This is a genomic window from Brevundimonas guildfordensis (assembly GCF_014836405.1).
In the GTDB taxonomy this organism is placed as follows: Bacteria; Pseudomonadota; Alphaproteobacteria; order Caulobacterales; family Caulobacteraceae; genus Brevundimonas; species Brevundimonas guildfordensis.
Map to the genome: position 1 here is coordinate 164,854 of NZ_JACSQU010000002.1, position 53,732 is coordinate 218,585.

At 68.0% G+C, this 53,732-nt stretch carries 63 protein-coding genes and 1 tRNA gene (2 of these 64 only partly in view); 35 read left to right on the forward strand and 29 right to left on the reverse strand.

Going from position 1 to position 53,732, the window contains the following annotated elements:
* A protein-coding gene (locus tag H9656_RS09255; RefSeq protein ID WP_191743977.1) for an alpha/beta hydrolase crosses the window boundary here: on the forward strand, positions 1-780 show its 3' portion. The gene continues 345 nt to the left of window position 1, outside the view; 780 of the gene's 1,125 nt are visible here — the last part of the coding sequence; the start codon falls outside the window, past its left edge; the stop codon is at positions 778-780.
* Positions 781-1,509: 729 nt separating this feature from the next.
* Here the strand turns inward: H9656_RS09255 and H9656_RS09260 are convergent.
* Complete coding sequence (locus tag H9656_RS09260) at positions 1,510-1,680, reverse strand: hypothetical protein (RefSeq protein WP_191743978.1); 171 nt, start codon at positions 1,678-1,680, stop codon at positions 1,510-1,512.
* An 85-nt stretch (positions 1,681-1,765) separates the two neighbouring features.
* On the opposite strand from H9656_RS09260, the gene H9656_RS09265 reads away from it, so the two are divergent.
* A complete protein-coding gene (locus tag H9656_RS09265) occupies positions 1,766-2,533 on the forward strand; it encodes an N-acetylmuramidase family protein (protein ID WP_225212418.1) in 768 nt (255 codons plus the stop codon).
* Positions 2,530-2,904 (forward strand): hypothetical protein, encoded by a 375-nt coding sequence (locus tag H9656_RS09270; protein ID WP_191743979.1) that lies wholly within the window; start codon positions 2,530-2,532, stop codon positions 2,902-2,904. Before H9656_RS09265 ends, H9656_RS09270 begins: the two co-directional genes overlap by 4 nt.
* Positions 2,905-3,200: 296 nt before the next feature.
* Here the strand turns inward: H9656_RS09270 and H9656_RS09275 are convergent, their stop codons facing one another.
* The 4 genes from H9656_RS09275 to H9656_RS09290 all read right to left on the reverse strand — a co-directional run bounded on the left by H9656_RS09275 (position 3,201) and on the right by H9656_RS09290 (position 5,580).
* Entirely contained in the window at positions 3,201-3,812 is a 612-nt protein-coding gene (locus H9656_RS09275; protein WP_191743980.1) for an IPTL-CTERM sorting domain-containing protein, read from the reverse strand.
* 459 nt (positions 3,813-4,271) lie between these two features.
* A complete protein-coding gene (locus H9656_RS09280) occupies positions 4,272-4,451 on the reverse strand; it encodes a hypothetical protein (protein ID WP_191743981.1) in 180 nt (59 codons plus the stop codon).
* On the reverse strand, positions 4,448-4,609 hold the full coding sequence (locus H9656_RS09285; RefSeq protein WP_191743982.1) for a hypothetical protein: 162 nt from the start codon (positions 4,607-4,609) through the stop codon (positions 4,448-4,450). Before H9656_RS09285 ends, H9656_RS09280 begins: the two co-directional genes overlap by 4 nt.
* Before the next feature lie 356 nt (positions 4,610-4,965).
* Complete coding sequence (locus tag H9656_RS09290) at positions 4,966-5,580, reverse strand: LuxR C-terminal-related transcriptional regulator (protein WP_191743983.1); 615 nt, start codon at positions 5,578-5,580, stop codon at positions 4,966-4,968.
* 264 nt (positions 5,581-5,844) lie between these two features.
* Here H9656_RS09290 and H9656_RS09295 point away from each other — a divergent pair, with 264 nt between their 5' ends.
* From H9656_RS09295 to H9656_RS09315, 5 genes are all read left to right on the forward strand, one after another.
* Positions 5,845-6,372 carry a DUF4402 domain-containing protein gene (locus H9656_RS09295; RefSeq protein ID WP_191743984.1) on the forward strand — a complete coding sequence of 176 codons (528 nt, stop codon included), beginning with the start codon at positions 5,845-5,847 and terminating at the stop codon, positions 6,370-6,372.
* A 108-nt stretch (positions 6,373-6,480) separates the two neighbouring features.
* Entirely contained in the window at positions 6,481-7,296 is an 816-nt protein-coding gene (locus H9656_RS09300) for a fimbrial biogenesis chaperone (protein WP_191743985.1), read from the forward strand.
* Positions 7,293-10,010, forward strand: a complete 2,718-nt coding sequence (locus H9656_RS09305; protein ID WP_191743986.1) for a hypothetical protein — start codon at positions 7,293-7,295, stop codon at positions 10,008-10,010. The genes H9656_RS09300 and H9656_RS09305 overlap by 4 nt, the downstream gene beginning before the upstream one ends.
* Positions 10,007-10,543, forward strand: coding sequence for a hypothetical protein (locus H9656_RS09310; protein WP_191743987.1), 537 nt, complete (start codon positions 10,007-10,009; stop codon positions 10,541-10,543). The genes H9656_RS09305 and H9656_RS09310 overlap by 4 nt, the downstream gene beginning before the upstream one ends.
* The gene (locus tag H9656_RS09315) at positions 10,540-10,989 is read left to right on the forward strand and encodes a DUF4402 domain-containing protein (RefSeq protein ID WP_191743988.1); all 450 of its coding nucleotides are present in this window, start codon (positions 10,540-10,542) and stop codon (positions 10,987-10,989) included. The genes H9656_RS09310 and H9656_RS09315 overlap by 4 nt, the downstream gene beginning before the upstream one ends.
* Here the strand turns inward: H9656_RS09315 and H9656_RS09320 are convergent, their stop codons facing one another.
* The 4 genes from H9656_RS09320 to H9656_RS09335 all read right to left on the reverse strand — a co-directional run bounded on the left by H9656_RS09320 (position 10,990) and on the right by H9656_RS09335 (position 14,950).
* Complete coding sequence (locus H9656_RS09320; protein WP_191743989.1) at positions 10,990-11,256, reverse strand: Hpt domain-containing protein; 267 nt, start codon at positions 11,254-11,256, stop codon at positions 10,990-10,992. It abuts the gene before it with no gap.
* Positions 11,253-11,636, reverse strand: a complete 384-nt coding sequence (locus tag H9656_RS09325; protein WP_191743990.1) for a response regulator — start codon at positions 11,634-11,636, stop codon at positions 11,253-11,255. The genes H9656_RS09320 and H9656_RS09325 overlap by 4 nt, the downstream gene beginning before the upstream one ends.
* A 9-nt stretch (positions 11,637-11,645) precedes the next feature.
* Positions 11,646-14,057: a CHASE3 domain-containing protein gene (locus H9656_RS09330; RefSeq protein WP_191743991.1), complete on the reverse strand. Its 2,412-nt coding sequence runs from the start codon at positions 14,055-14,057 to the stop codon at positions 11,646-11,648.
* A 329-nt stretch (positions 14,058-14,386) separates the two neighbouring features.
* Complete coding sequence (locus tag H9656_RS09335; protein ID WP_191743992.1) at positions 14,387-14,950, reverse strand: SOS response-associated peptidase; 564 nt, start codon at positions 14,948-14,950, stop codon at positions 14,387-14,389.
* A 189-nt stretch (positions 14,951-15,139) separates the two neighbouring features.
* On the opposite strand from H9656_RS09335, the gene H9656_RS09340 reads away from it, so the two are divergent.
* The 3 genes from H9656_RS09340 (at position 15,140) to H9656_RS09345 (ending at position 17,212) form a co-directional block, all read left to right on the forward strand.
* On the forward strand, positions 15,140-15,559 hold the full coding sequence (locus tag H9656_RS09340; RefSeq protein WP_191743993.1) for a TadE/TadG family type IV pilus assembly protein: 420 nt from the start codon (positions 15,140-15,142) through the stop codon (positions 15,557-15,559).
* Between the two features lie 73 nt (positions 15,560-15,632).
* Positions 15,633-15,959 carry a TadG family pilus assembly protein gene (locus H9656_RS14135; RefSeq protein WP_225212419.1) on the forward strand — a complete coding sequence of 109 codons (327 nt, stop codon included), beginning with the start codon at positions 15,633-15,635 and terminating at the stop codon, positions 15,957-15,959.
* Positions 15,956-17,212 carry a hypothetical protein gene (locus H9656_RS09345; protein ID WP_225212420.1) on the forward strand — a complete coding sequence of 419 codons (1,257 nt, stop codon included), beginning with the start codon at positions 15,956-15,958 and terminating at the stop codon, positions 17,210-17,212. Before H9656_RS14135 ends, H9656_RS09345 begins: the two co-directional genes overlap by 4 nt.
* 19 nt (positions 17,213-17,231) lie before the next feature.
* On the opposite strand, the gene H9656_RS09350 is transcribed toward H9656_RS09345, so the two are convergent.
* Positions 17,232-18,587: a M23 family metallopeptidase gene (locus H9656_RS09350; protein WP_191743994.1), complete on the reverse strand. Its 1,356-nt coding sequence runs from the start codon at positions 18,585-18,587 to the stop codon at positions 17,232-17,234.
* Positions 18,588-18,921: 334 nt separating this feature from the next.
* Here H9656_RS09350 and H9656_RS09355 point away from each other — a divergent pair, with 334 nt between their 5' ends.
* From H9656_RS09355 to H9656_RS09370, 4 genes are all read left to right on the forward strand, one after another.
* Positions 18,922-22,116 carry an intermembrane phospholipid transport protein YdbH family protein gene (locus H9656_RS09355; protein ID WP_225212421.1) on the forward strand — a complete coding sequence of 1,065 codons (3,195 nt, stop codon included), beginning with the start codon at positions 18,922-18,924 and terminating at the stop codon, positions 22,114-22,116.
* 88 nt (positions 22,117-22,204) lie between these two features.
* Positions 22,205-22,393, forward strand: coding sequence for a YnbE family lipoprotein (locus H9656_RS09360; RefSeq protein WP_191743995.1), 189 nt, complete (start codon positions 22,205-22,207; stop codon positions 22,391-22,393).
* 19 nt (positions 22,394-22,412) lie between these two features.
* Positions 22,413-22,772: a YdbL family protein gene (locus H9656_RS09365; protein WP_191743996.1), complete on the forward strand. Its 360-nt coding sequence runs from the start codon at positions 22,413-22,415 to the stop codon at positions 22,770-22,772.
* Between the two features lie 8 nt (positions 22,773-22,780).
* Positions 22,781-23,089 (forward strand): hypothetical protein, encoded by a 309-nt coding sequence (locus H9656_RS09370; protein WP_191743997.1) that lies wholly within the window; start codon positions 22,781-22,783, stop codon positions 23,087-23,089.
* Positions 23,090-23,093: 4 nt separating this feature from the next.
* On the opposite strand, the gene H9656_RS09375 is transcribed toward H9656_RS09370, so the two are convergent.
* Positions 23,094-24,230 (reverse strand): DNA cytosine methyltransferase, encoded by a 1,137-nt coding sequence (locus H9656_RS09375; protein WP_191743998.1) that lies wholly within the window; start codon positions 24,228-24,230, stop codon positions 23,094-23,096.
* A 96-nt stretch (positions 24,231-24,326) separates the two neighbouring features.
* On the opposite strand from H9656_RS09375, the gene H9656_RS09380 reads away from it, so the two are divergent.
* From H9656_RS09380 to H9656_RS09400, 5 genes are all read left to right on the forward strand, one after another.
* Positions 24,327-24,779, forward strand: coding sequence for a COG3650 family protein (locus H9656_RS09380; protein ID WP_191743999.1), 453 nt, complete (start codon positions 24,327-24,329; stop codon positions 24,777-24,779).
* Positions 24,780-24,861: 82 nt separating this feature from the next.
* Positions 24,862-25,995: an acyltransferase family protein gene (locus H9656_RS09385; protein WP_191744000.1), complete on the forward strand. Its 1,134-nt coding sequence runs from the start codon at positions 24,862-24,864 to the stop codon at positions 25,993-25,995.
* Between the two features lie 32 nt (positions 25,996-26,027).
* Entirely contained in the window at positions 26,028-26,558 is a 531-nt protein-coding gene (locus tag H9656_RS09390; RefSeq protein WP_191744001.1) for a CHAP domain-containing protein, read from the forward strand.
* A 57-nt stretch (positions 26,559-26,615) separates the two neighbouring features.
* Positions 26,616-27,458, forward strand: a complete 843-nt coding sequence (locus tag H9656_RS09395) for a tryptophan 2,3-dioxygenase (RefSeq protein ID WP_225212422.1) — start codon at positions 26,616-26,618, stop codon at positions 27,456-27,458.
* Positions 27,459-27,527: 69 nt separating this feature from the next.
* Complete coding sequence (locus H9656_RS09400) at positions 27,528-28,019, forward strand: PA2169 family four-helix-bundle protein (protein WP_191744002.1); 492 nt, start codon at positions 27,528-27,530, stop codon at positions 28,017-28,019.
* Between the two features lie 175 nt (positions 28,020-28,194).
* Here the strand turns inward: H9656_RS09400 and rplS are convergent, their stop codons facing one another.
* From rplS to H9656_RS09420, 4 genes are all read right to left on the reverse strand, one after another.
* On the reverse strand, positions 28,195-28,611 hold the full coding sequence (rplS, locus tag H9656_RS09405) for a 50S ribosomal protein L19 (RefSeq protein ID WP_087140517.1): 417 nt from the start codon (positions 28,609-28,611) through the stop codon (positions 28,195-28,197).
* 16 nt (positions 28,612-28,627) lie between these two features.
* A complete protein-coding gene (trmD, locus tag H9656_RS09410) occupies positions 28,628-29,338 on the reverse strand; it encodes a tRNA (guanosine(37)-N1)-methyltransferase TrmD (RefSeq protein WP_191744003.1) in 711 nt (236 codons plus the stop codon).
* Between the two features lie 170 nt (positions 29,339-29,508).
* Positions 29,509-31,344: a DUF885 domain-containing protein gene (locus tag H9656_RS09415; protein ID WP_191744004.1), complete on the reverse strand. Its 1,836-nt coding sequence runs from the start codon at positions 31,342-31,344 to the stop codon at positions 29,509-29,511.
* A 99-nt stretch (positions 31,345-31,443) separates the two neighbouring features.
* Positions 31,444-33,108 carry a thiamine pyrophosphate-binding protein gene (locus tag H9656_RS09420; RefSeq protein ID WP_191744005.1) on the reverse strand — a complete coding sequence of 555 codons (1,665 nt, stop codon included), beginning with the start codon at positions 33,106-33,108 and terminating at the stop codon, positions 31,444-31,446.
* Between the two features lie 96 nt (positions 33,109-33,204).
* On the opposite strand from H9656_RS09420, the gene H9656_RS09425 reads away from it, so the two are divergent.
* Positions 33,205-33,342 (forward strand): entericidin A/B family lipoprotein, encoded by a 138-nt coding sequence (locus H9656_RS09425; RefSeq protein ID WP_191744006.1) that lies wholly within the window; start codon positions 33,205-33,207, stop codon positions 33,340-33,342.
* A gap of 94 nt (positions 33,343-33,436) precedes the next feature.
* Positions 33,437-33,841 (forward strand): YidB family protein, encoded by a 405-nt coding sequence (locus tag H9656_RS09430; protein WP_191744007.1) that lies wholly within the window; start codon positions 33,437-33,439, stop codon positions 33,839-33,841.
* 9 nt (positions 33,842-33,850) lie between these two features.
* Here H9656_RS09430 and truA read toward each other — a convergent pair whose 3' ends face one another.
* The 7 genes from truA to H9656_RS09465 form a co-directional block, all read right to left on the reverse strand.
* Positions 33,851-34,600, reverse strand: a complete 750-nt coding sequence (gene truA, locus H9656_RS09435; protein ID WP_191744008.1) for a tRNA pseudouridine(38-40) synthase TruA — start codon at positions 34,598-34,600, stop codon at positions 33,851-33,853.
* Positions 34,600-35,574 (reverse strand): methionyl-tRNA formyltransferase, encoded by a 975-nt coding sequence (gene fmt / locus H9656_RS09440; RefSeq protein ID WP_191744009.1) that lies wholly within the window; start codon positions 35,572-35,574, stop codon positions 34,600-34,602. Before fmt ends, truA begins: the two co-directional genes overlap by 1 nt.
* Positions 35,575-35,601: 27 nt before the next feature.
* Positions 35,602-35,832, reverse strand: coding sequence for a hypothetical protein (locus tag H9656_RS09445; RefSeq protein WP_191744010.1), 231 nt, complete (start codon positions 35,830-35,832; stop codon positions 35,602-35,604).
* Positions 35,832-36,404, reverse strand: coding sequence for a peptide deformylase (def, locus tag H9656_RS09450; RefSeq protein WP_191744011.1), 573 nt, complete (start codon positions 36,402-36,404; stop codon positions 35,832-35,834). The genes H9656_RS09445 and def overlap by 1 nt, the downstream gene beginning before the upstream one ends.
* Positions 36,405-36,465: 61 nt before the next feature.
* A complete protein-coding gene (locus H9656_RS09455) occupies positions 36,466-36,738 on the reverse strand; it encodes a hypothetical protein (protein WP_191744012.1) in 273 nt (90 codons plus the stop codon).
* Between the two features lie 39 nt (positions 36,739-36,777).
* Positions 36,778-37,194 carry an acyl-CoA thioesterase gene (locus H9656_RS09460; RefSeq protein WP_191744013.1) on the reverse strand — a complete coding sequence of 139 codons (417 nt, stop codon included), beginning with the start codon at positions 37,192-37,194 and terminating at the stop codon, positions 36,778-36,780.
* Positions 37,195-37,269: 75 nt separating this feature from the next.
* Positions 37,270-38,043 carry an alpha/beta hydrolase gene (locus H9656_RS09465; protein ID WP_191744014.1) on the reverse strand — a complete coding sequence of 258 codons (774 nt, stop codon included), beginning with the start codon at positions 38,041-38,043 and terminating at the stop codon, positions 37,270-37,272.
* 60 nt (positions 38,044-38,103) lie between these two features.
* Between H9656_RS09465 and H9656_RS09470 the strand changes: the two genes are divergently transcribed.
* Positions 38,104-39,180 (forward strand): FecCD family ABC transporter permease, encoded by a 1,077-nt coding sequence (locus H9656_RS09470; RefSeq protein WP_318240626.1) that lies wholly within the window; start codon positions 38,104-38,106, stop codon positions 39,178-39,180.
* Positions 39,177-39,965 (forward strand): ABC transporter ATP-binding protein, encoded by a 789-nt coding sequence (locus H9656_RS09475; RefSeq protein ID WP_191744016.1) that lies wholly within the window; start codon positions 39,177-39,179, stop codon positions 39,963-39,965. The genes H9656_RS09470 and H9656_RS09475 overlap by 4 nt, the downstream gene beginning before the upstream one ends.
* An 82-nt stretch (positions 39,966-40,047) precedes the next feature.
* On the opposite strand, the gene H9656_RS09480 is transcribed toward H9656_RS09475, so the two are convergent.
* From H9656_RS09480 to H9656_RS09495, 4 genes are all read right to left on the reverse strand, one after another.
* Complete coding sequence (locus H9656_RS09480; RefSeq protein WP_191744017.1) at positions 40,048-41,115, reverse strand: YncE family protein; 1,068 nt, start codon at positions 41,113-41,115, stop codon at positions 40,048-40,050.
* A gap of 37 nt (positions 41,116-41,152) precedes the next feature.
* The gene (locus H9656_RS09485) at positions 41,153-42,292 is read right to left on the reverse strand and encodes an ABC transporter substrate-binding protein (protein WP_225212424.1); all 1,140 of its coding nucleotides are present in this window, start codon (positions 42,290-42,292) and stop codon (positions 41,153-41,155) included.
* A gap of 215 nt (positions 42,293-42,507) precedes the next feature.
* Positions 42,508-42,771 (reverse strand): hypothetical protein, encoded by a 264-nt coding sequence (locus H9656_RS09490; RefSeq protein WP_191744019.1) that lies wholly within the window; start codon positions 42,769-42,771, stop codon positions 42,508-42,510.
* 101 nt (positions 42,772-42,872) lie between these two features.
* On the reverse strand, positions 42,873-43,409 hold the full coding sequence (locus tag H9656_RS09495; protein ID WP_191744020.1) for a hypothetical protein: 537 nt from the start codon (positions 43,407-43,409) through the stop codon (positions 42,873-42,875).
* Positions 43,410-43,560: 151 nt separating this feature from the next.
* Here H9656_RS09495 and H9656_RS09500 point away from each other — a divergent pair, with 151 nt between their 5' ends.
* Together H9656_RS09500 and H9656_RS09505 are read left to right on the forward strand one after the other, a co-directional pair.
* On the forward strand, positions 43,561-44,763 hold the full coding sequence (locus tag H9656_RS09500; protein WP_191744021.1) for a threonine ammonia-lyase: 1,203 nt from the start codon (positions 43,561-43,563) through the stop codon (positions 44,761-44,763).
* Complete coding sequence (locus H9656_RS09505; protein WP_191744022.1) at positions 44,744-45,286, forward strand: FKBP-type peptidyl-prolyl cis-trans isomerase; 543 nt, start codon at positions 44,744-44,746, stop codon at positions 45,284-45,286. The genes H9656_RS09500 and H9656_RS09505 overlap by 20 nt, the downstream gene beginning before the upstream one ends.
* Before the next feature lie 33 nt (positions 45,287-45,319).
* Here H9656_RS09505 and H9656_RS09510 read toward each other — a convergent pair whose 3' ends face one another.
* From H9656_RS09510 to H9656_RS09520, 3 genes are read right to left on the reverse strand one after another with little or no spacing between them, the layout of a single operon-like run.
* Positions 45,320-45,910: a demethoxyubiquinone hydroxylase family protein gene (locus H9656_RS09510; protein ID WP_191744023.1), complete on the reverse strand. Its 591-nt coding sequence runs from the start codon at positions 45,908-45,910 to the stop codon at positions 45,320-45,322.
* Positions 45,911-45,922: 12 nt separating this feature from the next.
* Positions 45,923-46,462, reverse strand: coding sequence for a disulfide bond formation protein B (locus tag H9656_RS09515; RefSeq protein WP_191744024.1), 540 nt, complete (start codon positions 46,460-46,462; stop codon positions 45,923-45,925).
* Between the two features lie 55 nt (positions 46,463-46,517).
* Positions 46,518-47,099 carry a YqaA family protein gene (locus H9656_RS09520; RefSeq protein WP_191744025.1) on the reverse strand — a complete coding sequence of 194 codons (582 nt, stop codon included), beginning with the start codon at positions 47,097-47,099 and terminating at the stop codon, positions 46,518-46,520.
* 222 nt (positions 47,100-47,321) lie between these two features.
* On the opposite strand from H9656_RS09520, the gene hppD reads away from it, so the two are divergent.
* From hppD to H9656_RS09565, 9 genes are all read left to right on the forward strand, one after another.
* Positions 47,322-48,407: a 4-hydroxyphenylpyruvate dioxygenase gene (hppD, locus tag H9656_RS09525; RefSeq protein WP_191744026.1), complete on the forward strand. Its 1,086-nt coding sequence runs from the start codon at positions 47,322-47,324 to the stop codon at positions 48,405-48,407.
* Positions 48,408-48,593 (forward strand): hypothetical protein, encoded by a 186-nt coding sequence (locus H9656_RS09530; protein ID WP_003166876.1) that lies wholly within the window; start codon positions 48,408-48,410, stop codon positions 48,591-48,593. It begins immediately after the preceding gene.
* Positions 48,594-48,755: 162 nt separating this feature from the next.
* Positions 48,756-49,841: an isoaspartyl peptidase/L-asparaginase family protein gene (locus H9656_RS09535; protein ID WP_191744027.1), complete on the forward strand. Its 1,086-nt coding sequence runs from the start codon at positions 48,756-48,758 to the stop codon at positions 49,839-49,841.
* 5 nt (positions 49,842-49,846) lie between these two features.
* On the forward strand, positions 49,847-50,323 hold the full coding sequence (locus tag H9656_RS09540) for a methyltransferase family protein (RefSeq protein ID WP_191744028.1): 477 nt from the start codon (positions 49,847-49,849) through the stop codon (positions 50,321-50,323).
* Positions 50,314-50,613 carry a hypothetical protein gene (locus H9656_RS09545; RefSeq protein ID WP_191744029.1) on the forward strand — a complete coding sequence of 100 codons (300 nt, stop codon included), beginning with the start codon at positions 50,314-50,316 and terminating at the stop codon, positions 50,611-50,613. Before H9656_RS09540 ends, H9656_RS09545 begins: the two co-directional genes overlap by 10 nt.
* A gap of 60 nt (positions 50,614-50,673) precedes the next feature.
* Complete coding sequence (locus tag H9656_RS09550; protein ID WP_191744030.1) at positions 50,674-51,681, forward strand: fumarylacetoacetate hydrolase family protein; 1,008 nt, start codon at positions 50,674-50,676, stop codon at positions 51,679-51,681.
* Positions 51,682-51,757: 76 nt separating this feature from the next.
* Complete coding sequence (locus H9656_RS09555; RefSeq protein WP_191744031.1) at positions 51,758-52,612, forward strand: hypothetical protein; 855 nt, start codon at positions 51,758-51,760, stop codon at positions 52,610-52,612.
* A gap of 72 nt (positions 52,613-52,684) precedes the next feature.
* Positions 52,685-52,769, forward strand: a tRNA-Leu gene (locus H9656_RS09560).
* Between the two features lie 169 nt (positions 52,770-52,938).
* A protein-coding gene (locus tag H9656_RS09565) for a multidrug effflux MFS transporter (protein ID WP_225212425.1) crosses the window boundary here: on the forward strand, positions 52,939-53,732 show its 5' portion. 496 nt of this gene lie beyond the right edge of the window; only the first 794 of its 1,290 coding nucleotides appear in the window; its start codon is at positions 52,939-52,941; its stop codon lies beyond the right edge, outside the window.

Below are 53,732 nucleotides of genomic sequence, written 5' to 3' on the forward strand. Positions count from 1 at the left end.
CCGATCGATCGCGTCATTGCGATGTCCTCAAGGGCATGTCTCGACGAGAGGGGCGCATTCGACGGCCGCAATCGCTCGCTGATTCAGAAGATTGCGGCCGGCCCGCGATTGAGTGTCGCCGGGCTTGAGAAACCTAGCACAACCTACGTCTATGTCTTTTCCGTCGATGAGCGGAACGACGTCTTCCATGCCGAAATCTTCGCGGCAAACAGCGCTGGCAACAATACGGTGTTCCTCGCGTATCATGGCGACCATAATACTGGTGTCACTATGACGCGTTCAGGCACCCTCTCCTCGACAATGGGGACCATTCTAGCGGGCGATCTGTCCCCAGGCACCTGGAGCAAGCTCGGATTCACGGCTGTTTCTACGGACGAGATCACTGCGATTGCCGCCTTCCATCGCGCCCCCAGAGGGATTGACGCCGCGGGCTTGGCTGAGATCATTTCCCACCGCATTCTTCCTTGCGGCGCCGAGGCGATGAAGGATTTGCGGCATCTTTGGCCGCATGCTCCGGTTTCAACGGGGAGGCGGATCGGACCTAACCATTTGCGAGCCTATCTCGGCCGGGGGTGGGGCGGAGCTCAGGCCACCGGAACCTGGAGCGTCGGAAAAGACCACGTTCTACAGTTCAGCATCATCGAACTATCGCAGCCTACATCTGTGCGAGTTACGCTCGCGCTGAGGGCCCTGGTGAACAACCGACAGGAACGTCAGTCTATTTTGATTAAGCAAGGCGAACTGATCGTTTTCGAGAAGGTCGTGACTGTGGAAGACTAAACGTTCGACGCCGTCTTCGACCTCACCACTTCCTCAGATCTCGAACTGAGCATCGAAACCCCGGACGCAGTGACCCCAAAGTCGCTCGGAGTGAATGGGGACGAGAGGATGTTAGCCTTGTATCTAATGGGCCTACGCATCGACCGTCGTTGCTCTGCTGAACTCCACCCCTCTTAAATCCGAGGCTGGACACTGCATCTTCAGTGCGCTGCGCCCCGGCAGTAAGTCCTGTCAATCAATCGCGTGGTTCACTGAACGCGCAGAGACGGGTCAAGCTGGCATTATTCCGGCCAGAGCCCCACAGCCTGCCCGCATCGTTCACGTAGCTGGCGCCAGGTGGCTCGCCCCTCGATCCCGAACACATCCGACTGGGTATAGCCCTCTCTGATTAACGCCCGCCGAACTTCCGAGGGAATGCGAAAACGACCGCTGTCCGCCAACTCGAAGGCGCGCAGGATAATTGGTGTTTGCAGCATCCTGAACTCCCCTTTCAGGCGAGTCAGAACGCAGCGGTCTCAGTTATGGTTGCCCGCGGGCGCGGCGGCCTTCAGCCCATCGCCATCCAATAGAGAACGCCGAAGATCGCCAGGCATGGGGCGATCAGGACCGACTCCAAGACCCAACCGACGCGCTTGCGATGCCTTCCCGGCATGTCCGCCCCCAGTTCGATGAGCGGCGATACTTACGCGATTGAGGGTTTTTGTCGAGGGTGGCGGCCGGATCGAAGATTCAAGCCGCCTGCTTCATGATCGTCGCGGCACCGGAATTCAGCAGATCGATGTCGACCCCACAGTCTCTAAGAATCTGGGCGGCGAGGTCGGGGCAACCGCTCACTGGCAGAACTTCCCCAAAGTAGCTCATCCAAGCCTCCGACACGATCTGCTCTTCAATCGTAATCACCGATACTCCTACGCGCTGCGGTTCAGCTCATAACTAGCGCCGAGCCTCGCGCTTCTGTTCCCCACATTCTGAACTGGATTCCGACATGGACCGTAAGGCCCTCTTCCACGCCGTGCGCCCGTTTGCGCCAGGCAGAAGGCTGAAGCCCGATTGGGTGCCGATGATCAACGCCCTGGCCGATGCGTTCGGCCTTCCATCCGTAGCGAACGGCCGAGTGCAGACCGATCTGACCGATCAGGACTTCGCCGACGCGGCGACGGCGCTGGGCTGTTCGGTCGCGCAGATCCGCGCGGTGTTCGAGGTGGAAGCCTCGGGGGCCGGCTGGTTCACCGACATGCGCGGCGAGATCCTCGCGCTGGACGGGCCGGGCGGCTTCCTGGACGGATCATCCCTGCCCAAGATTCTGTTCGAAGCCCACGTCTTCGACAAGGAGACTGGCGGTCGTTTCCGGGCCTCGCATCCCAACCTGTCGTCCGCGCGCTGGAACAAGGCGCTCTACGTCGGCGGCCAGGGTGAATACGAACGCCTGCACCGCGCTATGCAGTTGGACGCCCGCGCCGCGTTGCGTTCGGCTTCGTGGGGCGCGCCTCAGATCATGGGCTTCAATCACAAGCTGGCGGGCTTCGACACGGTTGAGGCCTTCATCGAGGCGATGAAGACCGGCGCCCGTGCGCACCTGATGGCCTTCGTCGCCTTCGTGAAGGCCAGCGGCCTGACAGCCGCGCTGCGACAGATCACGACTTATCACGCCAGCGCCGAGGCCTTCGCCCGGGGGTACAACGGGCCCGCCTACAAGGCGAACGAGTACCACGTCAAAATCGCCCGGGCCTTCGCGAAGTGGAGCGCGAAGTGAGCTTCCTCCGCACCCTCTCGCTCACCGGATGGCTCGCCGTCGCCGTCCTGACGCTTGCCCTGATCCTTCTGACCATGTGCGCCGTCGATAGCCGTCAGAAGGCCGCTGACAGGCTTCGACAGGCCGACGCAGGCAAGACCCTGGCCGAGGGCCGGACAGCCGCCGCGCAGGACGCCAGCGCCATCCGAGACCGGGCCGACGCCCGAGAGCAACAGATCGACCAGTCCACACAGGAGACGACCGATGCAATCCGCAATGCGCCTGACGATGCTGCTGCTGGCGACCACGGCCTTAGGAGCCTGTGCAAGCTCTACCCGGATCGTGACCCCCGCTGTCGGATGCTCGAAGCTCGTCCCGGCCGGGTGGGCTGATCCTGTTCCGTCCGCCGCCTTTCCGCAGGACGCCGCCTCGGTCCGCGACTGGCAGGTGTTCGGCGTCGAGCAGTCGGGCCAGCTGGCCAAGGCCACTGGGCGGACGGCGGACGTGATCGGGATCGTGCGGGCCTGCGAGGCGCGTGACGCGGCGGCCGTCGAGCGAATAGGGCGGCCGTGGCGGGCTCGCTTGAGGCCAGGCTAGGGGCCCAACCTCCCATTATGCCTGCTGCGTCGAGCCCCGAGGCTCCGCCATGCCCCGTCGCCCTTCACCGGGTGGCGGGGCTTTCTTCGTTTTAGGATTGGGCGCGCCGGCGATGCAACGTAAGCGCCGCGCCGCCAGCGAGTGCCCCGCCCAGCAGGATCATCGCCCATTCGGACAGAGTCGGGATCGGTTCCGCTCCCGATGAGAAGGCAGCATCCATCGCGAAGCTGTAACTCATTGTAACCCACGCGGGGCCCGCGGGGACCTCATAAAAAAGAACTCCCCCGTCGGGATAGATCGCGTCACTCCCCAGCACCGCAACGAAACCGTTCTCAACGTCAACCAGGTTGAAAAGAAGAGCGTATGTTTTTCCAGGTTCAAGCTTTACTTCAGGAGTGATTGTAACGGGCTCGTAGTTATCATTTTGATAACCAACTGAAAATGGAGGCCCAACCCAAAGCGAAGGCCCGGGTGCGCCGGACGACCACTCGTGGATGCTGGCCATCACCTCGCTCTGGCTGCCTTCCATAAAGACCGTGAAGGCCGCCTGCTTGTTCAGCGCCACGAAGCGCTGACCACCAATGGGCGTGAGATAGCTTAAGGTGAAGTGGGTTTCCCCTCCTGGCAGGTTAAGCGTCTGGGCGCGCGCGCCTGGCCCAACCAACAGGATAACAAGGCCGATGAGGATACCAATTAGTCGCAAAACTCTTGCCCCAACCAACGCTATTTGCTTGTCGAGCCATAAACCATGGCTACTCTAAACAGGCAACGCATGCTGCCCAAATGGAAGCTTCGGCCTGCGTCAGCACCGCAGTTCGTGAGACGGCGGCTTCTAGCCGGCCTTGCGGCGGGGAGCAGCGCGGCGCGCTTTAGCTGGCGGAGCGCGGGTTCATGCCCATGGTTATTCACGCGGCCAGCGCCAGAGCACGCGCATCCCCCCGCCGCTGGCGTGGCCGCTGATCCGTGCGCCTGGCCCCGTCTTCCCGCAGGCGGCGCACCTGAGCGAGGCTTGCAGGTCTTTGAGCGGTTTGCGCCGTGCGGCCGCAGGCCACAGGGCCCAAGCTGGCCCCACGGTGTGTTCGCAGGCGCACGAAAGCTCCAACTGGTCGCAGGACGCGATGTCATCCACCGCGACCGAGTCGTCGTACTCGCGAAGCATGTCTCAGTGCGCCGTCGCGCCCCGCGTCGTGCACGCTGAGCGCAGCCGCGCCAGAGCCCCGGGAGCCTTCGCCTCGATCTCGCGCAGGATGCACCCGGCACCCGCCCGGCCGTCCGCCGTGGTCAGGTCGAGGCCGGTCAGCTGCAGCATAAGGGCGGCCAGTTCCTTGTCTCGCTCGCTCATTGCGGGCGCCCGACCAGGCGCAGCCCCGCGACCAGTCCGGCGACCAGATCGACTGGCGGGGTAGGGGTGTCCGCGCGCTCGCGCTGTTCCAGATCCCGGTCCAGCTTCTCCAGATCGCGAGCGAAGGCCTCATCGGGGCCAAGGGGTTTCGTTTCCATGTTCGTCCTCCTCAAGCACCGACCCGAGGCGGACTCCTGCACGAGAACAAAATAAGAACAAGTAGACTGCCAGACGCCCGCTTTCAGTTGGGAAATCGCTGTAACTCATTGCAAACAAATAGGTCAAAACCGCCCCGGTTGGGACCTAATACGTTGATTTCTCGAAGACCCTTGGAGCTTCCCAAGCTGAATGTCGCGAGTTTGATTCTCGCTACCCGCTCCATTATCCAATGACTTACGGCCGTAGTTCGTTCCGGCGGCCGGACAAGCACGTCCGCCCATCACGCCTCTAGATTCGGCTGCTGCGCGCGAGTCATGGGTGCTTCTCTAGAAACCGGGCCATGAGCGTTGCCGGGTCATCGCTCTATTCGCCCCAGAAATGGCGCGGCCGCCAGCGCGGCCTGGCTGCGGTTATTCACTTTGAGCTTCTTCAGGATGGCGGACACATGTTGCTTCACCGTGCCTTCGGTGAGGTCCATGTCGCCAGCGATCTCCTTGTTCAGCTTGCCGTCGGCGACGCCGCGCAGGACGCGTAGCTGGGCCGCAGACAGGCGTGCCACGCGACGGTGAAAGTCGATCGCGGCCGGATCGGCCGAGGTCTCGATCGGAAAGACCTCTTCGCCTCGCAACACGGCGCCGACGGCGTTGACCAAGGTCTCCACGGGGGCCGCCTTGGACAGATAGGCCTTGACGCCGAACGCTCGAGCCATGGCGACCGAATGGGCGTCGACACGCGAGGACACCATGGCGAAAGCGGCCTGCGGCAGACGCTGCTGCAGCCGCAAGAGCGCATCGAACCCCGTGGCGTCGGGCAGCATCAGGTCCAGCATGACCAGCTTGACCCGGGCCCCGCCCACGCGGGCGAATTCCTCAGCCTCGGCGGCGCTCAGCACCCGCGCGAAATCCAGATGGACATAGGCCGCGCGAATGGACAGCTCGAGCGCCTGCCCCACCAGGGGGTGATCGTCCACGATCAGAACTGTCCAGCGCACCTGTCGCGCTCACCTCGCCATGAGAAACCTACCCAAGATTGAAGGCCATTCCTTAATCAGACGTATCGTCCAGGCTTCGGACTGGAGCGTCGGCAGGCCCCCGCGAAAGACGCCCAACCCTATAACTTTGGTTCTATTTCGCCCTTTTTGGGGGTCCGGCTTGTGGACGAGGGGGCGTTTCGGGATGATTTGGTCCCCCAACAACGGCGCGACCGACGCCGCTCAAGCAAGTTGGAGATGACCATGAACAAGACCCTGATCGCCGCCGCCGCCGTCGTCGCCTTCACCGCCGTCGCCGCCCCGGCGCTGGCCCAGTCGGCCTCGACCACCGGTTCGGGCTCGATCACCGTGATCCGCCCGCTGACCATCACCAAGACCGCAGACCTGAAGTTCGGCACGGTCGTTCGCCCCAGCACGGGCGCCGGCTCCGTCGCCGTCAGCGCCGCCGGCGCTCGGTCGGTCGCGGGCGGCGTGGTCGGCCTGAGCTCGGGCGACACGCCCGCCGCCGCAGCCTTCACGGTCGCCGGCGAAGGCGGTCAGTCGGTGTCGGTCACCATCCCCGCCACCTTCTCCATGGCCAACGGTTCGGACACCCTGACCGTGACCACCAGCAACAGCCTGACCGGTTCGGCCGCCAGCCAGACCCTGTCGAACGCCCTGGGCTCGGCCGGTTCCCTGGCCTTCACGGTCGGCGGTTCGGTTCCGGTCGCCTCGACGACGGCGACGGGCGCCTACACCGGCTCCTTCACCGTGTCGGCCGCCTATAACTGAGCCATGTTCCCGCTGCACCGGGATGATGATCGGACAACGTGGCTTAACGAGTCGGAAGGGTTCGGCCGCCATCGTTTTGAAGCTGTCTTGAGCGGAGTCAGGTCATTGATGTTGCGTTATCTCCTGCCAGCCGTGGCCGTCCTGCTGGCCGCCGAACCGGTCTTGGCGCAGGTCGGCGCCGATCTGAACATCTCGCCCAAACGCGTGGTGTTCGGGCCCGGCGAGCGCAGCGCCACGGTCTATGTCTTCAACCAGGGCGACCAGCCGGCGACCTATTCCGTCGAGCTGGTCGACCGGGTGATGACCTCAGACGGCCGCATCGTCGCCATCGACGAAGAGCCGGGCGCCCAGGTCGATTCCGCGCGCGACCTGGTTCAGTACACGCCCCGGCGCATCAGCCTGGCGCCGCGCACCAGCCAGGCCATCCGCGTGCGCGCGCGGCCGGGCGGCTCTGGCGAACACCGCACCCATCTGACGGTCACCGCCCTGCCGCCTGAGACCGCTGGGTTCACAGTGGATCAGGCCGCGGCAGGCGCCGCCGATGAGGTGTCGCTACAGGTCGTGGCCCTTTTCAGCGTCAGCATCCCGGTCATCGTGCGCGACGGTCCCGTCGATGCGCGCGCTGCGATCGACCGCGTGGCGCTGCGGCAGGAAGCCCAGCAAGAGCTGCTCTCGCTTGACCTTGTCCGCACGGGCGCCAACTCGGTCTACGGCGACATCGAGGTGTTTGCCGAAACGCCCGGCGGCCAGGTGCTTCTGACCGCCGTGCGCGGGATCGCCGTCTATCCCGAGATCGATCGGCGCACCGTCGTCATCGCCCTTCCCCAACCGCCCGTCGCGGGTCAGTCGATGACCATCGTCTACCGCGACGACGACGCCGACCGGGGTGAAGTTCTGGCCACGGCGACCCTGGTCGCGCCGTGACGGTCGTCCGCTCCGCCGGAGCGGCCGTGGTCGCGCTGGCGGCGTCGATGGCGTCCTGGCCCGCTTCGGCGCAGGAGGCCCTGGTCCGCAATCTGGTGATCGCCGCCGAGCCCGAACCCTTCAGCGCAGATGATCTGCTGTGGATGGAAGTCCGCGCCGGCGACACGGAGCTGGCGGACTCGATGAATGTCTTCGTGTCGCGCGCCGGCGTCTTCCTGCCGCTGGGCGAGTTCGCCCGCGTGGTGGACGTGGCTGTCGGGGTCTTTCCGGCCCAGCGTCGGGCGGAGGGCTGGGTCATCGAGCCGTCGAACCGGCTCGTCGTGGATCTGGCGCGTCGCGAGGCGACCATCGCCGGGCGCGCCATCACGATCGGCGTCGACCAGGCCGCCATCTACGGCGAAGACCTCTATGTTCGCGCGGACCTGCTGGAGCAGCTTCTGCCCGTGCGGCTGAAAGCCGACGCCAGCGCCCAGACCCTGGCGGTGACCACGACCCGTCCCCTGCCATTCGAACAACGGGCGGAGCGGTTGCGGCGGCAGGCGGCGCTTGGCGGCGCCTCGGACCTGGAAAACGCCATGCGGGTGGACACCCCTTATCGCCTGGCCAGCCCTCCGTCGTTCGACGTGAACATCGGCGGCCAGCTGACGCGCGACGGCGTGGACAACGCCTCACGCTTTGACCTCAGAGCGTCAGGCGACCTGCTACACGCGGGGTTCGAAGGCTATGTCGGCTCGGATGATGACGGCGAGATCGGCACGGTCCGCGTCATGCTGACCCGCAAGGACCCTTATGGCCGCGCTCTGGGGCCGCTAGGCGGCACCCGGGCCGCTGTCGGCGACGTCTATTCGCCCTCCATGCCGATCGGCCCGGCCGGCGTGTCCGGTCGGGGCGTCTTCTACACCTCGGCGCCGCTGGAGAGCCTGGACCTCGCCACCCCTCTAAACCTTCGCGGCGAACTCGCCCTGGGCGAAGAGGTGGAGCTCTACGTCAACGAAGTGCTGCAGCGTGCGCAGACGTCTCCCGTGCAGGGGCGCTATGAGTTTCTGGATGTTCCCCTGGCCTTCGGCCTGAACACCATCCGGCTGGTCTTCTACGGCTCGCAGGGACAGATCCGCGAGACGGTCCGCCGGATCAACTTCGGCACGGGCCAACTTCAACCCGGCCGTCTTGTCCTGAGGCTCGGCGCAGTGGAGCAGGACCGCACCGTCTTCGATATCGGCGAACCGCTTTCTGGATCGAGCAGCGGGTCCGCGCGGGTGGCGGTCACCGCGGATTATGGCCTCACGCCCGGTTTGACCCTGAGCGCTGGCGCTGCCCGCTATCAGCCCCAGGGGCGCGATGCGCGATCGCTGACGGCTCTGGGTCTTCGCGGGTCGCTGGGCGTTTTCGCGACCCAGCTCGACGCCGCCATCGACAATAACGGCGGACGAGGGGCCACCGGCACCCTGGCCACCCGCTTCGGCGGGATTTCGCTGCTGGGCCGTCATTCGGAATATACAGGCGGCTTTGTCGACGAGACCCGGCAACTGGGCGCCAGGGACCAGGCCCCGCTGCGCCGCGCCACCGACCTGCGCGCGGATGGACAGTGGTCCGCGCCCAATGGCTTGAGCGTTCCCGTATCCTTGAACGCGCGCCATCTCGTTCGCGCCGACGGCGCCGAACTGACGAACGCCGAGGTGCGAGCCTCGGCGCCGCTCGGACGGCTCTATGCATCAACCAACATCGCCTATGAGGCGGAGACCGGCGGCGACATCTCTACGCGCCGCTGGCTGGGAGGGTTCGACGTGACGACGCTGGTGTCCGCGCGTATCCAGACCCGTGCCGGCCTCACTTATGAGATTTCGCCTGATCCAGAGTTGGACTCCGCCTATATCACCGCCGACTGGCAGATCAACGAGGCCGCCGCCCTGCGCGTGGGCGCCGTCCGAACCTTGGGGCCGCAAGGGACGACCTTCCTCCAGGCCTCGCACCTGTGGCGGGCCCCGCGGTTCGATCTGGCGCTCAATCTGGCCTATGAAACCGACCGCCGTGACTGGCGCGTCGGCCTGCAGATGGGCTTCGGCTTCGGCTATGACCCGGGTCGCGGAGGGTATCGCATGACGCGCCCCGGCGTGGCCGGCGGCGGCTCCGTCGCCATCAATGCCTGGGTCGATGAAAACGGCGACGGCGTGCGCCAGCCTGGCGAGCCTGGCGTGCCGGGCCTGATCGCGGACACGCCGGCCGGGGCGCAGACCACCAATGCTGAAGGGCGCGCCTTCGCCACGGGGCTGGGCGACGCGCCGACCGCTCAGATCCGTCTGAACGCCGAAGCGGTCGACGACCCCTTCCTGATCGGCGGACCCGACGTCATCCGCATCGTGCCGCGACCCGGTCGCGCCAGCCGGATCGACTACCCGATGCAGCGCAGCGCCGAGGTCCAGCTCCAGGCCATGTTGATCCAGCCGGACGGCGCCGCCCGCGCCATCGCCGCCTTGGCGATCCTGCTTGTCCCCGAGAACGGCGGCGAGGCCGTCGCCGGCCGCAGCGACCACTCCGGCGTCGTGTTCTTCGAACGTCTGCGGCCGGGCGCCTATGATCTTCGGCTTGACCCCGACCAGGCGCGCGCCCTGGCGCTGTCACTGGATCGGCCTGTCCGCGTGAGCGTGCCCGCCGGAGGCGGCTTCGTGGAGGGCGGGAGTTTCAGCGTGAGGATCGCCGGGGAGAGGCTGCAATGATCCGTTTGTTTCTGATCGGCCTTGTCACGGTGATTGGCCTTGGCGCGCCGGGGCTGGCGCACGCCCAAGCGATCGTGACCCGATCGCCGGCGACGGCGCCCACCTTGGGCACGACGATCCGCGGGTCGACGGCGACCACCTTCACCATATCCACGTCCGGCGTCGTGACGCGCACCTCTGGCGACGCCATCCGCCTGACCAGCGGCACGGTGACGACCCCGACTTTCAGCGTGAACTGCGGCCTGCTGAATATGTCCGGCCTGTGCGCACTGAGATACATCCGGGTCACCATTACGCCCGTTGGCGGCGGCGCCGCCACCGTGACCAGACTGCGTGTCGGCGCCCTGAGCGGCGCCACCTATCGCAGCGGCGGCGCGCCCGCCGAGGGCCCTTCGGTCACGTTCGACCTCAATCCCTTGGGCCTGTTGAGCACCGCCTCCTTCCGCCTGGGCATGGATGTGACCTTGGCCGCCAATGCTCCAAGCGGAACCCATGGCTTCGACTATCTCGTCACTGTAGAACTCGTCCGATGAAGCTGATGCGCTTGGCGTTTCCGGCCGTTGCGGCCGTCGTCCTGTCTGTCCCGCAAGGCGCGGTGGCGGAGCCGGTCCGCTCCACCTTGTCCGTCGTGCGCAGCTTGAGCATCGCCTCGGTCCGCCCGATCCAGTTGGCGCACGGACCGCTGGATCGGCCCTTGGGCGTCAGCGCGGAAATGCCCATCGACGCGCCGGCCGTCATTCAGATCGCCGGCGACCCGGGCCGCGTCTATCGCATTCGAGCGCCTCAAGCGCTGGTGACGGCGCGCGGCGAGACTGTCCTGGATGATCTGCGGCTGTGGAGCGCCAATACGGGGGAGGTGTCATCCAGCCGCGCCGGACGCATGGACGCCAATGGCCGCGACGTCCTGTACGTCACCGGGCGCTTGACGGCCGCCGGGACCGGTCGGGCTTCCCTGCCGATCAGCATCGCCTACGAATAATCAGACCAGACGCCTTAAGGCGACGATGAGCGCCCGCACCTGGTCGTCTGGCGGCGTCTTGCCTGCGGCGAACCCTTGATCGATCTGCATGGCCAGGTCGCCGACTTCAACGAACCCGAACAGGCCGGCTGCGCCTGCAAGGCCGTGCGCAAGGCGCTCTATCTCCGGCGCGTCTGCGCGGGCGAGCGCGTCGGCCAAGGCGAGGCTGTCGGCGCCGGCCCGCTCGCGAAAGCGCAGGCGGAGCGGTTCCAGCGGATCGCCGCTCAAGCGGCGGCCTCCGCCAGAAGATCGCGGATCTGCTTAGCCAGGGTCATCGGGTCAAAGGGTTTGACGATTACGCCGATCGCTCCCAGCGCCTTCAGATGGTCGATCTCGCCGGACTGGGCGCGGGCGGTCATGAAGATCACCGGCGTGGCGGCGTGGCCGGGGATTTCCCGCAAGCGCCTCAGCACGCCCGTTCCATCCAGGGTAGGCATCATGAAGTCGAGCAGAAGCACGTCCGGGGTCTCCCCATCGGCGATGCGATCAAGCGCCTCCTGGCCCGAACCGAGGCTGGTCAGCGAAACGTCCGGGTCAAGTTCCAGCGCCATGGCCGCCACTTCGCGGATATCCGGCTCATCATCGACATGCATCAAGGCTAGAGGCACGGCATCTCCTTAGATCTCGGTCCTGTCAAAAGTCAGACGGCGCACGGTGCGCGCCAAGTGAGTCAAGGAAGACGAGGACTTCACCAGCACGGCCTCGACCCGCGCGCCCAGGGCGGCGTCCATTTCCTGAGCCGAATAGACCACGACCGGAATGATGTTCTCTCCGTCCCCCAGTTCAGGCAGCAGTTCCAGGCCCGATCCGTCCGGCAGGCCGAGATCCAGGATCACCAGATCAGGCGTGATGCGCTTCAAGGCCTGCCGGGCCTGCGCCAAACTGCTCGCACCCGCCATCTGGGCCACGCCAGACAGCGTCGCGGCCGTCACCTGCAGGATGTCCGGGTCGTCATCGACGTGCAGGATAACCGGGCTGCGCCGTCCCAGACGCGCCAGAATGGACTGGATGGCCGTCCTCAGGCGCGCTTGGTCGAACGGCTTCTCCAGCCAGTCCACCACCTCCAACGACCTCCCTCTTGCGCGGCCCTTTGCAATGTCGGCGGAGACGACCACGACCGGCGTGTCGAGCGTGTCCGCTCGCGCCCTCAGGGTTCGGATCAGGCTGATGCCGTCGGCGTCGGGCAGCTGCAGGTCTACCAGGATGGCGGCGAAGGCCTCCACCTCGACCGCCTCCAGAGCTTCGGCGACGCTGCCGGCGATGCGCGCCTCGAAGCCGTCCTGAACCAGCATGATCCGCAGGATTTCTGCGGCGTCGGGGTCGTCTTCTACGATCAGTAGGCGAGGGCCGCCGACGCTGTGTGAGGTCGCCTGCTCGCCCGTCAGCGGCAGATCCAGGTGAAAGGTCGCCCCGGCTCCCGCCGCCGATTCGAACCAGAGACGGCCCCCGTGCCGCTCGGCGATCTCCCTGGCGATGACCAGTCCCAGCCCAGTACCCCCGCGCTGGCGCGTGTCGGAGCCGTCCGCCTGGGCGAATTTGGTAAAGATACGGTCGCGGAAGGATTCCGGCACGCCCGGCCCTTCGTCGCGAACGCTCAGACGAACGATCCGCGCCTCCGGGACGACGCTGACGTGGACTACGCCGCCTGCGGGCGAGAACTTCACTGCGTTGGACAACAGGTTGACCACCACCTGCACCAGCCGGTCGGCGTCTCCACGGACCGGCGCGGCTTCGCCTTCGACCAGCATCAGGCGGGCGCCCGCCTGATCCGCCAGCCCCTGCACATTCTCGAGCGACCGCAGCGCGATGTCGCGCATATCGATCGCCTGAAGATCCAGATGAATCTGCCCGGCCTCCAATTTCTCGACGTCCAGGATGTCGTTGATCAGCCGGACCAGCCGCTGGCTGTTGGAATGGGCGATGGCGATTAGCCGGGTCGCCCGTTCTGGCAGGGCTCCCGCGGCGCCGCCTGAAAGCAGCCCCAACGACCCCGCGATGGACGTGAGCGGCGTGCGAAGTTCGTGGCTAACCGTCGAAACGAACTGGCGTTTCAGCTCTTCAACCCTGCGACGCTCGGTGATGTCCCGCACCACCGCCACCAGATGCACGCCCGTCGGCAGGACCATGGGGCTGAAGGCTACGTCGACCGGAAAGCGCGTGCCGTCGCGGCGTTTGGCCGTCAGTTCGCTGATCAGACCGTTCGACGCCTCCGCGCCTCGCGCCCTGATCTGCGCGATCAGGCCATCGCCGCCTTCCTCTTCCATCAATACCGAGACGTCGCGTCTCCCCAGCTCCTCTGCGGACCAACCGAACATCCGGGTGGCCGCGGCGTTCAGCGTCTCGATCGTGCCGCTTGGGTTGAGGGTCAGGATGGCGTCGATGGCGCTGTCGAAGATCGCTTCCTGACGGGCGGCTGTCGCCCTGATGGTGGCCAGTAGGGCCCGGCGGGTGACGATGTAGCGAATCACGAGAAAGGCGCTGCCCGCCACGACAAGGATCAGCGCGATGAAGACCGCATTCACCACGGCCTCCGTGAACAGGCTCCGCCGCTCGACCCTGGCCGTCAGTTCCGCAAGCTGTCTGGCGTCCACCGCTGTCATGCGATCAATGTGGCTGCGAATGCGGTCCATGACGGCCTTGCCCTCGCCGGTCGCCACCGTCGCCAGTCCCGCCTCGCGCCCGCCTGCAGCATAGGCTTCGAGCGCGTCGGCGGTGACGCTTAGCTTTTCCTTGATCAGCTGCTCCAGCACTCGGACGTTCTGGGCCTGTTGCGGGTCGTCGGCATAGGCGGCGCGCAATCGCGGTGCTTCACGGGTCAGCATCTCGACCGCGTGGTCATAAGGCTCCAGGAAACGAGGCTGGCCTGTGATGATGTAGCCCCGCTGCCCCGTCTCTGCGTCCTGCAGCAACGAGAAGACCATCTGCAGTTCCTGACGGGCCAGATGGGATTGCTCGGCTTCGCCGCGCAGCGTTCGTACGCGCTCGAACTCGCGACGAAGCTCCAGCCCGATCAAGGACAAGCCGGCCACGACGATCAGCGCGATGAAAGCCAGACCCCAGAGCTTTCGTGTCCCGCCCCTCCCTGCCAACGCACTTCTCCCCGCCATCAAGCGGGCATGTCGCCATGGTCTTTGGGCCGTCGCAAGCCCTGATCGAGGTTCCGCGTCCCAAGGCGGCGAAGCGGTCCCCGCCTTCGGCTTCCAGCAGGCGGCCCAGGAAATGGCCTCGGCGGGCGTCGAAGGCCCGGTGACCGCCTAGGGCGCGGCGGGTAGTCGTTTCGACCGCACGCATCGCGCTTTCAGAACCCGATAAAGGCGCGCCGTGGTCGCCAGCCTCGCCCGGCGTCGCGGCTGCGTGGTCAGGGGTAGATCTTCCGGGCGCTCAAGGCTCCAGCCGGGCAGGCGCTCAGGATGAGGGCCTCGGGCGCGGAAAGGGCGAGCCACCGGGAGCCCGCATCGGGCGGCAGGACAACGATCTGTCGGTCATGGTACGGCGCGACGTCGGGGCCCGGCGCGGTCGTCAGCATGGCGAAGGCGCCATCCTTGATGACGCCCGCGATCCAGAACCAAGGCTGGTCCGCCATGGTGAAAAGCCATTTGGTCTTCTTGCCCGCGACCTTGGGCTCGGTGAACTCGTAGAATCCGTCGGCCGGGATCAGGCAGCGGGTTGAATGCGCGAAGGACCGGCCCTCCGAGCGGAAGTTGAAGACGGGGCGCCCCGTCGGGCCCCTCCATGCCCAGGGAGCCATGGTCAACTGCGGGCCATCGGCGCCGACGGTGACGATCGGGGCCAAGTCGCCGATGCGGTAATCGGCCGGGGGAAGGTTGGGCAGGCCGCCGGGGAAGGCGAGGGTCTGGCCCGCGTCGCGGAACGGGGCCGCCAGTTGATTGGCCGGGACGTGCAGGCGGTAGTTGTTGCACATAGGTCGACCCTCTCACGACGAACGTGGATTGTGGAGTCCGTCAGATTTGAGGGGAGCGCCGGCTTCCCAAGCGGACTGTCGCGAGCGCCATTTTCGACTCTGGCGCGAGGCCCTGGCCTCGGACTGCATCGCCTACATTCCCTCTTAAGTTGAATGTCGTATCCTGCTCGCTCAATCAGGAGCGCGGATATGCAGAGGGCGTGTGGTTCTGGTGTAGCGGGCGAGCGGCGCGGGGCTGCGGCGATCGAGTTCGCCATCGTCGGCCCCTTCTTCCTGCTGCTGGTCGTGGGCATGATTGTCTACGGCGGCTGGCTGTGGATGGCGCATTCGGTCCAGGCGGCGGTGTCCGAGGGCGCTCGCGCCGCGGTCGCCGGGCTGGACGCGGTCGAGCGGGAGCAACTGGCTCGCGACGGCGTCGTGGACCATTTGCGCCATCTGGGGTTGCGCAGCGGGGACGCCACGGTCGAGACCAGCGCCGACGGCCGGTTCTTCCGTGTCGTGGTGGCCTATGACGCCGCCCGTCATCCGCTGATGGCTCTGGCCCCGCTGACGGTGTCGCCTCCCAAGGTCATCCGGCGCGCCGCCGTCATTCAGATCAATGAGGCCTGAGATGTCTCAGTCGAGGGGCCTTCTTCGTCGGTTCACGCAGCTTGGACGGGACCGAAGCGGCGGGATCACCATCATGTCGGCGGCCTTCGGGGCGCTGATCTGCGTCAGCGCGGCCCTGGCGGTCGATGTCGGGGTGGTCGTGCTGAAAGGGCGCGAGCTGCAGGGGGCGGTCGACCTGTCGGCCCTGGCCGCCGCCGGCGCCCTGCGTCAGGCCGAGGCGGCGGGGGAAGCCACGGCGCGCGCCAACCTCCCCCAGGTGTCCGCCGTGCGCGTGCAGACGGGCGTTTATACGCCGGATCCTCGCCTCAAGCCGTCGCAGCGTTTCGTCGCCGGCGGCGCTCAGGTCAACGCGGCGCGGGTGACGGCGACGGCGCCGCCCCGCTGTTCTTCGGCCGCGTGATCCTCGGGCGCGACGCCGTCGCCGTGACGAAACAGGCGACCGCCGCCCAGCCCGGCGGGGCGCCCACAGCCATGTTCTCGATCGGCTCGCGGCTGGCGTCGCTCGACGGGGGGCTGGCGAACGCCCTGCTCTCGAGCCTGCTGGGCGGGCGGGTGTCGCTGACGCTGATGGACTACCGGGGCCTGGCCGACGCCCAGGTGAACCTGTTGCAGTTCTCGGACGCCTTGGCGGCGGACCTGGGGGTAAAGGCCGGCGACTACGACGCCCTGCTGAGCCACGAGGTTGAAACCGGGCGCGTCCTGCGGGTGCTGGAGCGGACCGCGGGCTCCGACGCCAAGAGCGCTCTGGGGAAGCTGACCGGCGCGCCGGCCGACGCCAGGCTGAAGCTCGGCGACCTGATCGGGGTGGAGGCCGAGGCCCGCGCCGGGCTGCGCCAGCGGCTGAACGCCCAGGTGTCCGCCTTCGACCTGCTGATGGCGACCCTGCAGACAGCGAACCAGCAACGCCAGCTGGCGCTGGACGTCGGCGCGCGCGCCGGCCTGGCGGATGTCGACATCCTGCTGGCGATCGGCGAGCGGCCGAACCGATCATCCTGGCTGACGGTGACCAGCAAGGGAGAGCCGGTCATCCGCACGGCGCAGACGCGTCTGTATCTGAAGGCGACGGCGCTGGACCGTGTGCCGCTGGCCGGCGCGCTGGCCCAGGTGAAGGTTCCGATCCTGATCGAAGCCGCCGACTCGGAGGCCCGACTGAAGACTATTCAGTGCGGCGGCTCTCCGCGTGTTCTGGTCGAGGCGCGACCCGGGATCGCGCGGGCGCGGCTTGGCGTGATTGAAGAACGGCGGCTGCGCGACTTCAAGGCCGAGCTGACAGTGTCGCCAGCGGCTCTGCTCAGCGTGCTTTTCATCAAGGTCGAGGGCAAGGCCGACGTCCGCGTCGCCGATCCAGACTGGAGCGAGCTGAGCTTTACGGGTCCGGAGATCGGCTCAGGGGCCAAGACGGTGCGAGCGCGGGGCTTCGTCAACGGGACGGTCGTCAGCCTGCTGCGGAATCTGGAGCTGACGGCCCTGGCCCTGCCGTTGCACGTGGTGACGCAGCCTCTTGGCGCAGTGCTGACGCCTGTAGGCCCGGTCCTGGACGGGGTGGTTGAGCCGCTGCTGCAACTGCTGGGCGTCAGCCTGGGCGAGGCCGACGTCTGGGTGCACGGCGCCCGCTGTCCGGATCAGGCGGGTGCGCCGCAACTGGTCGGTTGAAGCGCGTCCTTGCTGGCGATCAGCCCTCGGAAGCGCTCAGGCCGTTGGCGGCCTGCTTCACCGCGGCGGGACGACGTTGGCCGCCGGCGGCGATGATGCGGTCGATGCGGGCCTTCTCGGCGCGGAAGGCGGCCAGGTCAGCGCCCGCCAGAACGGTGCCTTCCTGGGTCTTGATGCCCGACGGGTTGATCCGCTGACCGTTGCGCCAGATTTCATAGTGCAGGTGCGGGCCGGTCGAGGCGCCGGTCGAGCCCACATAGGCGACGACCTGGCCCTGGGTCACGCGTTGACCCGCGCGCATGCCCGAGGCGTAGCGCGACAGGTGGCCGTAACCGCTTTCCAGGCCATTGGCGTGACGGATGCGCAGCCAGTTGCCGTAGCCGCCCCAGCGCCGGGCCTCGACCACCACGCCGTCGGCGGGGGCCACGACCGGGGTGCCGGTCGATGCGGCGAAGTCCATCCCCTGGTGCATCTTGCGATAACCGGAGATCGGGTGGGTGCGGACGCCGAAGTTGGAGCTCACGCGGCGGAAGTTCTGCAGCGGGGTGCGCATCATGGCGGTGCGCGTGTTCTTGCCGGTGGCGTCGAAATATTGAGCCGTCTTCGAGCCGGCGGGCTGGAAGCGATAGAAGACGTGCCCCTTCAGCTCGGCGTAGAGCAGGTCGCCGGTTTCGACGGTGCGGCCTGATTCAGTGACCTTGCGGTCGAAGACGAGGGTGAACTCGTCCGAGGCCCGCACGTCGCGCTGCATGTCGAACTTGTGCGCGAACAGCTGGCTGGCGCGGCGCACCACGGCCGAGGTGGCGCCCAGCTCGCGGGCGCTGGCGGACAGGGAGCGCTGCACCTTGTCGTTGGCGACGACCGTTTCCTCGGTCACCTTCTCGTCCAGCGAGCGCAGGCGCAGCGCGCCGTCGAAGCTGCGCGACACGGTCAGTTGGCTGGCCGGGCCGGTCCGCATGGTCAGGCCGATCAGGCGGGCGTCGCCCATGCCGCCGCGCGGCTTGGACACGGCGGTTTCAAAACGCAGGCCCGCGCGCAGGTCTTTGAGATCAAAAGCGCTGGCGATGGTGGCGGCGACGGCCTTGGCTTCGTCGGCGCCGACGCCGGTGCGGCGCACGGCCTGCTCGAACGTCTCGCCGCGGCGAATCTGCACAGGGATGGCTTCCGGCGTCGTCATGCCGGCGGGAGCCGCGGCGGCGGCGTACGCCTGGGCTTCCAGGAATTCGATCTGTTCTGCCGTCAGAGGGGGAACTTCCTCGGCCTTCACCTGTTCAAACCCACGACCGGCCAACAGCGCGATGCTGATGGCGGCGCAGGTGGTCAGCAGGTGGGGCGCAAGCCGAACAGGCTGACGGCGCGGATCGAACTGAGCCATGGGTCCCCGGCGAATCGACGACGCTTGCTGCGCCAGACCAGTCGAAATTACGTCCACGCCGAGCGGTCCCCCGACCGGCAGTGAAGCGAGCCGTATAGCCCGACTGATCCATATTGGGAAGCGGTCAGGTTACATTCGGTTAACTTGGCGGGGGATTACCGAAGTAAATCGACGTTCGCCCCGCCATGATTGTGAAACCTCGCCATTTTTAGGGTTTGATCATCATGTAGTGGTGACGATGACACGGTAGAGTTGTCGCGAGGCAACGACTGTCGCTCCGGCGCATTCTGTGGCGTTATCAGCTCAACCGTTAGATGATGATCGTTCCGCGACCTTGACCGAAGACGCCGATCCTTCCCCGACGCGCCGGCAATCGCCCCGGCGCAATGCTCTGCGCGGCGTGCTGACCACGGCGGGCGTGGCGTTGATGGTCGTTCTGGTGCTGGCGGTGGCGCTTTACCTGAACCGACGCGCCGCAGCGCGCGAACTGCTGGTCGGCTGGCTGGACCGTAAGGGAATCGACGCCGACGTCGAGGTTGAGCGGCTGGAGGCCAACGGCTTCGTCGGCAAGATATCCATCGGCGATCCCAGGAACCCTGACTTCAAGGTCGAGCGGGTCGAGGTCGACTACGCCGTGGGTCTGCCGTGGTCGAAGGCCGGACTGGGGGTGACGCCCAGTCGGGTGCGGTTGGTGCGGCCGATCGTCCGGGCGGCGTGGAAGGACGGCAAGCTGTCGCTGGGCAGTCTGGACCCTCTGGTCGAAGAGTTCACCGGCAGGCCGCCCAGGCCGGATTCGCGCGCCCCCCTCGTCATCGTCGAGCGCGGCCAGGCGCGTATCGACACGGAATACGGCCCGATCAATGTTCTGGCGGACGCGCGCATCGACGACGGCAAGCTGATGCGGTTGTCGGGCCGCATGCCAGCCGCTTCGCTCAAGAGCGGCGGGATAGAGGCGCGCGGTCTGGGCGGCGTGATCGAGGCGACGACGACCGGCGACCGACTTGCGGTCGAGCTTGATCTTCAGGCTGAACAGTTTGCGGCTAAGGATCAGGCGAGCGGCGAGGGCGCGGCCCTGCATCTGAAAGGCGACCTGCCTTATCCGGACATGAAGACGCGGCGCGGCGACGGGCGGGTATCTCTGACCGGCCGGTTCACCGCGGATGCAGCCAGCGGAGCGGGCGTGAGCAGCCGCGCCGTCGCCGCCGACCTGGCCTTCGATGGTCAGGTCGCGGGCTGGATCAATCGCTATGATCTCAGGGGCAAGGCCCGCCTGGCGACCACGGCGGGCTCGCTTGCGGGCGAGGGACTTCAGGCGCGTGCGCTGGACCTTCGCCTGACGGACGCCGAAGTGGCGGTCGCCGGGGGCGCGGATGCCGAGAAGGCGCGCTGGTCAGTGACGACGCCCGCGCGCCTCAGCGTCGGGGCGGGCCGAGCGGGCGAGACGCGGCTGGAGGGCCTGAGCCTGACCTCGGCCAGCCTGCGCGCGGGCGGCCATGGCGATGCGCTGGAGGTGCAGGCGCCGGTGGCGCTGCAGGCGCGATCCGTGCGCGCCAAGGACATCAGTTTGCGCGGCGCCAGCGGCGCGCTGGATCTGGACGTCGTGCGCGACGCGGTGACCCGGATCGATGTTCAGGGCACCCTGAAGGCCGATCATGCCGCCGTGACCTCGCTGGGCGCGGCGACGGCGGACGACCTGCCGGAAATGGCTGCGTTGAAGCGCGCTCTGGGCGACTTCGCCCTGAACGCCCCGCGCATCCGCCTATCGGGGGATAACGCCGGACTGGAGCTGACGCTGCCGCAGCCGATCACGGCGCGCCCGGCCAACGGCGGCGAGCTACGGCTGGAAGCGCATCGCAAGCCGCTGTTCGCGTCGGGCGAGGGCGCAAGCGGGGGCGGGGCGCTGAGCCTGACCTCCACGCGCGGCGGCGGCTTGCCGGACGCCCGCTTTGAGGGGATCGAGTGGCGCCTGACGCGCGGCGGCTTTGCGGCGCGTCTCAAGGGGCGGGCGGGACTGGACTTCGGCCCGGCGCGCGACATCGCCTTCAGCACCCAGGGCGAACTGGCTTCGTCGGGCGGACGGGTCACCTATACGGCGGACGACTGCATCCCGCTGACGATCGGCAAGCTGGACCTGGGCGAGAACTCGGTCGAGGCGATCTCCGGCCGGGTCTGCCCTGGCGCAGAGCCCCTGATCACGGCCCAGGGCGGCGCCTGGCGCGCGCGCGGCCGCCTCGCGGACGTGCAGGCCACGGCGCCGTTTCTCGAAATGCGGTTTTCGCAGGCGGAAGGCCGCCTGGCCGTCGACGGCGCCGCCAAGGGGCTGTCGATGCGGGCCGCGATCTCCAAGGCCCAGATTTCCGACGTCGCCGACCCGGCCCGCTTCCTGCCGCTTCAGGCCAAGGGCGAGGCGCAACTGGCCGATGAGGTCTGGACCGCTGGTTTCGATCTCACCCGACTGGGCCATGAGGTCGGCCGCATCGACCTGCGTCACGACGGGCGTCTTCAGGCCGGCGGGGCGGGGATCTCGGCGCCCAGCCTGATCTTCACCGAGCACGGCCTACAGCCGGCCGATCTCAGCCCGCTGGTTGCGGACTATGTGAAGTCGCCGGTCGAAGGCTCGGCCGGGTTCGAGGGGCGGTTCGACTGGAACGCCGAGGGCGCGACCAGTTCCGGCGTCCTGACCGTGCCGGATCTCGATTTCACCAGCCCGGCGGGCAAGGTTCAGGGCCTCAAGGGGCGGGTGGAGTTCACCAGTCTGACGCCGCTGATCACCGCGCCGGATCAGAAGCTGACCGCGGATCGGGTGCAGACGGTGACGCCGCTGACCGATTTCCAGCTGACGTTCAGCCTGAACGAAAAGGCCCTGACCATCGGCGGTGGGCAGATCCAGGCGGCGAGCGGGCGCATCAGCGTCGAGCCTCTGTCCCTGCCGCTGACGCCTGGCGAGGGCTGGGGCGGGGTGATCGTTGTCGAGGGCGTGCAGTTGAACGAACTGCTGAAGAGCGCCAACCTTCAGGACAAGGCGGAGCTGGACGCCGTGGTGTCCGGCCGTCTGCCCTTCACCTATGATCCCAAGGCCGGCTGGCGCATCGTCGGCGGCGTGCTGCACGGGGTGCGTCCCGGCCGTCTGTCGATCCAGCCGGAGGTGTTCGACGATCTGGCCGCCGGCGGCGGGGCCAACTCGGCCGACCTGCCGCCCAACACCATGCAGGACCTTGCCTATCAGGCCATGCAGGACCTGGCGATCAGCGACCTGACGGCCGAAGTCAACAGTCTGGACGAAGGCCGTCTGGGCGTGCGCTTCCGCATCAACGGCCGCCATGATCCGCCCCAGCGCGAGCAACTGCGGCTGACCTTTATGGAGCTGATCCGCCGCGACTTCATGAACAAGAAGCTGAACCTGCCGTCGGACACGCCCATCGATCTGACGCTCGACACGACGTGGAACGCCAACCAAATCGTCTCGGATCTGCTGGAATATGCTCGGCGCGGCGAAACGCCCGTGCTGACGACGGATGAGCAGCCTTGATCGGCGGCTTCGCTTTGTTCAGAACCCGTTCACTCGCCGCAGCGTTAGATGGCGGTGACTTCCAACGCCGCCTTCGGAGATCGGCCCCATGATCAGCAAGCGTCAGATCGTCGCCGTGCTCGGCCTCAGCGCCGTCAGCCTGGCCGCATGCGCGCCTACGGTGAACATCAAGTTCAGCGAGCCGCTGCAAATCTACGCCAAGCTTGACGCCGATATCCGCATCAAGCTGGATCAGGAACTGCAGAACCTGCTCCGCGAAAACCCCAACCTGTTCTGATACGAAAGGGGGCTTTGACATGACGAACCGCAAACTCTTCGTGGCCATGGCCGCAGTGGCCGCCCTTGGCGTCGCCGCCGGCGCCGCCGTGGCCCAGACCGCTTCGCAGAAGGCCCTGGTTGATCGGGCCAAGGCCGCAGGCGCGGCTGGCGAGCAGGCCGACGGCTATGTCGGCGTGCGCACCTCGGTCGACGGCGACACCCAGGCCGCCATCAGCGCCACTAACGCCGGGCGCCGCCAAGCCTACGCCCGCAGCGCCACCGAGGCGGGCACCACGGCCGAAGTGGCCGGGGCCCGGATGTTCGAAACGCAGCTGCTGCCGCGCATCAGCTCGGGCCAGTGGTACAAGAACGCCCAGGGCCAGTGGGTCCAGCGCTGAGCTGAACCATGACGAAGACCTCCAGAGGCGGGCGGGTTGTCCGGCTTCTGCGGTCGTTGATCCTCGCCGTCGCCATATCGGCCGTCAGCACCCTGGGGCTGGCGGCTTATTGGCGCCTGATCGGCGGCGGCGAGATGAGCCTGCACGGCTGGATCGCCATGGGGTTGGGCGTGCTGGGCACGGTCGGTCTCGCCTGGGGGCTGATGGCCCTGGCCTTCCGGTCCGACCGCGACGGTTGGGACGACCGGGTCGACAACCATCTGGACCCCGGCATCGAAGGCGCCGAGGACCGCAAGGACGACGATCTCTACTACTGACCGCTCAGGCGGCGGCTTCGGCGCCGTCGGTCAGGGCGGGCAGGAACAGGCCGCGCGTCAGGGCCTCGACGACGGGCACGGCCACGGCGTCGCCCATCAGCTTCAGCGCCGCGCTCTCGCTGGCGGGCAGGCGATAGGCCTCGTCTACCCCCATCAGCCGCGCCGCCTCGCGCCCGGTCAGGCGGCGCAGGGCGACCTGGCCGTCTTCCACGATGACCACATACTGCCGCGACGATCCGCCCGACGGGGTGCGCAGACAGCCCGCCAGCCCGTCGAAGCGCAGCTCCAACCGTTGCAGCTTCTGCCCGTCCTTGACCCGCACCCGGCGGAAGGCCGCGCCGACGCGTCGCTCGCCCGAGGCCTGGATCGCCTCCAGCCGCGCCCGATGCAGCGGCGACAGCATGGCCAGCAGGGTGTTCGCCTCCGCCTCGTCGAAGCAGGGGACGTTCGGCTCCAGCACCGCCGCCAGATCAAGGTTGCGGCGCGGCGGCGTCTCCAGCCCCCACCAGGCCCAGCTCGCCTTCAGGCTCGCCGGCAGCCGCGCCCAGGCGGCGGTCAGGCGCGGCGAATGGAAGGGCAGGGCAGGGCCTTTCAGGCGCGGCCCCTCGGCCCCCCGCATGGCGATGATGAACAGGCGCGGGCGCGACTGGGGCAGCCACAGTCCGGCGTCCAGCTCCAGCGCTCCGACCGTATAGCCCGCCTCGACCATGGCCCCGCACACGGCGGCGAAGTCCTGGCCCTCGCCCGAGGTCAGCAGGCCGACGACGTTCTCCAGCACGATGACGCGCGGCGCTCGGCCCTCGGCGTCCAGACCCTGCATCAGCTTCCAGAAGCCCCAGAAGGCGCCCGACCGCTGCGCCTTCAGACCCCCGCGCGCGCCAGCCAGACTGACGTCCTGACACGGCGAGGAGGCCCAGCACAGGTCCGGCGCGCCGGGCACTTGATCGGGCGTCACCTCCCACACGTCGCCCTGGATCAACGGCGTCTCAGGATGGTTGGCGCGAAAGGCGCGGGCCTTGGCGGCGTCGATGTCGTTGGCCAGGACGGTGCGGAAGCCCGTAAGACCCAGCCCCGCCAGCCCGCCGCCCGCGAAGAACTCGCAGGCCGTCAGGTCGGCATCGGAGGCAGGGCGAATCGGCATGGAGCCACATTAACCCAGGCGCGCCGCTTTGGCGCCTGTCTTGACGCCGTGGCGCCAAACCCTGACGCTGCCGACCAACCTAAGAAGGGATCGCCCATGCGCGCCGTCTTCCTGTCCGCCGCCGCCCTGTCGGTGGCCCTCGCCGCCTGCTCTCAACCGGCCGAGACGCCGCGCGAAGCCGCCAAGCCCGAGCCGCGCGCCCTGGCGGGCGTCGATCTGGATCAGCCGGTGCGGGTGCTGGGCACAGAGCCTTTCTGGGCCGTGGAGATCACGCCTCAGGGCCTGACCTATTCCGGCGTGGACCGGCCGGAGCAGAAGGCCGCGAACCCCGGCCCGGCGCTGCAGGGCACGGTCGCGACCTGGACCACCAAGACGGAGGCGGGCGCGGATCTGGCCGTCACCCTGACGGCGACCGACTGCTCGGACGGCATGAGCGACCGCACCTATCCGTTGACCGCCAAGGTCGAGATCGCCGGCGAGACGCTGACCGGCTGCGCCGCGGCCACGGCCGCGATCGAGCGCGCGGGCGAGAGCGGCCGCGTCGAATAAGGCCAAGCTGGCGCCCGGCTTGCATTGAGCGCTGTTACGCGGCCGGGCTGTCCCCGGTCGGTTCACCGGCCAGGATGGTCCCATGACGCCCATAGCGACGCCGATCGACATCCGCCCCCTGACGTCGCTCAGGTTCTTCGCGGCCCTGTGGGTCGTGGTCTATCTGATGTGGCCGAACCTGGCGGTCGGCGGCATGCCGGCCCTGGCGGCCAAGGGTTATCTCGGCGTCGAACTGTTCTTCGTCCTGTCGGGCTTCATCCTCAGCCACGTCTATTTGCAGGCGTTTGGCGAGAAACGCTTCGGCTACAGGGGTTTTCTGTGGGCGCGCATCGCCCGCATCTATCCGCTGCACCTGTTCACCCTGTTCGGCGTCATGGCTCTGGGGCTGGCGGCGACGGCGGCGGGCATGGCGATCGATTCCGGCATCCTCAGCTGGAAGACCCTGCTGCCCAATCTGTTGATGCTCCACGCCTGGGGCTTCGCCGGCGAGGCGGGTTGGAACCACCCGTCATGGTCGATCTCGGCCGAGTGGTTCGCCTATCTGACCTTCCCGCTCTTCGCCGCCGCCGCATGGAAGCTGCGTGACCGGCCGTGGCTGGCGACCGGGGCGGCGGCCCTGTTGCTGGCGGCCCTGTATGTCGGCTTCGAGCGCGTCGCCGGCTATCGCCTGACCGAAGCGACGTTCAAATGGGGGGCGCTGCGGATCGTGCCCTGCTTCGCCTATGGCTGCGCCCTCTACCTGGTCTATCGCCGGGCGCCCCTGCCTCGGGCAGGCCTGCTGGCTGCAGCGGCGGCGGTTGTGATGGCGCTCAGCGCCGCCTTGTTGAGCTGGGACGGGATCACCGTCCTGTCGGGCGGCCTGCTGATCCTGGCCATGGCCAGCATTCCTCAGGACAAGGCGGGCGTTCTGGGTTCGGCGCCGGCCGTCTATCTCGGCGAGATCAGTTACGCCGTCTATATGCTGTGCGCCCCATGGCAGATCCTGGCGGTCAATGTCGTCGCCCGTCTGACTGGGGCTGAAGACAAGCAGCTTCCGCTGGTGTTGTGGCTGGCGATCATCGCGGGACTGATTGTCGCCGCCGCGATTGTTCATCTGCTGATCGAGCGCCCGGCCCGCAGTTTCCTGCGCGGATGGGCGCGGCGGCGTCGATCATCTGTGGATCGACAGGGGAAACAGTCGGAAACAGTTCTTCAACATTCTGACTCTATCGTCTAAGGCTTGTCCGCGTTCAGTCGGGAGCACGCCAGATGATGAAACGGCTCACTGCCGCCGCTCTTGCGGCGACACTTGGTTTCTTCGCCTTCAGCACGACCCCGGCCCAGGCCGGCGACCCCTATTGGCAGTGCGTGACCTTCGCGCGGATGTTCTCGGGGATTCAGATTTTCGGCGACGCCTGGACCTGGTGGCGTCAGGCCGTCAGCAAGTTCCGCACCGGCGATGCGCCCGAGACCGGATCGGTCCTGGTGTTCCAGCCCCACGGCCGCATGAGCGCCGGCCACGTCGCCGTCGTCTCCGACGTCCTGACCGACCGCGTGATCCGCGTCACCCACGCCAACTGGGGCGGCAGCCGCGGCAAGGTCGAGGAGAACGTCACCGTCGTCGACGTCTCTTCCTCGGGCGACTGGAGCCGGGTGAAGGTCTGGTACAACCCGATCAACGACCTGGGGACCACGGTCTATCCGACCTACGGCTTCATCTATAACGGCGCCCGCGACGCCTTCGCCAACGGCCGCCAGATGGCCGCCAGCGCCGTCGCCGAAGATCGCGCCGCCAACTAGTTTCTCAAGTCAAAAAAGGGTTTGGCGCCGCCCGGCTGATCGGGCGATAGCTGATCCATGACCGAAACCAACGACATTCGCGGACACGCTATCGAGACGGCCAAGCATGAGCCGCAGGGCGTGACCTACGCCGGCTATCTGGCGCTTGACGACATCCTCTCAGCCCAGAAGCCCCGCTCCGACCAGCATGATGAAATGCTGTTCGTCATCATCCACCAGACCAAAGAACTGTGGCTCAAGCAGATCCTGCACGAGGTGGCCCTGGCGCAGACGCTGATCCGCGCGGGCGACCTGGTGCCGGCCTACAAGAGCCTGGCGCGCGTCAGCCGCATCCAGTCGGTGATGACCCAGAGCTGGGAAATCCTGGCCACCATGACGCCCGCTGATTACCTGAAGTTCCGCGGCGACCTGGGCGCCAGCTCCGGCTTCCAGAGCGATCAGTTCCGCCGCCTGGAGACGATGCTGGGTCTGAAGGACCCCCGCTTCCTGCGCTTCCATGCCGAACGTCCCGCCGCCCATGCGGCGCTGAAGGCGGCGCTGGAATCGCCCAGCCTTTATGACGACGCCTTGCTCCAGCTGGCCAAGGCGGGCTTGCCGGTGCCCGACGCCGTGCTGAACCGCGATGTCAGCCAGTCCTATGAGGCCGACGAGGGCGTCGAGGCCGCCTGGCTGGAAGTCTATCGCGACACCGAGCGCTGGTGGCCCCTGTATCAACTGGCCGAGAAGCTGGTCGATCTGGACGACGCCTTGCTGACCTGGCGGCACAAGCATGTGATCACCGTCGAGCGCATCATCGGCCGCCGCCAGGGCACGGGCGGCACCGACGGAGTGGGTTATCTGGTTGAGACCCTGAAGCGCCGCTGCTTCCCCGAACTGTGGTCGCTGCGCAGCAGGCTGTAGAGCAAGGGCGGGTCGGCAACCTTCGCTGCTGGCAGGGATTGAACCTGTGAACGGCGAGAGAGGTGTCCGATGAGCGGCAACAGTCACGACATCAAGGTCCTCAACGGTCTGGTCGAGGGGCTGATCGACAGCGCCCAGGGTTATCACGAGGGCGCGGTCAACGCGCCCAGCGAGGCCTATCGCGACTGGTTCGAGGCGCGGGCGTCCGAGCGCCGACGCCTGGCCGAGGAGCTGAAGGCGGCGGTGCGCGAGCGCGGCGGATCGCCGGAGGAGGATCGGTCCATCCTGGCCAAGGCCCAGCGCGCCTTCAGCGATATCAGCCACGCCCTGCTGCGCAGCGAGGTCTCTATGATCGACACGGTCGAAAGCGGCGAGGATCAGTTGAGAGGTCGCTTCGAGCGGGCGCTGGCGGACGACACCCTGTCGGCCACGACCAGGGAAAGCATCCGCCGCGCCTATGGCGAGGTCTGCGCGGGTTCTGATCAGCTCAGCGCGCTGAAGCACGGTCTCGCGGGCGTCGGCGCACGCTCAAGCAGCGAGCCGCCTCGCGGCGAGCGGTAGTGCACTCCACCCACTCAAGCAGCGAGCCGCCGCGCGGCGAGCGGTAGTGCACTCCACCCGCTCAAGCAGCGAGCCGCTGCGCGGCGAGCGGTAGCGCACTTAAAGAAGAGCACTAAAAAAGCCCCGGCGTTTCCGCCGGGGCTTTTGATCTTCAGCGCAAGGCCGAAGCCTGAAATCAGGCCTCGTCGCCGGCCTTTTCGGTCGTGCCGGTGGCCGGGACGGCGACCTTGCGGGCCGTCTGGCGCTCGGCGATCCGGGCCGACTTGCCGCGACGGTCGCGCAGGTAATACAGCTTGGCGCGACGGACGACGCCGCGACGCTTGACTTCGATGGAGTCGACGTTCGGCGACAGGATCGGGAAGCGACGCTCCACGCCTTCACCGAAGGAAATCTTGCGGACCGTGAAGGTCTCGTTGATGCCGCCGCCGTCACGGGCGATGCAGACGCCTTCGAACGCCTGGATGCGTTCGCGCTCGCCTTCCTTGATGCGCACGTTGACGCGCAGGGTGTCGCCCGGCTGGAATTCGGGGATGGTCTTGCCTTCGAGCAGGCGGGCTTTTTCTTCGGCAGCGAGCTGCTGGACGATGTTCATGGTGTCTCTCCGGAGCTTATTTGCTCTTTAGCTGTAAGTTGGCGAGATGCCGCTCCCAGAGATCCGGGCGCCGCTCTCGCGTGGTCGCTTCCCTTTGTTCCTGACGCCATTGGGCGATCTTCTTGTGATCGCCCGACAACAGGATCTCGGGGATGTCGTGGCCCTCGAACGTCCGCGGCCTAGTGTACTGCGGATGCTCAAGCAGGTCGTCCTCGAAGCTCTCGGTGGACAGGCTTTCCGCCGCACCCAGAACCCCCGGAACCAACCGGACGCACGCCTCGATCGCCACCATGGCCGCCGCCTCGCCGCCGGCGAGCACCGCGTCCCCGACGGAGACCTCCTCGAACCCCCGAGCGTCGAGCACTCGCTGGTCCACCCCCTCGAAACGGCCGCACAGCACGACGATGCCGTCGGCCTTGGCCCATTCCGTCACTCGCGCCTGCGTCAGGGGTCGACCGCGTGCGCTCATGTACAAAAGCGGCCTAGGCGGGCCTTCCAGGCTGTCGAGAGCCTTGGCCACCACGTCCGCTTTAAGCACCTGACCGGGACCGCCACCCGCAGGGGTGTCGTCCAGGAAGCCGCGCTTATCTTCGGAAAACGCGCGAATGTCCAGCGTCTGCAGGTCCCACAGACCCTTCTCGCGCCAGGCGGTGCCGATCAGCGACACCCCCAGCGGTCCGGGAAAGGCCTCGGGGAACATGGTCAGGACGGTGGCGGTAAAGGGCATGGGCAGCCTCCTAACCCTTCTCCCCTCGGGGGAGAAGGTGTCATGCGCAGCATGACGGATGAGGGGGCGGGCGGATGAAGGCGAGACGTCAGCAGCGCGTGCGCTGAAACCTCCCCCTCATCCGAGCGCCTCCGGCGCCCACCTTCTCCCCCGCAGGGGAGAAGGAAGACTTAGGCCGGCTTGCCGCCGCCCTTGGCGATCCAGGCGTCGACCAGGTCGCCCAGCACGTCCAGCGGCACGGCGCCCGAGCCCAGGACGACGGTGTGGAAGTCCTTGATGTCGAACTTGTCGCCCAGCGCCGCTTCGGCCTTGGCGCGCAGCTCCTCGATCTTCAGCTCGCCGATCTTGTAGCTGGTCGCCTGGCCCGGGTTGGTGATGTAGCGCTCGACCTCCTTCTGGATGTCGCGCTCGGACAGCAGGGAGTTGTGACGGAAGTAGTCCATCGCCTGTTCACGGCTCCAGCGCTTGGCGTGCAGGCCGGTGTCGGTCACCAGACGCACCGCGCGCCACAGCTCGGTCGAGAGGCGGCCGAAGTCGGAGTAGGGGTCCTGATAGAAGCCCATCTCCTTGCCCAGACGCTCGGAATACAGGCCCCAGCCTTCGGAATAGGCGCCATAGCCGCCGAAGCGGCGGAAGCTGGGCAGGTGCTCCATCTCTTGTGCATAGGCGATCTGGAAGTGGTGCCCCGGCGCGCCCTCGTGATAGCTGATGCCCTCGATCTGGGGCTTCAGCACCTGGGTCATGTCCGACAGGTTGACGTAGTAGATGCCGGGGCGCGAACCGTCCGGCGCGGGAGAGTTGTAGAAGGCGATGGAGGCGGTCGCCTCACGGAACGGCTCGACCGCGCGGACCTCCAGCGGGGCCTTGGGCAGGTTGGAGAACCACTGCGGCGCCACGGCCATCACCTGCGCCACGAAGGCGCGGGCGTCGGTCAGATAGGCTTCCTTGCCTTCCGGCGTGTTCGGATACTGGAACTGCGGATCGGTCTTCAAGAAGGCGAAGAAGTCCTGCAGCGAGCCGGTGAAGCCGACCTGGGTCTTGATCGTCTCCATGTCGCGCTGAATGCGGGCGACCTCGTCCAGGCCGATCTGGTGGATCTGGTCGGCGGTCAGGTCTGTGGTGGTCGAGAGCTGCAGGCGCGCGTTGTAATAGGCCTCGCCCTGCGGCAGGCGCCACACGCCCGCGTCACTGTCGGCCTGGGTCTGCACCTGGCCCAGCGCCGTCAGCACCGTGTCGAAGCCGCGCTTGTAGGGGCCGGTCAGGGCTTCGCGGGCCGAGGCCAGCAGACGGTCCTTGGTGGCCTGATCGGCGTCGAGGGCGGCGATCTTCTTCTGGAAGTCCGCCCAGACCGGGTTGTCGGCGCCGCCGTCGAACGGGGCCCCGGCGATCACCGCGCGGGTGTTGTCGATCGAGGGTTCGAACACGAAGCGCGGCGAGACCACGCCCTTGCCGGCCCGCGCGCTCAGGGTGTCGGCGACCTGGCCCATGTAGCGTTCGGCGGCGTTCAGGCGGGCGACATAGGCCTCGGCGTCCGACACGTCTGAAATGCGGTGATTGTTGATCAGGAAGACCGGCAGGCTGGTGGTCGGGTTGCCGTTAGCGGCGAACTGGAAACCCCAGTCGCGCCACTGGTTCGACAGGCGCGCCTGTTGCACGCCGTGCTCGAACAGGCGCCAGGACAGGCGGCTCTGCTCGCTCAGCTTGGCCGGATCGAACTGGGCCTTCATCTGCGCCAACTGGGCTTCCTGAAGCGCCAGCGAGCGTTCGGCGGCGGCGTCGGAGACGTCGTCCAGCTTGTCATAGTCGGTCTTGCGGCCGAGCGAGGTCATGCGCTGGGGGCTCAGCGCCACGCGCGCCTCGAAGGCCTGCTCGAAGAAGGCGTTGAGCCGCGCGTCCTCGCTCGCGGCCTGAGCGGCGGCAGCGGCGGGCGCCGCTTGAGCCATGGCGGCGGGCGCGGCGGCGCAGAGCGCCAGCACGGCGGCGGATGAAATCAGAAGACGACGCATGAGAAAGACCCCCCTCGGTACAATAAGGGGCGCACTCTTTCGCGAAGCGTGGCGGGACGCAAGCCGCTAAGGGCTAGCCCTCTCCCGCCGGGAGCGGGTTCAGGCGCCGCGAAGTTGCGTGATCGTCCGCCCCGGCGCGATCTGCTCGGCGTCGGTGATCAGATGGACCAGCGCCGGACGTCCGCCTGCCGCCGCCTCGCGCGCCGCCGCCAGGGCCGCCGGGAAGTCGCCGGTCGTCTCGCAGCGCACGGCGAAGGCGCCGAAGGCCTCGGCGAACTTCACGAAGTCGGGGTTCTTCAGTTCGGTGGCGATGACGCGGGCCGGGTATTCCCGCTCCTGGTGCATGCGGATGGTGCCGAAGGTTCCGTTGTCCACGACCACCACGACGACGCCGAGGCCGTACTGGGCGGCGGTGGCCATCTCATTGGCGCTCATCATGAAGTCGCCGTCGCCGGCGATGCAGACGACCTCGCGCTCCGGCTGGGTCGCCTTGGCCCCCAGCGCCGCCGGATAGCCATAGCCCATGGCGCCTGAAGTCGGGGCCAACTGGGTGCGGCGGGCCTGATGGCGGTGGAAACGATGCAGCCAGGCGGCGAAATTGCCCGCCCCGTTGGTGACGATGGCGTCCTCGGGCAGGGCCTGCGCCAGATGGGCGATGACTTCGCTCATGTTGACTGCGCTGTTCACCTCGATGGGCGAGGAGAAGGTCAGGAAGTCGGCATGGGCCGCCGCGCCCTGTTCGGTCCAGGCGCGGCCCGGTTCGATGGCCGACAGGGCCAGCGCCGCCAGCGAGTTGTCCGCCGCCGCCGACAGGGCGGGCGCCCAGACGCGGCCCAGCTCCTCCGGCCCCGGATGGATGTGGATCAGGGTCTGCGCCGTCTGCGTCCGGTCCAGCAGGGTGTAGCCCTGCGTCGGATTCTCGCCCATGCGCGCGCCGATCACCAGCAGCAGGTCGGCGTCCTTGACCCGCGCCACCAGCTTGGGGTTCGGGCCAAGGCCCAGGTCGCCCGCATAGCCGGGATGGTCGTTGCGGATCAGATCCTTGCGGCGGAAGGACAGGGCGACCGGCAGGCCCAGGCGCTCGGCCCAGCCGGAAATCGCGTCGGTCGCTTCATCGCTCCAGCCCGAGCCGCCCAGAATCAGCATGGGACGTTCGGCCCTGCTTAGGCGTTCGCGCACCTGTTCGACGAAGGCCGGGTCCAGCGCGGCTTTTGCCGGGACGACGGGGCGGATCGGCGCCGGGCCGCCGTTCTCGTGCAGGATGTCCTCGGGCAGGGCGACGACGACCGGACCCATGCGGCCCTGCTGCGCCGTGGCGAAGGCGCGCTCGACCACCTCGACGGTGCGCTGCGGGCTCTCGATCTCGGTGGCCCATTTGGCCAGGCCGCCGAAGACCTCGCGGTAATCGATCTCCTGAAAGGCGCCGCGGCCTCGGTCGGTCAGGGCGATCTGGCCGACGAACAGGATCATCGGCGTCGAATCCTGATGCGCCGTATGCACGCCGATGCTGGCGTGGGTCGCGCCCGGCCCGCGCGTGACCATGCAGACGCCGGGCCGGCCCGTCAGCTTGCCATAGGCCTCGGCCATGTTGGCGGCGCCCGCCTCGTGGCGGCAGACGATGACCTCGATCTTGTCACGCACGTCGGCCAGGGCGTCGAGCACGGCCAGATAGCTCTCGCCCGGCACGCAGAAGACCTTGTCGACCCCGTTCATCACCAAGGTGTCGACCAGACGGCGGGCGGCGGTGTCAGGAGCTTGCGTCATGCTTTGGCCGTTAGCAGATCGGAGGATATGTTGGCCATGCAACCTTACGGCCAAGCTTCACGTTGAAGCGCTCTATCGATCTACGGGGATTTCATCATGCGCAAGCTCATCGTTCTGGGCGTCGTCGCCGCCGCCCTGGCCACCGCCGCCTGCAATACGGTGTCGGGCATCGGCCGCGACCTGTCCGCCGCCGGTCAGGCCGTGACCTCGGGCTCGGAGCGCGCCAAGAGCTGAGGCGCCCGCGGGCGCCCGGCGCCATGTTTTACCTTCCGGCGGCGAACGGGTCAGAAAAACCGACTAACGTGACGTCTCAATCGGAGGAATGAGCATGGGACTTCTGGACAATATTCTGGGCAGTCTGGGCGACGGCGCGGCCGGGGGCGTGGCCGATCTGCTGAAAAGCCAGGGCGGCGTGGCGGGCCTGACGGAAAAGTTCGGCCAGAACGGTCTGGGCGATGTCGCGGCCTCATGGGTCGGCAAGGGCGGCAACGCTGCGATCAGCGCCGAGCAGATCGCCGCCGTGCTCGGTTCCGGCCCTATCGCCGACTTCGCCAGAAAGCTGGGCGTGTCGCCGGAACAGGCCAGCGCGACGCTGGCGGCCCTGCTGCCGCAGGTCATCGACCGACTGACGCCGAACGGCACGGCCGCCGGCGCTGACGACATGCTGGGCGGCCTTCTGAACAACCTGCCGGGCGGCCTCGGCGGCGCCCTGGGCGGTCTGTTCAAGCGCTGAGGCGAGGCGTCAGGCTTCCGCCTCATAGGTGACGCCCGTCAGATACAGCCCATCTGACGGCGCCACCGGGCCGCATCGCGCGCGGTCTTTCGCCGCCAGCGCCTCAGCCAGATCGCTGGGGCTCCAGCGGCCCAGGCCCACTTCGGCGATGCTGCCCGCCATCGAGCGCACCTGGCGATGCAGGAAGCTGCGCGCCTCGAAGACCAGATGCACTTCCTCGCCAACGCGGGCGACGCGGGCCACGTCCAGCGTCTTGACCGGGCTGGCCGCCTGACAGGCCGCGTCGCGGAAGGTGGTGAAATCGTGCTGGCCGATCAGGTGTTGGGCAGCCGCGTGCATGGCCTCGGCGTCCAGCGGCTTCCTGACGTGCCAGACCCGGCCCCGGTCCAGCGCCGGGCGACCGGGCCGGTTCAGAATGCGATACAGGTATTTGCGCCCGGTCGCGGTGAAGCGGGCGTGCCAGTCGTCGCTGACCGGCGTGCAGTCCAGCACCGCGACCGCCTCCTTCACCAGATGGGCGTTCAGGGCGTTCATCACCGTCTGCGCCGGCCACTCCTTGTCCAGATCGACATGGCAGGTCTGGCCCGTCGCGTGGACGCCCGTGTCGGTGCGCCCGGCGGCGGCGATGCGCACGCTCTGGCCGCTGAAGGCCGTGATCGCCGTCTCGATGGCGCCCTGCACCGTCGGCTGGTCGGTCTGGGCCTGAAAGCCGTTGTAAGCCGAGCCGTCGTATTCGACGGTAAAACGGTAGCGGGGCATTATCCTAGGGGGCCGCGATCAGAAGGCTCCGCCTTCTCGACCCGACGCGGCCCGGCCAGAACGGTTCCGGCGGGGATGGGGTAGCCGCGCAGCATCTCCTCGGCGGCCTGCGCCGCCTTGCCGGGGCGCTGCACGCGGGTCAGGCGTACGGCGCCGCTTCCGCAGGCGATGGTCAGGGCATCATCCAGCACCTGACCGGCCGGGCCTTCGCCTTCAGCCAGAACTGACATCAGCGCCTTGATGCGGACCGGCTCGCCGTCGGCCTGAACTTCGAACCAGGCGCCGGGGAAGGGCGACAGGCCGCGGATGTGGGCGTCCCCCTCGGCGGCGGGGCGGGTCCAGTCGATGCGGGCCTCGGCCGTGGTGATCTTGCGGGCATAGGTCGGCTCGCCCGTCTGCTGCGTCTCGGTAAAGCCGCCGCGCTCGATGGCGGCCAGGGCGCGGGGCCAAAGGGCGGCGCCGACATGGGCCATGCGGTCGCTGAGGCTGGCGGCCGTGTCGTCGGCGTGGATGTCCATCAGTTCCGACAGGATGATGGCGCCTTCGTCCAGTCCTTCGCTCATCCGCATGATCTGGGCGCCGGTCTGGCGGTCGCCGGCCATGATGGCGCGCTGGATTGGGGCGGCCCCGCGCCAGCGCGGCAGCAGCGACCCGTGCAGGTTGAAGCAGCCCAGACGCGGCGCCTCCAGCACCTCGGGCTTGAGGATCTGGCCGTAGGCGACGACGCAGGCGGCGTCGAGGTCCAGGCTCTTGAAGGTGTCGATGGCTTCGGCCGCCTTCATGCTCTCGGGCGTGAAGACCGGCAGGCCCATGGCCTCGGCGAAGGCGTGAACCGGCGACGGCGTCAGCTTCTGGCCCCGGCCCTTGGGGCGCGGCGGTTGCGAATAGACGGCGACGATCTCGTGCCCCGAGGCGATCAGCTCTGCCAGCGACGGCACGGCGAAGTCGGGGGTTCCCATGAAGGCTAGGCGCATGGGCAGGCCTTTAGACCGTGAGGCCGATTACATCCAGCGGGTATAGACGCCGCCGCCCTCGTCCCACTCGCCGCCCGCGTCCAGGGCGTCGTCGAAGTCGAGCAGGCGGTCGACGATCAGACCCGCCACCACGCCGACGGCGGCGACGGCCACCAGGGTCGCCAGGCTGGCGACGCCGACCTTCTCGTTGCGGGTCAGGCGGCGACGCCCCCCCCTATCGACGATTCTGGGATCCATGATGCGGGTCTTGCGGGACATCAGGCGGCCAACCTCGCTTGTTTCTTGACCTTGGCGACTGCGCGATCACGACGCAGACGCGACAGGTGGTCAATGAACAGCACGCCGTTCAAATGGTCCAGTTCGTGCTGGAAGCAGACGGCGTACAGGCCCTCGATCTCTTCCTCGATCGTCTCGCCCTGATAGTTCAGATAGCGGACGCGCACGCGGGCCGGGCGCTCGACGGCGTCGAAATAGGTCGGCACCGACAGGCAACCCTCTTCGTAGGAGAACATCTCCTCCGAGGACCACAGGATCTCGGGATTGACGAAGAAGCGCGGGTTGCGGCGCTCCAGCGCCTCTTCCTCGGTTTCGGGTTCGTCCGAGGCGCCCTCGACCGGCTTGTCGCCCAGGTCCATGACGACCACGCGGGTCAGCTCGCCGATCTGCGGCGCGGCCAGGCCGATGCCCGGCGCGTCGTACATCGTCTCCAGCATGTCATCCATCAGGGCGCGCACGGCGTCGGTGACGCCGCCCTCGACGGGCGCGGCGACGGTCTTCAGGATCGCCAGATCGGCGGAGTTATCGATAGTCAGGATACGACGAATGGCCATGCGGGGGAGGTAGGGGCGCCGCCCCCGAACGTCAAGAATTTCCGACTCCCGGACTCGGGTTTCATCCGGCCTGGTTCAGGGCGATCCCCACGATCTGCAGGATGGTCCAGAGCATGCCAGCCGCGGCGAGGCCGATACCGAACCGCGCGGCTCGGAAACGGCTGCGCCGCATCGCTTCAAAACGCTCCGGTTCGGCGACGCGATCAATGCGGGTTGCCGCGGCGCCTTTGCTGCGGATGACGCCAGAACGCCCAGCCTCGAAGGCAGGCAACAGTTCACGCAGCATGAGAAACAAGCCCGCCAGTACGGCTCCGATCCCGGCCAGAACCCACATCTTCGCGCCCTCCCTTGAGTGAAGGTCGGGAGACTGGCGTTATTTCTGGAGGGTGTCGAGCGGCACTTCGCGCGGCTTGCGGTCCTGGTCGATGGCCACATAGGTGAAGACGCCCTCGGTCACGCGGACCGACTGGGCCTCGGCCTGGCCGCGCGCCCGTTTCCAGGCCTCGACGTGCACGCGGATCGAGGTGCGTCCGACGCGGATGGTCTTGGCGTAGATGGACACCTCGTCGCCGACCGAAACCGGCTGGTGGAACACCATGCCGTCCAGCGCCACGGTGGCGCAGCGGCCGCCCGCACGCTCGAACGCCGGGGTCGCCCCGGCCAGGTCCATCTGCGCCAGCAGCCAGCCGCCGAAGATGTCGCCCTCGGGGTTGGTGTCGGCGGGCATGGCGATGACGCGGCCGACCGGCTGGCCTTCGGGCAGGGTGGCGATGGGCTTTTCGTCGGACACGGTGATTTCTCGATCAGGCCAGGGGGAGGGCGGATTTCATGCGCCCTTGGGCTTCGGGGCGCAAGTTCCGTGCGGCTAAGCTTGCGAACGCGCGACGAACCGCAGGATAGCGGGCAGGCTGGCGAACGGCGTCGAGCCGTGGTCCTCGTCGGTTAGGACGGACAGGGGCGCGCCGGTGGCCCCCGCCAGATCTCGCAGGTTGGAGACCATCCGCCGCGCCAGATGCGGGCCGGGCAGGCCGGGCGCTTCCTCCTCGGCGCCGACGGCCAGGAACAGTTCGCTGTGGGCCTGCGACGGCTGGGCCTCGATGACGGCGGGGTTCCACCAGATCGATGGGCTGACGGCGGCGAAGCGGGCGAAGGGCGCCGAGCGGGCGCGCGCCTCCAGCACGAACTGGCCGGACATCGAGTGTCCCATCAGGGCGACGCGCGCCGGGGCGGCGCCCTGCCGGACCGCCAGCGGCAGGACATCATCGACCAGTCGGCGCAGCAGGCCGGGGCCGCGCGGGGCCGGCGCGCCGTCGCCCGTGTCGGGGCCAGGCGTGAAGGCGAAGGCGCCCACACGCTCGGCGCTGGGCGCCAGGGCCACGCCCATCACCATCATCGGCCCCACGCGCGTCTTTTGCGGGCGGCGGGCCAGGCGGCGCGCGCACTCGGCGGCGGCGGTGAAATAGGCCTCGCCCTCCAGCACGATCAGCAGGGGCCAGCCCTCAGCGGGCGGCTCGCCCTCGGGCGCGCTCAGCCACAGGGTCAGGCCCGGGGCGTCGCCATCGGCGGCCAGGCTCAAGACGCGGCACCCGCCGGACAGAGGCGGGGCGGAGGGCGAAAAGACGCAAGGGGCGGAATCCATGGCTTCACCCTAGCCCATCTCGGCCCCGAGATGTATTGCGACGCAGTCGCTGAATGGAGTGTGCTGTTGGCGAGTCTAGAACCTACCGCGTCCAGCGCGACGCCCGATGCGATCGCGGCCTACGGGCGCGACGTGCGGCTGCGGTTCCTCGCCATCGGCGGGCTGGCGGTTCTGGCCCTGTGCAGCCTGCTGCTGGACGTGGTGACGGGCCCCTCCTCGATGTCTCCCATGACGGTGCTTCAGGGGGTGTTCGACCCATCCAGCCTTTCGACGGCGCAGCGGGCCATCGTCTGGCAGGTGCGCCTGCCCTACGCCCTGATGGCGATGATGGTCGGCGCCGCCCTGGCCCTGGCCGGGGCCGAGATGCAGACCGTGCTGAACAATCCGCTGGCCAGCCCCTTTACGCTGGGCGTGTCCTCGGCCGCCTCGTTCGGCGCCTCCCTGGCCATCGTGCTGGGCGTAGGCGCCAGCTTCATAGGCGCCGACTGGCTGGTGCCGCTGAACGCCTTCGTCTTCGCCTTCGGTTCGGTGCTGGCCCTTCAGGCTCTGGCGCGGATGAAGGGGTCGGGGATCGAGAACATCGTCCTGTTCGGCATCGCCCTGGTCTTCGCGTTCAACGCCCTGACGGCGCTGGTGCAGTTCCTGTCCTCGGCTGAGGCGCTGCAGCAACTGGTGTTCTGGACCATGGGTTCGCTGTCGCGCGCCACCTGGGCCAATGTCGGGGCGCTGGGCCTGGTGCTGGCGGTGGTCGCGCCCTTTTCCCTGCTGTCCTCGCGCGGCCTGACAGCGCTGCGCCTCGGCGAGGACCGGGCCATGAGCTTCGGCGTGGACGTAAAGCGCCTGCGCTTCCTGTCGCTGCTGCGCGTCAGCCTGTTGTCCGCGACCGCCGTGGCCTTTGTCGGCGCCATCGGCTTCATCGGCCTGGTCGGACCGCACATCGCCCGCCTGCTGGTGGGCGAGGATCACCGCTTCTTCCTGCCCGCCAGTCTGCTGTCGGGCGCCGCCATCATGTCGCTGGCCTCGGCGGCGTCCAAGATCATCGTGCCGGGGGTGCTGATGCCGGTCGGCATCGTCACCGCCGTGATCGGGGTGCCGGTGTTCCTGGTGCTGATCTTCCGCAATGGAGGACGCGCATGAGCGGGCTGGACATCCACAACCTCAGCGCCGGCTATGGCGGCCGCCCCATCGTCGAGGGTCTCAGCCTGCCGTCGCTCAGCCCCGGCGAAGTGGTGTCGGTCGTTGGCCCCAATGGCGCGGGCAAGAGCACCTTCCTGCGCGCGCTCGCCGGTCTGATCCCGGCCAAGGGCGTGATCCGGCTGGACGAGACGGAGCTGACCGGGCTGTCGCTGGCCGACCGGGCCAAGCGCGTCACCTACATGCCCCAGACTCTGCCGCAGGGCGTGGCCCTGACGGTGCTGGAGACGGTGGTCGCCTCGATCCGCGCCACGCCACTGGGCGGCGCCAGCTTCACCGACCAGCAGGCGGTCGAGCGCGCCTATGAGGTGCTGGAGCGCATCGGCGCCGAGGCCTTGGCAGGGCAGCGCCTGGACCGGCTGTCTGGCGGCCAGAAGCAACTGGCGGGCCTGGCCCAGGCCCTGGCGCGCGAGCCGCGCCTGCTGCTGCTGGACGAACCGACCAGCGCGCTGGACCTGCACTATCAGCTGCGCGTGCTGGACCTGGCGCGCGCGGCGGCGGCCGAGCGGGGCATGACGGTGATGATCGTTCTGCACGACCTGCAGGCGGCGGCGCGCGTGTCCGACCGGATCGCCGTCATGGCCAAGGGGCGGCTGGTCGCCTTCGGAACGCCGGACGAGGCCGTAACGCCGCAGATTTTGGCCGAGGTCTATCGCGTTTCCGCCCGCGTCCAGCGCTGCGATCGCGGGGTCCTGCAGGTCATGATCGACGACGTGCTGGCGGGCTGACCGCCAGCCCGCGCCATCCGCCCAAGAAAAAGGCCCGGCTGCATCTGCGGCCGGGCCTTTCCTTATGCGGTTCTGATCGGGATCAGGGACGGATCAGCGTCACCACGTCGCCGTTCGGGTCGACCGGGACCGGCGTGCCGGCCGGGGCGCCGCGCGGCAGGCCGCGCGCCTTGTTCGTGACGTAGACGGCGTTGGTGGCGCGATCGATGGCGATGGTCTGGGGGAAGGTGCCCGTCTCCAGGTTGGCCTTCACCGCATAGGTGTCGGAATCGATCACCGTCACCGTGCCCGCCTGGCGGTTGGCGACGTAGATCTGCTTGACCGCGCCGTTATAGGCGACGCTCAGGGCGCCGGCGCCGGTGGCGATCTTCTGGATCAGGGCGCCCGTGTCGGCGTTCAGCACCGTCAGCTCGCCCGACTTCTGGTGCGCCACGAACAGGCGGCGGCCCTCGGCATCCACGGCGATATTGATGGCGGCGTCGGCGCCCGACGGCCATTTGCCGACGGTCTCGCCGGTGGCCAGGTCGATGGCGGCGACCTCATTGCTGCCCATGCCGGTGACATAGAGGCGGTTCGTCGATGCATCGAGGGCGGCGCCCATCAGGGTGCTGACCTGCACCGGGATGGTGCGTTCCAGGGTGTTGGTCGCCCCGTCGATGACCCACACCAGGTTCGGCTTGGCCGGGTCGCCCGCCTCGCCGCCCACATCGGTGATGTAGACCTTGTTGTTCGCCTCATCGACGACCACCTGGCGGACGTGGCCGCCGTTCTCGCCGTTGCGGACCGAGCCGATCACCTCGCCGGTGCGGGCGTTGATGGCCGTGACCGCGCCCGCGCGGGTGTCGGTGCCGTACAGGACCTGGGTGCGCGTATTCAGGTTCAGGCCGTAAAGCGGGTTGGCCGAGACGTCGACCGAGGACTCCGGCTCCAGCGTCTGGCCTTGCAGGCGGATGATCTTCGCCTGGTTGGCGCCGCGCGGGCCGACGGCGGCGACATAGAGGTCGTTGTCGGCCGGGTTGAAGACGATCTCGTAGAGGCCGCCGTGCTCGACCTTGACGGTCTTCTCGATCGTCTGGGCGGAGGCGGTCGAAGCGATCGCCAGGGCGGCGAAGGCGGCGACGGTCATCAGGCCGTGGCGCAAGGGGGTCATGCAGCTTCTCCGTGGGTGAATTCGGGAGGTGAAATCATCAGGCGGCCGGGACCAGGTCGGTCCAGTAGTCCCCGCGATAGGGGACGGCCAGGAAGTCTTTGTTGATCGCGTCCAGCGTCGCGCGCGGGTCCAGATCGGCGAACAGTTCGGGCTGGATCCACTTGGCCAGCACCTCGGTGGCGACGATGTCGATGGGCGAGTTGATCAGCTGATGCGACAGGCCGTGCACCTTGCCCTCGCGCACCGCCTTCAGGGTCGACAGACCGCGCCGCCCGGCCACGCGGCGCAGCGAGGCGCGCGAGGTCTCGGCGTCGTATTTCGGGCCGACGACGAAGCCGCCGGTCTTCTCCAGGTGCGGCCCGCCGGTGGCGATGTAGATGTCGGGATCGCGTTCGACCACGAACTCCAGGTTCAGCTTGCCGGACGGCTGTTTCAGCACCTCGGCGCCGATGTTGCGGGCGCCGACGAAGGTCAGGTAGTCGCCGATGTTCCCGGCCCCGACCGAGTTGCAGCAGTCCGGCCCGTTGCCCGCGTGGGCCTCCAGGAAGACGGTCGGCTTCTGCGCGTCCGTAAGCCCGGCGACGCGCTCGGAAATGACTTTCAGCTTCGCCGCACGGAAGGCGTTGTAGGCTTCCGCCTGGTCCTCGCGGCCGATCATGGACCCCAGCAGGCTCAGGCTGCGCGGCTGGTTCTCGAACGGGTGCTGGAAGAAGTCGATATAGGCGACGCGCACGCCCGCCTGCTCCAGTTGGGCCGTCTGGGCGTCGGTCGGGCCGGAATCCAGCGACACCAGGGCGACCTGCGGCTGGGCGCCCAGCACCGCCTCGACGTTGAAGGCGGCGGCCGAACTGGGCGTCTTGGGCAGGCTGGCCAGCGCCGGAGACTTCTCCAGATAGGCGGCGTAGATTTCGGGGCTGAGGCGGTTCACGTCGCCGGCCCAGGCGGCCAGCAGGCTGACCGGATCGGGGTGGATCAGCGACAGGGCGATCAGGAAACGGCTGTCGTCGATCGACAGCTTGGTCACCGGCGGGGTGACCGCCACGGGTCGGTCGCGCAGGTCCGTCAGCAGCGACGACGGCGCGGCTTCTTCACGCCGCGCGCAAGCCCCGACGCCGGCGGCCATCAGGGCGGCCGCGCCCAGCAGAAGGGCGCGACGGCCCGGCTTGAAATCGCCCATCGGCCCCATTCTCAGAAGTCCCCGCCCAGGCCTGGGCCTGCGCCTTCGCGGCCGCTGAGGACAGTCAGCAGGGCCCATGATCTCGCGGCGCCGGTCGTCAAGCCTGTCATCCCATCCTCAATCAAGAGAAATGGGGGATAGTAATAATCACTCGCACTTGCAAGCGCATTGATCGGACATGCTGACGCACGGGGGCCGCCGCGCGAGGGCTCGGATCAGGGGGCGGGCGGCGTCGGCAGGCTGGGCGAAGGCGCGTCGGCCGTGGGCGTGGCCGACTCCGCCGGCGTCCCCACCAGGAAGGGGCCCAGGGCGAAAGCGGCCGCAGCGGCGCCCGCCGACAGGGCCAGGACCGCGACCACCACATAGGCGGTCATGGCGCGCGCGCGCCGGCGGCGCGAGCCGCTCGGCCTGACGTGCGTGATCAGCACATACTGCCGACTGCTGAAGGCTTCGGAGCCCACGATGTTATGCTGGGACAAGAATACGCTCCCGACTGTCCTATAGCGGACGAGTCAGAGAGCGGCCCGATAAGGCCAAAGGATGGCGAACGCCGATCGGATTTTGTAATTCGCCTGCGTTGTCAATGGCCAAGGTTGACGTTGATCGCGCGTCCGCCGCGGGTCTGAACCCGTCGCATCACCACCACGATCTCGTCTCCCGCCTTGACCGGCGAGATCAGGAACCAGCCGCCGTCGGGCAGGCCGGTGAAGCGGAAGCCGTTGTCGGTGCAGGCTTCGGCCCGCTCGAACGAGCGATAGTCGGCGCCCTGTTCACCGGCCGAGCGGGCGCGCACCACGGCGGCCGGCACGGCGGCGCGATCGGTCGATCCGTACAGGCGCTGCATTCGGGCGCGGGTGTAGGGGGTGTCGGGGATCAGGCCGACATTGCCGACGCACTGGAAGGCGCGGCCGTCCTGAGTGAATTCGACGCGGCCGTTGATCGAGCCTTGGCCGGCGCGGGCGGACCAGGCGAAGTCGTCGGCCGTGAACACGGCCGGGCCGCTGGTCCCGCCGCCCATCGGCGTGGTGGCGCAGGCGGCCAGCGTCAGGCCGGCGAGGGCGACGGCGGCGAGGGCGATGCGGCGCGAGCGGCGCGCGTTCGAGGGGCGGTCGGTCATCGTGTGTCGGCTCCGGCTTTGCTCGATCAGGCGTCTTCCGGCATGAGCCCCGTCGCAGGGGTGAGTCAAGGTTGCCCGCCGCCGCAGCCTGTTCCACAAGAGGCGCAGCAGACCGGACGACAGAGGCCGGCCACAGTGTTTTAGGGACTTCATGACCGTCACCATCGACGATATCCGGGCGGCGCAGCAGCGTATCTCCGGCCAGGTCGACCGCACACCCGTCCGCCATTCCCGTCGCCTGTCGCAACTGACCGGCGCCGAGATCTGGATCAAGTACGACAATCTGCATTTCACCGGCAGCTTCAAGGAGCGCGGGGCGCTGAACCGCCTCCTGCAACTGACCCCGGACGAGAAGAAGCGCGGCGTCGTCGCCGCCTCGGCCGGCAACCACGCCCAGGCGCTGGCCTATCACGGCGGCCGCCTCGGCGTGCCGGTGACCATCGTCATGCCCGAGGGCACCCCCTTCGTGAAGGTGGACGGCACCCGCGCCCACGGCGCCAATGTGGTCATCCACGGCCTGGACTTCTCGGCCTCGACCGAGGAGGCCAAGCGGCTCCAGGCGGAGCACGGCTACGTCTTTGTCTCGGCCTTCGACGATGAAGGCATTGTGGCGGGGCAGGGGGTCTGCGGGCTGGAGTTCGTCGAGGACGCGCCCGATCTGGACGCCCTGATCATCCCCATCGGCGGCGGCGGCCTGATCGCGGGCAGCGCCATCGCGGCCAAGGCGATCAAGCCGGACATCAAGATCTTCGGCGTCGAGGCGGCGCGCTATCCGTCCTTTACCGCGCGGCGTCGCGGCGAGCCCGCCAAATGCAGCGGCCAGACCATCGCCGAGGGCATCGCCATCAAGGCCGTGGGCGAGATCCCCTTCGCCCTGGCCGACAGCCTAATCGACGAGGTTTTCGTCTGCGAGGAGGCGGATTTCGAAAAGGGCGTGGCCCTGCTGGCGACGCTGGAGAAGACGGTGGCCGAGGGCGCCGGGGCCGGCGGCCTGGCCGCCATCCTGGCCAACCCGGAACGCTTCAAGGGCATGAAGATCGGCATCGAACTCACCGGCGGCAACATCGACGCGCGCATGCTGGCCGTGGTGCTGAACCGCGAAATGGTCCGCGAGAAGCGCCTGATCGTCTATCGCATCCTGGGCGACGATCGCCCGGGCATGCTGTCGGCCATGGCCGCCGTCATCGGCGGGCTGGGCGGCAACATCATCGACGTCGTGCACAACCGGCTGGCGCTGGACGTGCCCGCCAAGGGCGCCGAGTTCGACATCATGGTCGAGACCCGCGACGCCCGTCATGCCGAGGAAATCGGCGCCGCCTTGAAGGACCAGGGTTATGAACTTCGCATGGGCTAAACGCCCCGCCGCCGTCGCCGTCGCCGCAACCGCCCTGCTGGCCCTGGCCGCCTGCGGCCGCCCGGCCGCCGCGCCCGAGGATCTGGCGAAGAACGCCGCCGAATCCGCCGCCTTCATGAAGCAGAACGCCTCCGAAGAGGGCGTCCAGACCCTGCCGTCGGGCCTGCAGTACAAGGTCGTGGCCTCCGGTCCGGCCGGCGGCGTCAGCCCCGACCGCAACGACCTCGTCCGCGTCGACTACGAGGGCACGCTGACCGACGGCACGGTGTTCGACAGCTCGTTCAAGCGCGGCGCGCCGGCGGTGTTCTCGCCCGAGGGCGTGGTGCCCGGCTGGACCGAGGCCCTGCAGTTGATGAAGCCCGGCGACGAGTGGATTCTCTTCCTGCCGCCCGAGCTGGGCTACGGCGAGATGGGCGGCCCGCCGATGATCCCCGGCAACGCCGTGCTGGTGTTCCGTCTCAAGCTGCTGGACGTGGCCCCCGTGCCCGGCGGCGGTCGCGGCGTCGGCCAGGCGATGGGCTAGGCTTCTCCCTTCTCCCCTTGCGGGAGAAGGGCTCTAGATGCGTTCGCTGATCTTGATGGCGGCCTTGCAGCCGACCTTGATGACGCTGCTGAGCAGGCGATAGGCGGGCGCTTCGCGGCTGCCGTGCTCGATGGCGTGGTCGTGGTGGGCCAGTTCCTCTTCGCGGAACTTGGTCAGCTCGGCGGCCAGTTCAGGGTCGCGCTCACGGATCTCCTCGATCTGGTCGGCGTAGTGTTTCTCGATGACGCTCTCGACCGCCTCGGTGCAGGCGTGGGCAGCCTTCTCCGAAATCAGGGCGGTGCCGGCGCCCAGCGCCGTGGCCGCCAGCTTCCATAGCGGGATCATGGCCGTCGGGCGCACCCGGTTCTCGGTCAGCAGGGTCTCGAAGCGGGCCAGATGGACGGCCTCGTGCCCCTCCATCTCGGTCAGGTCGGCGGCGATGGCGTCCTTACCCTTGCGGCCCTCCAGCACGGCGCGCTGGGCGCGGTAGATGTGGACGGCGGCGAACTCGCCCGCATGATCGACGCGCAGGATCTCAGCCAGCCGCGCCCTGTCCTGCCCGACGCCGGGACGCGGCAACGGGATGCGGCGAGCGGCGGCGAGGTCTTCAGCGGATTGGGTCATGACGCCCCTTCTTTAGCTCTTGGGCGCGCGCGCGTCCTTGGGACGTTTCGCCGCCAGCAGGCTGATGATAGCCAGCGCCAGGGAGATGACAAAGTTCCAGCCCGCCATCGACAGGCCGGCGAAGCTCCACGGCACATCGCCGCAAGAGACGAAGGTCGTGCTGCCGCCCGTGCCGTCGATCAGCGCCGTCAGCGCCGACAGGTCGATGGAGGTCGAGGGCGCGGCCATGCAGGTGGCGGGCAGGCTCCACCATTTCAGCTCGCCCCCGGCGTGATAGCCCGCCGTGACCGCTCCCGTCAGGAAGACGACGGCCAGGAGGAAGGAGGCGATGCGCGGCGTGCCCCGGCTGGCCCGGCTGAACAGGGCCCAGAAGGTGGCGGCCCCGGCGATGGCGACGGCGGCCCAATAGACTTCGCGCTGTTTCAGGCACAGGCTGCACGGCGGCAGTCCGCCGAACCGCTCGAACGCATGGGCGGCTCCCAGCATGGCCAGGGCGGCGGCCAGGGCGAAGGCCGTCCACCAGCGGGTCAGCAATTTGTAGATCGCGCTCATGTGCGCCTCGCAGCAACCGGGCGCCTCTCATAAACCGAGCCGGGAGCGGCGTCGATCAGTGTCCGATAAGCTTGACCATAAAGAAGGCGCCGACCAGCAGCACCAGAAACAGGACGGTGAACAGGGCCAGCCGCTTTTCGACGATCGCCAGCATCGGCGGCCCCCAGCGCTTCAGCACGAAGGCGACCAGGAAGAAGCGGGCGCCGCGCGTCAGCACGCACAGGGCGATGAACAGCGCCAGATTGAACTGGAAAATGCCCGAGGCGATGGTGATCAGCTTGAAGGGGATGGGCGTCAGCCCCTTGATCAGGATGACCCAGGCGCCGTGCTGCTGGAACAGGGCCTTGGACGCCTCGAACGTGTCGGCCTTGCCCAGCCAGGCCAGCATCTGCAGGCCGACCGGCTCAAGGAAATAGCCGATGGCGTAACCCAGAATCCCGCCCAGCACCGAGGCGATGGTGCAGACCATTGCGTAGAAATAGGCGCGCTCGGGCTTGGCCAGCACCATCGGCGCCAGCATCACGTCCGGCGGAATCGGGAAGAAGGAGCTCTCGGCGAAGGAGACGACGGCCAGCGAGCGGGTGGCGTGACGATGGCGGGCCAGGGAGAAGACCCAGTCGTAGAGCTTGCGCAGCATTCAGGCGTCCTGATCGAGGCCCCCGCCTCTCGTCCCCGCCCGATAGCAGGCCGCGCCAGCGGGGGCGAGAGGCGAAGCACGGCTGCGACACCGCAACGTGTGCCGTTTCAACCCACAGCCGCCTTGCGCCCCATGCCGCCGCGCCAGTAGGTTCCGCCCCAATCAGCGGCCGCGCCATGACGGCGCCGGCCGCGCCAAACCATAAGAGAGAGGAGACGCGTCATGCAGGACGCCGCCAAACTCGACCAGGAAAACCCCCTCGGCGTCGACGGCTTCGAGTTCGTCGAATTCACCGGCCCCGAGCCCGAGGCGATGATTTCGCGTCTGGAACTGATGGGCTTCACCCCCACCCATGTGAACCCGGCCAATGACGTGGTGCGCCTGAAGCAGGGCGACATCACCATGCTGGTCCACCGCACCCCGGCCGGACAGGCGGCGGACTTCGCCAAGGACCACGGCCCGTCGGCCAACGGCATGGCCTTCCGCGTCGCCAACGCCAAGGCGGCCTATGAAGGCGCGCTGGCGCGCGGCGCCCGCGCCGCCGAGGGCGTGCACGGCGGGGCGCTGGCCAACGATTACCCCTATGTGCTGCAGGGCATCGGCGGCAGCCTGCTCTACGTCATCGACCAATATGGCGAGGCCGGCTCCCTCTATGACGCCTGGGACGAGATCGAGGGCTGGGAAGAGGCCGAGCGCAAGAACTCGGTGGGCCTGGAGATCCTGGACCACCTGACCCACAACGTGCGTCGCGGCGAGATGCGCACCTGGTCGGGCTTCTACAACTCGGTGTTCAACTTCGAGGAGCAGAAGTATTTCGACATCAAGGGCAAGGCGACCGGCCTGTTCTCCCAGGCCATGATCGCGCCCGACCGCGCCATCCGCATCCCGCTGAACGAGAGCCAGGACGAGAATTCCCAGATCGAGGAATTCATCCGTCGCTACAACGGCGAGGGCATCCAGCACATCGCCCTGACGACGGCGAACATCTTCGAGACGGTCGAGGCCATGCGCGCGCGCGGCGTCGATTTCCAGGACACCATCGAGACCTATTTCGAGCTGATCGACAAACGCCTGCCGGGTCACGGCGAGGACGTGGAGCGGATGCGCAAGAACCGCATCCTGATCGACGGTTCGGACGAGGAAGGCCTGCTGTTGCAGATCTTCACCCAGGACACCTTCGGGCCGATCTTCTTCGAGATCATCCAGCGCAAGGGCAATGAAGGCTTCGGCAACGGCAACTTCCAGGCCCTGTTCGATTCGATCGAGCTGGACCAGATCCGTCGCGGCGTCATCAAGGTCGACGCCTGAATGCGCTTCCGGCCGCCGCACTGGCTGCCCTGGCTCGGCCCGCTTCTGGCGGCCGGGGCCGGGGCGCTCGCGGGCGAATACTGGCTGGGGGGCGGGTTCTGGATGGTCCTGATCGCCGCCCTCGTCTGCGGCTTCGCCCCCATTCTGGCCCACCGCCTGTGGCGGCGCCTGCACCATAGACGCTGAAGCTGCTGGACTCCTTTTCCTCCCCATTCCATGGGGAGGGGGACCGCGCAGCGGTGGAGGGGCTCTGCGAGGGCAGCACCAAGCAGCCCCTCCGTCTCGTCCGCTACGCGTCCGATCCACCTCCTCATGCAACGGGGAGGAGAAATAAATGGGGAGCCTGAAATGAAGTCCATCGCCTTCGCCGCTGCTGCGGCCGCCGCCGTCCTGGCCGCGCCTGCCCTCGCTCAGGAGGCGCCGACCTGGTCGCTGGCCATCCACGGCGGCGCGGGCGTGATCGAGCGTGCGCAGCTGAGCCCCGAGCGCGACGCGGCCTATCGCGCCGGCCTGCAGGCGGCGCTGGACGCCGGCTCGGCCGTGCTGGCGCGCGGCGGCTCCTCGCTGGACGCGGTTCAGGCCGCCGTCGAGGTGATGGAGGACAATCCCCTGTTCAACGCCGGGCGCGGCGCCGTCTTCACCTCGGCGGGCAAGAACGAACTGGACGCCGCCGTCATGGACGGGACCGACCTGAACGCGGGCGCCGTCGCGGGCCTGACCCGCACCCGCCACCCCATCGCCGCCGCCCGCGCGGTGATGGAGAAGTCGCCCCACGTCATGCTGATCGGCGAAGGCGCCGAAACCTTCGCCCGCTCGGCCGGTCTGGAAGAGGTCGGGCCCGGCTTCTTCTTCACCGAAAGCCGCTGGCAGGCCCTGCTGAAGGCCCTGCGCGACGCGGGCCAGCCGCTGCCGCCCCGCCCGGAAGGCGCTCCGGCCGAACCGGCCCGCCTGGGTCCGGCCGCGCCCCTGGCTTTCAACCTGCATGAAGCCCCGCTGGATGAGCGCAAGTTCGGCACCGTCGGCGCCGTGGCGTTGGACAGCCAGGGCCGCCTGGCCGCCGCCACCTCCACCGGCGGCATGACGGCCAAGCGCTGGGGCCGGGTGGGCGACGTGCCGATCATCGGCGCGGGGACCTACGCCTCCAACGCCGACGGCTGCGCCGTTTCGGCGACGGGCTCGGGCGAATACTTCATCCGCGCCACCGTGGCCCGCGACATCTGCGCCCGCACCGCGACCGGCGCCGGCGTGCAACAGGCGGCCGACGCCGAGATCGCCGAGGTCGGCTCGATCGGCGGCGATGGCGGCGTCATCGTCATGGGCAAGGACGGCGTCCACGCCTTCTCGATGAACACCTCGGGCATGTATCGCGGCGCGGTGTCCTCGACCTCGCCCGCGCGCGTCGCCATCTACGGCGACGAAGAAGCCGCGCGTTGAAGGCCATGAAGCCGGGCAGGGGCGATCATTCGGGCGTCGTCGTGCCGCCGCCCGCGATCTATTTCGCCTTCCTGTTTGGCGGCTGGGGGCTGGGCCAGTGGCTGGGCGAGCCGTCGCTCGGCCTGGCGACCGAGCTCCGGCGCGGCCTCGCCCTGGTGCTGATCCTGGGCGGCCTGCTGCTGGACGGGGCGGCGGCGGGCTATTTCCGCCGCCTCGGCACCCCGCCCGAGCCGTGGAAGCCGACGACGGTTCTGGCCACCGGCGGCCTCTACCGCTTTAGCCGCAACCCCATCTATCTGGGGTTCGCCATCACCTATCTGGGGCTGGCGATCGCGATGGACAGCCCCATCGCCGTGGGTCTGCTGATCCCCTGCCTGATCGTGGTCGACCGCTTCGTCATCGCCCGCGAGGAGCGTTACCTGTCCGCCCGTTTCGGCCCCGAGTACGAGGCCTATCGTCAGAAGGTCCGTCGATGGCTGTAAGCCCTGAAACGCCAGAGCCCCACGCCGACGAACTGTCGGAAATGGCGCTCGAAGAACTGGACGCCGCCTGCGCCCTGCGCTGGGTCGAGATGAAGGCGATCACCCCCTGGGGCGACACCTATGAGGGCATGGCCCCGTCGGGCCGCGAGGTGGAGGTCGAGCGTCGCTATCTGTGGGCGCATGACCCCGTCGGCGCCATCATCATCGAGGTCGAGGTGCGTGACCCGGCCAAACGCACCGGGGCCGAGGCCCGCGCTGTCATCAGCCCGCCGGGCGTCGAGACCGCCTGAGGCGCCTGCGCCCCCTCGCGGATACTTCCCTCCGGCCCTGCTTCGGATTAGCTTCATCTCATGAAACTCGCCTCGCTCAAGCACGGCCGTGACGGCCGCCTCGTCGTCGTCTCCAACGACCTGAACTGGTTCACGGACGCCTTCCTGATCGCGCCGACGCTGCAGGCGGCGCTGGACGACTGGGAGCGGTGCGAGCCGCTGCTGCGCGCCCTGGCCGAAAGCCTGGAGCACGAAGGCGTGCCGCGCGGCCGCTTCCGCGAGCATGAGGCCGCCGCCCCCCTGCCGCGCGCCTATCAGTGGGCCGACGGCTCGGCCTATGTGAACCACGTCGAGCTGGTGCGCAAAGCGCGCGGCGCCGAGATGCCGCAGAGCTTCTGGACCGACCCGCTTATGTATCAGGGCGGCTCGGATGGCTTCCTGTCGCCGCGCGACGCCATCCCGCTGAAGGACGAGGCCTGGGGCTGCGACCTGGAGGCCGAGATCGTGGTCGTCACCGGCGACGTCGCCCTCGGCGCCAGCCGCGACGAGGCCCTGACCTCGATCCGCCTGGTCGGCCTGGTCAACGACGTCAGCTTGCGCAACCTGATCCCCGGCGAACTGGCCAAGGGCTTCGGCTTCGTCCAGTCCAAGCCGGCCAGCGCCCTGTCGCCGGTCTTCGTCACCCCGGACGCGCTGGGCGATCGCTGGAAGGACGGCAGGCTGTCGGGCGCTCTGCTGGTTCAGGTCAACGGCCAGGACTTCGGCCGCGCCGACGCCGGGGTCGACATGACCTTCGACTTCGGAACCCTGATCGCCCACCTGGCCAAGACCCGCGCTTTGGGCGCCGGAACGGTCATCGGCTCGGGCACGGTGTCGAACAAGGACGCCGACGGCGGCCCCGGCAAGCCGGTGTCCGAAGGCGGTCTGGGCTACAGCTGCATCGCGGAGATCCGCACCGTGGAGACGATCCAGACCGGCGCGGCCAAAACCCCCTTCCTCAAGCATGGCGACACCGTCCGCATCGAAATGCTGGACGACAAGCACCGCACCGTGTTCGGCGCCATCGAGCAGACGGTCGAAGCCGTCTGAGCGAACGCTGGTACAGTTGAGCTTGCGGTGAGCTGAGGACCGGCTACCCTCGTCGGCCATGGAGCGGAGAGGGACGATGCAGAAGGCGCTGGTTCGGGGCTTGACGGCTGCGGTCATGAGCATGGCCGCAGCAACGACGACGGCTGCTCAGGACGCCGAAGACTGGGACCTGCTGGTCCGCCCCGAAGAACAGCTGACAGTCGCCTACACGCAGTTCGACAACGGGCTGCTGCTGGCCGCGCGGTGCCAGCGCGGCGTCTATCAAGTCATGGTCGGGGGACTGCCGGCGGCGCCAGCGGCCAAGGATCTGCATAAATCCAACCGGGTTCTGATCATCGGCATCGGCGACAAGGATGCGGCTGAACAACGCTTCATGCTGGGCGCTGATCCCAGCGTCGCCTTCTCGGAACTGCCGGCGCCCTTGGCGCGTCAGATGCGCGAAGGCGGGACGATGACGATCACTGTGCCCGGCGGCGCGGAAGACGGACGTAACCTGCGCTATCTGGTGGAACTCCCTGCCTCCAACAGTGCGATTGATCAGTCTTTGGCAGGGTGCGACCGGCCTCTTGTCGATCCGCGCGATCAGCAGTTGGACGATCTGGAAGACGACGGCCTGCCCATTAACCTGGTCTGGAAGCAGGTTCCCCGGCCCGAGTATCCGCAGGGCCGGACCTATACGGCGGGTTTCGCGGTCGTCACCTGTCTCAGCCAGGCCGACGGCCGGCTCGAGGATTGCGTGGTCGAGACCGAATTTCCGGTCAACGGCGGTTTCGGCACGGCCGCCATGCGCGGCACCCGCAAGGGGCGGCTGGAAAATCGCGGAGGCGGCGACGGGCCCGTTCCGTCGCGCCTGATCGTCTATCGGGTCACTTACAGCATGACCGATCCTGAGTTCTCGACGGGCAGCCGCATTCGCCGCAACGACGAATGATGCAGCGCGGTGCGATCTTCGATTGACGGAGGCTTCGCCGTCGCTAGATTGCGCCGCCTTGAGCCAGGCCGTGCCGGTGTGGTGGAATTGGTAGACGCGCCGGACTCAAAATCCGGTTCCGCAAGGAGTGTCGGTTCGAGTCCGACCACCGGCACCACCTCGTCCTCTCGCCAGCGATGATCGGCGACGACGCGAGGCTTAAATCCTCATTTCTGAGCTAAACTCTGCGGTCCGACCCGCACCTGCCGCCTGACGAATTGTTGCAGCGCGGAAAACTTCGCCTGTGCGGGGTTGCGTCAGCCTGACGCAGGCCGCATCTGGACCCGATGAACAGAGCCTCGTCCCCGACCTCCCCGATCGAGGCCCCGCCGGTTCCCGCCGAGGGCCCGCGCCACAAGGGACCGGGCTTCGCCGAGTTCGTCTGCCTGATCGCGGTGATGATGGCGCTGAACGCCCTGGCGATCGACGCCATGCTGCCGGCCCTGCCGCACATCGGCGAGGATCTGGGCGTCGCCAATGAGAACACCCGGCAGTGGGTGATCACCGCCTATCTGCTCGGTTTCGGCGTGGCTCAGCTGTTCTATGGCCCGCTATCGGACCGCTTTGGACGCCGCCCGGCCCTGTTCGCGGGCATCGGCATCTACGTCGTATTCAGCGTCCTGGCGGCCTTCGCCCATACGTTCGACATGCTGATCCTGTCGCGAGTCGGCATGGGGATCGGCGCGGCGGCCACGCGGGTGCTGGCCGTCTCCATCGTGCGCGACCGCTATGTCGGACGGACGATGGCGCGCGTCATGTCGCTGAGCTTCCTGGTCTTTCTGGGCGTGCCGATCATCGCCCCTGCGGTGGGGCAACTGGTCATGCTGGTCGGGCCCTGGCCGTGGATCTTCGGGGTGTTCGCCCTGTCCGGGGGGGCCTTCCTGATCTGGGCGGTCCTGCGCCTGCCCGAAACCCTGCACCCCGAAGACCGGATGCCCATCGACATGGGGCGGATCGCCGGCGCCTTCCGCGCCGCCCTGACCAGCCGTCAAGGCATGGGCTACACCCTGGGCATGACCCTCATCAGCGGGGCGCTGTTCGGCTTCATCAACTCCTCGCAGCAGATCTTCTTCGACGTCTT

Bases quoted from the DNA above. Each gene is read 5' to 3' on its own strand.
- H9656_RS09265 (WP_225212418.1), top strand. From the start codon at position 1,766: ATGGACCGTAAGGCCCTCTTCCACGCCGTGCGCCCGTTTGCGCCAGGC.
- H9656_RS09280 (WP_191743981.1), bottom strand. From the start codon at position 4,451: ATGAGCGAGCGAGACAAGGAACTGGCCGCCCTTATGCTGCAGCTGACC.
- H9656_RS09285 (WP_191743982.1), bottom strand. From the start codon at position 4,609: ATGGAAACGAAACCCCTTGGCCCCGATGAGGCCTTCGCTCGCGATCTG.
- H9656_RS09295 (WP_191743984.1), top strand. From the start codon at position 5,845: ATGAACAAGACCCTGATCGCCGCCGCCGCCGTCGTCGCCTTCACCGCC.
- H9656_RS09300 (WP_191743985.1), top strand. From the start codon at position 6,481: ATGTTGCGTTATCTCCTGCCAGCCGTGGCCGTCCTGCTGGCCGCCGAA.
- H9656_RS09310 (WP_191743987.1), top strand. From the start codon at position 10,007: ATGATCCGTTTGTTTCTGATCGGCCTTGTCACGGTGATTGGCCTTGGC.
- H9656_RS09315 (WP_191743988.1), top strand. From the start codon at position 10,540: ATGAAGCTGATGCGCTTGGCGTTTCCGGCCGTTGCGGCCGTCGTCCTG.
- H9656_RS09335 (WP_191743992.1), bottom strand. From the start codon at position 14,950: ATGTGCAACAACTACCGCCTGCACGTCCCGGCCAATCAACTGGCGGCC.
- H9656_RS09340 (WP_191743993.1), top strand. From the start codon at position 15,140: ATGCAGAGGGCGTGTGGTTCTGGTGTAGCGGGCGAGCGGCGCGGGGCT.
- H9656_RS14135 (WP_225212419.1), top strand. From the start codon at position 15,633: ATGTCGGCGGCCTTCGGGGCGCTGATCTGCGTCAGCGCGGCCCTGGCG.
- H9656_RS09350 (WP_191743994.1), bottom strand. From the start codon at position 18,587: ATGGCTCAGTTCGATCCGCGCCGTCAGCCTGTTCGGCTTGCGCCCCAC.
- H9656_RS09360 (WP_191743995.1), top strand. From the start codon at position 22,205: ATGATCAGCAAGCGTCAGATCGTCGCCGTGCTCGGCCTCAGCGCCGTC.
- H9656_RS09365 (WP_191743996.1), top strand. From the start codon at position 22,413: ATGACGAACCGCAAACTCTTCGTGGCCATGGCCGCAGTGGCCGCCCTT.
- H9656_RS09370 (WP_191743997.1), top strand. From the start codon at position 22,781: ATGACGAAGACCTCCAGAGGCGGGCGGGTTGTCCGGCTTCTGCGGTCG.
- H9656_RS09375 (WP_191743998.1), bottom strand. From the start codon at position 24,230: ATGCCGATTCGCCCTGCCTCCGATGCCGACCTGACGGCCTGCGAGTTC.
- H9656_RS09380 (WP_191743999.1), top strand. From the start codon at position 24,327: ATGCGCGCCGTCTTCCTGTCCGCCGCCGCCCTGTCGGTGGCCCTCGCC.
- H9656_RS09385 (WP_191744000.1), top strand. From the start codon at position 24,862: ATGACGCCCATAGCGACGCCGATCGACATCCGCCCCCTGACGTCGCTC.
- H9656_RS09390 (WP_191744001.1), top strand. From the start codon at position 26,028: ATGATGAAACGGCTCACTGCCGCCGCTCTTGCGGCGACACTTGGTTTC.
- H9656_RS09395 (WP_225212422.1), top strand. From the start codon at position 26,616: ATGACCGAAACCAACGACATTCGCGGACACGCTATCGAGACGGCCAAG.
- H9656_RS09400 (WP_191744002.1), top strand. From the start codon at position 27,528: ATGAGCGGCAACAGTCACGACATCAAGGTCCTCAACGGTCTGGTCGAG.
- rplS (WP_087140517.1), bottom strand. From the start codon at position 28,611: ATGAACATCGTCCAGCAGCTCGCTGCCGAAGAAAAAGCCCGCCTGCTC.
- trmD (WP_191744003.1), bottom strand. From the start codon at position 29,338: ATGCCCTTTACCGCCACCGTCCTGACCATGTTCCCCGAGGCCTTTCCC.
- H9656_RS09415 (WP_191744004.1), bottom strand. From the start codon at position 31,344: ATGCGTCGTCTTCTGATTTCATCCGCCGCCGTGCTGGCGCTCTGCGCC.
- H9656_RS09420 (WP_191744005.1), bottom strand. From the start codon at position 33,108: ATGACGCAAGCTCCTGACACCGCCGCCCGCCGTCTGGTCGACACCTTG.
- H9656_RS09425 (WP_191744006.1), top strand. From the start codon at position 33,205: ATGCGCAAGCTCATCGTTCTGGGCGTCGTCGCCGCCGCCCTGGCCACC.
- H9656_RS09430 (WP_191744007.1), top strand. From the start codon at position 33,437: ATGGGACTTCTGGACAATATTCTGGGCAGTCTGGGCGACGGCGCGGCC.
- truA (WP_191744008.1), bottom strand. From the start codon at position 34,600: ATGCCCCGCTACCGTTTTACCGTCGAATACGACGGCTCGGCTTACAAC.
- fmt (WP_191744009.1), bottom strand. From the start codon at position 35,574: ATGCGCCTAGCCTTCATGGGAACCCCCGACTTCGCCGTGCCGTCGCTG.
- H9656_RS09445 (WP_191744010.1), bottom strand. From the start codon at position 35,832: ATGTCCCGCAAGACCCGCATCATGGATCCCAGAATCGTCGATAGGGGG.
- def (WP_191744011.1), bottom strand. From the start codon at position 36,404: ATGGCCATTCGTCGTATCCTGACTATCGATAACTCCGCCGATCTGGCG.
- H9656_RS09455 (WP_191744012.1), bottom strand. From the start codon at position 36,738: ATGTGGGTTCTGGCCGGGATCGGAGCCGTACTGGCGGGCTTGTTTCTC.
- H9656_RS09465 (WP_191744014.1), bottom strand. From the start codon at position 38,043: ATGGATTCCGCCCCTTGCGTCTTTTCGCCCTCCGCCCCGCCTCTGTCC.
- H9656_RS09475 (WP_191744016.1), top strand. From the start codon at position 39,177: ATGAGCGGGCTGGACATCCACAACCTCAGCGCCGGCTATGGCGGCCGC.
- H9656_RS09480 (WP_191744017.1), bottom strand. From the start codon at position 41,115: ATGACCCCCTTGCGCCACGGCCTGATGACCGTCGCCGCCTTCGCCGCC.
- H9656_RS09485 (WP_225212424.1), bottom strand. From the start codon at position 42,292: ATGGGCGATTTCAAGCCGGGCCGTCGCGCCCTTCTGCTGGGCGCGGCC.
- H9656_RS09495 (WP_191744020.1), bottom strand. From the start codon at position 43,409: ATGACCGACCGCCCCTCGAACGCGCGCCGCTCGCGCCGCATCGCCCTC.
- H9656_RS09500 (WP_191744021.1), top strand. From the start codon at position 43,561: ATGACCGTCACCATCGACGATATCCGGGCGGCGCAGCAGCGTATCTCC.
- H9656_RS09505 (WP_191744022.1), top strand. From the start codon at position 44,744: ATGAACTTCGCATGGGCTAAACGCCCCGCCGCCGTCGCCGTCGCCGCA.
- H9656_RS09510 (WP_191744023.1), bottom strand. From the start codon at position 45,910: ATGACCCAATCCGCTGAAGACCTCGCCGCCGCTCGCCGCATCCCGTTG.
- H9656_RS09515 (WP_191744024.1), bottom strand. From the start codon at position 46,462: ATGAGCGCGATCTACAAATTGCTGACCCGCTGGTGGACGGCCTTCGCC.
- H9656_RS09520 (WP_191744025.1), bottom strand. From the start codon at position 47,099: ATGCTGCGCAAGCTCTACGACTGGGTCTTCTCCCTGGCCCGCCATCGT.
- hppD (WP_191744026.1), top strand. From the start codon at position 47,322: ATGCAGGACGCCGCCAAACTCGACCAGGAAAACCCCCTCGGCGTCGAC.
- H9656_RS09530 (WP_003166876.1), top strand. From the start codon at position 48,408: ATGCGCTTCCGGCCGCCGCACTGGCTGCCCTGGCTCGGCCCGCTTCTG.
- H9656_RS09535 (WP_191744027.1), top strand. From the start codon at position 48,756: ATGAAGTCCATCGCCTTCGCCGCTGCTGCGGCCGCCGCCGTCCTGGCC.
- H9656_RS09540 (WP_191744028.1), top strand. From the start codon at position 49,847: ATGAAGCCGGGCAGGGGCGATCATTCGGGCGTCGTCGTGCCGCCGCCC.
- H9656_RS09545 (WP_191744029.1), top strand. From the start codon at position 50,314: ATGGCTGTAAGCCCTGAAACGCCAGAGCCCCACGCCGACGAACTGTCG.
- H9656_RS09550 (WP_191744030.1), top strand. From the start codon at position 50,674: ATGAAACTCGCCTCGCTCAAGCACGGCCGTGACGGCCGCCTCGTCGTC.
- H9656_RS09555 (WP_191744031.1), top strand. From the start codon at position 51,758: ATGCAGAAGGCGCTGGTTCGGGGCTTGACGGCTGCGGTCATGAGCATG.